This is a genomic window from Fictibacillus sp. 7GRE50 (genome assembly GCF_015903875.1).
Lineage (GTDB): Bacteria > Bacillota > Bacilli > Bacillales > Fictibacillaceae > Fictibacillus > Fictibacillus phosphorivorans.
Genome location: NZ_JACZDW010000003.1, coordinates 461,127 through 518,797 on the forward strand (window position 1 = coordinate 461,127; position 57,671 = coordinate 518,797).

Genomic DNA, 57,671 nt, shown 5'->3' on the forward strand with positions numbered 1-57,671 from the left:
TTTGATACGATTAGCCAGATGCTCGATCGTTATTTTTACGGAAAAGCCGATCGTGACCGCATCAAACAACAAGCAAACGATCTTGAAAAATATCTTTCGAACGAATACGACAAGATTAAGAAAAAAATAGGAAAACTTGAAAAAGAACTTCAACAAACGCATAATGCCGAGGAGTATCAACGAAAAGGCGAGCTTCTCACCGCTTATATGTATTTGGCGAAAAAGGGAGATAAAGAAGTTGAGGTAGAGGATTACTTCACTGAGGATCAGCCACTGGTGAAAATTACACTCGATCCTCTTAAGTCACCTGCAGATAACGCCCAAAGCTACTTTAAAAAATATGGGAAACTAAAAAAGTCGGTTTCTATTATTAAAGATCAGATAGAGAAAGCTAAAAATGAATTGCTGTATTTTGAGCGTCTGATCGTCCAGATGGATTCAGCATCCATGAAGGATGTTGAAGAAATCAGAGAAGAACTCGGTGAAGGCGGTTATTTAAAACATAGACAAAGTAAGAACAAGAAAAAACAAAACAAGACGCCTCAGCCTGAAAAATTCACATCTACTGACGGAACAGAAATTTTAGTCGGTAAGAACAATAAACAGAACGACTATCTAACCTTTAAGTTATCGAGAGCAAATGAGACATGGCTTCATACGAAGGATATTCCAGGCTCTCATGTTTTGATACGCTCGTCTACTCCAAGTGAAACAGCTATTAAAGAAGCAGCAGTTTTGGCAGGATTTTTCAGCAAAGCAAAAAATTCGAGTTCGGTTCCTGTTGACTTTACGCTAGTAAAACATGTGAAGAAGCCTAATGGGGCAAAGCCTGGATTTGTTATTTATGACAATCAGCAGACGCTTTTCGTGACACCTGATGAAGATCTGGTTTTTCGGTTAAAGAAGTAAGCAATCTTGTAATGCTTTGTAGAATTAGAAGGTATTGATCTACACTACAGGATGCTCGTTTTGTGGGGGGTGTGCGTTGAGCCACCTAGCATATTTCAGAATCCGAGATTGGACAGATTAAATGCTGAATTGGACAGATTAAATTCAAGATTGGACAGATTGTGGCCCCAATCGGACAGATTATATAAGCAATTGGACAGATTCCCCACTCAATTGGACAGATTCTTATTTTTAAAGGTCCTTTAAGGCTCTTAAATCATACGTTCTCTCTCTTGTTGCCCTTGTATAGGGCAATTTCAAAGATACTAAAGGCTTGGATGCTTACCTTAAGTACCAATTAAAAAACGCAGAGCAGCTTGAATTTAGCTGTTCTGCGTTTTTTTTGCTTTGCTGATAATCGCAAGGCCATCTAATACTTCTTGATGTTGCACATCTGTAAAATGCAGGTTGTGTAGTAATTCTGTCATTTCATCTGTTGAATAGCGATGTCTTCTCGTACTCACATTAGACCATTTTAAGAGTGCTGTTCGTTCGAACCCAGAGATATCGTTTTCCTTCGCGAAAGAAGCAGCGTTTTCTTGACTCATTTTTCCACTCGGGTTTAACATGACGATTTGACCATCATCTTTTAGAACGCGATGAACCTCACTGATACCTTTAGCTGGATCTGGCAATAAAAACATCACACAAGTGGATAAAGCTAGATCAAACGAATGATCTGAAAACGGAAGATTCTCTGCATCAGCAACAATAAACTCACTTTTACCACTTAATTCATGATAAAAGAACTGCTGAATACTAGCCTTGACCATCTCTGAAGACAAATCAACACCGACAAGTCTATTCGCTTCCTCAGCTCCACGCAACAGCAATCTCCCCGTTCCGCATCCCACATCGAGAACATCTTTTTCACTCCATGACCCTGTTACTTCTTTTAAATGATCATGAACTTTCTTAAGCCATGTAGTCCTTGCCATACTATCAAAAAAGGAAACAAGCTCATCAAATTCTTCACCATTCATTTTTCTCAAAATGTTAATCTCCTTAAGAAACTATTTGGAAAAAGAGGCAGCTCCCCAGTGTTCTGGGTCTTGTTGCCATTCTTTTAATAAAGAAAGCCCTTGGTCACTTATCTTTCCGCTTTCTTGTGCTTCCTCTATTAATGTACTAAAGTTTGTTACGGTTTGAAAAGAAATATCCAACTCACCGAGTTCTACATCTGCCTTTTGCAGACCATAACTAAAAATGGCTACAACACCGAGCACTTCGATCCCTGCTTCACGAAGAGTAAGTACCGATTGAATCGAACTTTTGCCAGTTGAGATAAGATCTTCAACCACTACTGCCTTTTTGCTTTTATTCGTTAGCCCTTCGATCTGATTCGTTTTTCCATGAGCCTTCGCACTAGATCTTACGTAACACATCGGTAATTCCATCTGATCAGCTACAAATGCCGCGTGAGGAATACCTGCTGTTGCGGTTCCGGCAATAAGATCAGCTTCCGGGTAATGCTTCTCTATTAACGCGGAAAGCTCTCCTGCTACTTGTGTACGAATCTCTGGATATGCAATAATCAACCGGTTATCACAATAAATGGGAGACTTCATCCCCGAGGACCACGTGTATGGATGTTCAGGCGACAGAGTTACGGCTTCAATGTTAAGCAAATGTTGGGAAGTTGTTGTTTTCATGACTATCTCTCCATTCATTTAATATTTCAGAATAAGTTGTAACGGGTGTTTCTGATTGTGTGATACTTCTGCCGATCACCATATAATCTGAGCCTTTTAACGAAGCTTCTCTTGGTGTCGCAACTCGAGCTTGGTCATGTGTATCAGAGCCGCTCGGACGAATGCCTGGAGTAACAGTCAAAAAGTTCTTTCCACAAACATCCTTGATCTTCATAGCTTCTTGCACGGAGCAAACGACACCATCTAATCCTGCCTTTTTAGCAAGTTCTGCATAATGAGCTACACACTCTTTCATATCAACATTCTTGATTAAGAGCTCTTCGTTTAATACTTTTTCTGTTGTACTTGTAAGCTGTGTAACGGCAATTAATTTTGTATGATGAGCACCAGCTGCTAGTAGACCTTCTTTAGCAGCTCTCATCATATGAGTTCCACCTGCTGCATGAACATTCACCATGTCAATGTTCAGTCCACCGATGACCTTCATGGCTTTATGAACAGTTGTTGGTATGTCATGTAGTTTTAAATCCAAGAAGATGCGAAAGTTTTTTTCTTTTAACCATTTAATAAAAGGAGGTCCTTCCGCATAAAAAAGCTCCATACCTACCTTTACATAAGGAGATTGTCCTTCAAAGCTTGATAAAAAGGATTTGGCTTGATCGGCATTCTTAAAATCTAACGCGATGATAACGGGGTTTTCCATTGCTTTGTACTCCTTCCTGTCATCTCACTAATATTTTCTACGCCAATCTCATCTAGCAGCTTTGGAAGTTGCTCTATGATCTCAGGACAAACGTATGGATTCACAAAGTTTGCTGTACCGACTGCAACAGCAGATGCACCAGCAGACATCATCTCAAGAACATCTTCAGCTGTGCTTACTCCACCCATACCGATAATCGGTAGTGATATCTTTTGGCTTACTTCATAGATCATCCGGATAGCTACAGGTTTTATTGCGGGTCCTGAAAGTCCACCCGTCTTATTTGCCAATATCGGATTACCCGTTCTCCAATCTAATTTCATTCCAACTAGTGTATTGATCATCGAAAGACCATCAGCGCCCGCTTCTTCGACTGCCTGTGCCATCTCTACGATGTTTGAGACATTGGGCGAGAGCTTCACATATACTGGTTTTTTTGATACGGCTTTCACTTTTCTTGTCAGATCTGCCGCAGATTTGTAGTGAGTACCAAACTGGATCCCGCCTTCTTTCACGTTCGGACACGATATATTTAGCTCTACAGCAGACACTTGAGGCGAGGATGAGATCTGCCTTGTCACTTCGATATACTCTTCTTCAGTAGATCCTGCAATATTAGCTAGTATCGGTATGTTATAAGGCTCCAAAGCCGGAACTTCATTTTCTAAAATTTTCAATACACCTGGGTTTTGAAGGCCGATAGCGTTTAACATTCCGCTTTCTGTTTCAGCTACTCGAGGGGTAGGATTGCCGAAACGTCCCTCTAGAGTAGCTGCTTTAATCGTAATACCACCTAGTACACTTAGGTCATACCACTTAGCATATTCTTTTCCGAATCCAAAACAGCCTGATGCAGGAAGAATAGGGTTTTTCATATTTAATCCTGGCAATGAAACATGCAGCCTACTCATAATACAACCTCCCCCATCTTAAATACCGGTCCATCACTGCAGATCTTTACATATCCTGATTCTCTCGTTTCAGTTGGACATACACAGGCAAAACAAGCGCCAATCCCACAACCCATTCGTTCTTCTAATGAAAGATATCCCCGAAGACCAACCGCTCTCTCTTCTACTGCTTTTAGCATGATCGCCGGTCCAACAGAATAGATGACAGGTTCATTTTCAACAACGTTCATCATCGCGTCTGTCACAAAGCCTTTTATTCCAAGAGATCCATCAACAGTAGTCACGATGGTTTCTCCGATTTCTTTGAACTTTTCGATGTAAAAGCTGTCTTCAATCGATTGATAACCTAGAATAAATGTTACTTCTATTCCTTTTTTCTTAAGATGCTTACCAAGGTAGTATAGAGGTGGTACACCAATCCCTCCCCCGATGAGCAGTGCATGTTTGTTTTTATCCATTTCAGCAAGTTCAAATCCGTTACCAAGCGGACCTAATACATCTACAACTTCACCTTCATGTTTGTGACTGAGCTGTTTCGTACCTTCACCTTGTGCTCTGTACAAAAGTGTTACTTCTTTTCTCTCTAAATCTACATCGCAGATCGAAAGGGGGCGGCGCAATAGTTTTGAAGATTGATTTCCTACAGAGACATGGAGAAACTGACCAGGTGTAGTCATGCTGCCTACACCAGGGCCAGTCAATTTCATCTCAAATATATTTCTAGCGATCTCTATATTTGATGTAATGTTCAACAAGTGCTTCTTCATACGAGCACCTTGTCTTTTTTTGTGAATGCTGAAAGTGCATGTGCTGAGAACGAGATGGACTCAAGTACTTCTAATAGAGCGACTGAAGTATCTAAGTTTGTCAAACATACGACTCCGTTCTCTGCGCATTCTCTTCGAATGCGGAATCCATCTCTCGCAGGTATCTTCCCTTTTGTTAACGTGTTAACGACAAACTGTGCTTCGTCTTTACGAATAACATCTAGAAGATTTCTCCCTTCTGATCCGATCTTGCCAACGACATTGACTGGGATTCCTTCTTGTTCAATAATGCTCGCTGTTCCTTCCGTTGCCATGATTGTGTAACCGATCTCGTAAAATCTCTTTACCATCTCAAGTGCTTCTTCTTTGTCTTTATCTGCTACGGTAAAGAGTACAGTTCCGTGCGTTGGAATTTTCATACCCGATGCGATCAAGCCTTTGTATAGTGCTTTTTGAAGATTCTTATCTCTTCCCATTACTTCTCCAGTTGATTTCATCTCAGGCCCTAAATACGTATCCACACGACGCAGTTTTGCGAACGAGAACACAGGAACCTTAACCGAGACTTCATCTGTTTCCTTCTGATAACCAGTTTCATAGCCTTGACTAACTAGATTCTCACCTAGTATGACTTTTGTAGCGACGTTAGCCATCGGTACACCTGTTATCTTACTTAAAAATGGCACTGTTCGGCTTGAGCGTGGATTCACTTCAAGTACATACACTTCATTCTTATGCCAAACGAACTGGATGTTCAAAAGTCCGATGATCTTTAAACCTTTCGCGATTGAAATCGTTCTGTCAATGATCTTCTGCTTGATCTCTTCAGGCAAAGTTTGCGGAGGATAGACTGCGATAGAATCTCCAGAGTGAACACCTGCACGCTCTATATGCTCCATCATTCCTGGGATGAAAACATCTTTCCCGTCTGAGATCGCGTCTACTTCGATCTCTTTTCCTTCAAGATATCGATCGACTAATACCGGATGTTCAGGATTTACTCTAGCAGCGTTCTCCATATACTGAAGAAGCTCGCTTTCTTGGTACACGATCTCCATTGCTCTTCCGCCAAGCACGTATGAAGGACGAACGAGTACAGGATATCCGATTGAGTTCGCGATAGCCACGGCATCTTTAACAGAGAACGCCGTTTTTCCAGCCGGCTGCGGAATTTCAAGCTGTTTCATCACTTGTTCAAAGCGCTCTCTGTCCTCAGCTAGGTCCATGCTGTCTAGAGATGTCCCGAGGATCTTAATCCCTCTTCTCTCAAGCTCTTCTGAGAGATTGATCGCTGTTTGTCCACCGAATTGAACGATAACGCCTTCAGGTTTTTCATGATCGATCACATGCATTACATCTTCTACTGTTAACGGTTCAAAATAAAGTTTGTCTGACATGCTAAAGTCCGTAGAGACCGTTTCTGGATTGTTATTGATGATGATCGCTTCATACCCTGCTTCTTGAATCGCCCACACCGTATGCACGGTCGCATAATCAAACTCAATGCCTTGTCCGATTCTGATCGGACCAGATCCAAGAACGACCACACTCTTTTTGTCTGTAATGATTGATTCATCTTCTTCTGCGTAAGTTCCATAATAATAAGGTGTAGCGGATTCAAACTCTGCTGCACACGTGTCAACCATTTTGAAGACTGGCTTGATTCTCTCGTTCAATCTGAACTGATATAGTTCATACTCGTCCATTTCCCAAGCTTCTGCAATCCAGCGATCGCTAAATCCTTTTTCTTTTGCTTTCTTTAAGATGACTTCATCTTTCTTACGCTCTTTTACTCGTTTCTCTAAAAGGATGATTCCATGGAGCTTTTCTAAGAAGAAATAATCAATCTTTGTCCATTCATGTATCTGTTCTACTGTAATTCCCATTCTCAAGGCTTCAGCGATGTAGAACAACCTTTCATCATCTGCTCTCAAGATTTTTTCTTGTACTTCAGATTCAGTTAGGTTTTTCTCTTTCACATCAAGGTGGAAAGCTGAAATTTCAAGAGATCGTACAGCTTTTAAAAGAGACTCTTCAAAGTTGCGTCCGATCGCCATAACCTCTCCGGTCGCTTTCATCTGTGTTCCAAGCTTACGGTTCGCTCCTTCAAACTTATCAAACGGCCATCTTGGAATCTTCGAAACGATATAATCAAGTGCCGGCTCAAAACATGCATACGTGGTTCCCGTCACTGGATTTTTTATTTCATCTAGCGTGTATCCTACTGCAATCTTTGCTGCTAATTTGGCGATCGGATATCCTGTCGCTTTAGAAGCTAAAGCAGATGAGCGGCTTACACGCGGATTTACTTCGATCACATAATATTGAGAGCTGTCAGGATCTAGAGCAAGCTGTACATTACAGCCTCCTTCGATTTTTAGAGCTCTTATAATTCTTAAAGATGCGTTTCGTAACAGTTGATAGTCTCTGTCAGTAAGTGTTTGGCTAGGTGCTACTACGATTGAGTCACCTGTATGAATTCCTACCGGGTCGATATTTTCCATGTTACACACAACGATCGCCGTGTCATTCTTATCACGCATCACTTCATATTCGACTTCCTTGAATCCTGCGATACTCTTTTCGATCAATACTTGACCTACAGGACTCGCATGCAACCCAGATGGCGTAATCTCTAAGAACTCTTCTTCATTTGTTACGATTCCGCCTCCCGTTCCACCAAGTGTAAACGCTGGGCGAATGATTACCGGAAAACCGTTCTCATTAACGAATGCTCTAGCTTCTTCCATGTTATGAACGATTGCACTCTCAGGAACTGGCTCGTTCAACTCTCTCATAAGTTCTCTGAACAAATCTCGGTCTTCCGCTTGCTGAATGGAAGGAAGTTTTGTTCCTAACAGTTCCACGTTGTATTCCTCGAGGACACCTGAGTTGAAAAGTTCAACGGCGAGATTCAAACCTGTCTGGCCACCTAACGTAGCAAGCAGTCCATCAGGACGTTCTTGACGTATGATGCGCGATACAAATTCAAGAGTTAATGGTTCGATGTAAACTTTATCCGCCATATTAGGGTCAGTCATGATTGTTGCAGGATTTGAGTTTACTAAAACAACTTCATATCCTTCTTCTTTTAAAGCTTGGCAAGCTTGTGTACCAGCGTAATCAAATTCTGCAGCTTGTCCAATCACGATTGGTCCTGAACCAATCACTAAAATTTTTCGGATGTCATGTCGTTTAGGCATATTGCATCAAACCTTCTTTCTTCGTTGTTTTTATCATGTTCATGAAATCATCAAAGATCGGATTCGAATCTTGTGGTCCTGGCGATGCTTCTGGATGATACTGAATAGAAAACGCTGGCTTCACTTTATGTTTTAACCCTTCAACTGTTCCATCGTTTACCGCTATATGTGTTAGAACGAGCTCTGAGTTCTGTAGAGACGCTTCAGTTACTGCATAACCATGGTTTTGTGAAGTGAGCGCAATTTTACCAGTCTCAAGATCTTTTACCGGATGGTTAGAACCTCGGTGTCCGAACTTCAGCTTTTCGGTATCAGCACCAGTTGCCAGAGCTAATAGCTGATGCCCTAAACAGATTCCTAAGATTGGAATATTATGATTTAAAAGCTCTTGAATCATCGTTATTCCTGAGTGCACATCTTTTGGATCTCCAGGTCCGTTGCTCAAAAGTACACCATCAGGCTGAAGGCGGATAATATCAGCTGCAGATGTGTTATGTGGAACAACGATCACATCACATAATCGTCTAGAAAGCTCCCTTAACATTCCGCTTTTCACTCCAAAATCTACGACCACTACTCGATAACCGCTGTTCGGTAAGTGATATGGTGTTTTTGTTGATACTTTTGTCACTTGATTGGTAATTCGTTCTTCTGCATTCAAGTTCTTTATCACTTCTTCAGCATTTTCAATAGAGTTTGTCATTCTACCTTTTAGGGTTCCGTGCTGTCGAATTTTTCTTGTGAGTTTGCGTGTATCAATTCCATATAAACCTGGAATATCTTTTGCTGTCAGCCAGCTGCTTAAAGACTGCATGCCTTCATGATGATTGGGAAACTCAGCATGTTCATTCACAATGATCCCGCTCGTTGCAGGACGGATCGATTCATAATCTGACCGGTTGATTCCGTAGTTCCCCACTAGTGGATACGTAAAGCAGATAATTTGATCACAGTATGAAGGATCAGTCATTACTTCTTGATATCCTGTCATACTTGTTGTGAATACTACCTCACCACTTGATTCACGTTGTGAACCAAAAGCCAATCCGGTAAAAATCGTTCCATCCTCTAAAATTAAGTAGCGTTTCATACTAAGCTCTCCTCTCGTTGATAAACAAGTTTCCCACTAAAAATGGTTGCAACCGGCCACCCTTTACAGCTCCAACCGTCAAACGGTGTGTTTTTCCCTTTAGATACAAAATCGTTAGCGTTGATTGTTTCTTCTTTTTCTAGATCGATGATTGTAAGATCTGCAAGTGAACCTTCTTCAAGTCTGCCATATGACAGATTAAAGCTTTCAGAAGGCTTTTTCGTCATCTTGTCTACAAGTTCTTGCAGTGTGAATCGTTTCTTTTTCACAACAAGCTCTGTATAAAGAAGAGGAAAAGCTGTTTCCAATCCTACGATTCCAAAAGGTGCAAGTTCAACATTCTGTGCTTTCTCTTCTTCACTATGTGGAGCATGGTCTGTTGCGATAAAGTCGAGCGTGCCATCTTTAAGTCCCTCTATTAATGCCTCTCGATCAGCCTCACTTCTTAAAGGTGGGTTCATCTTATAGTTTGTATCGTTTGCCTTAATGTCTTTATCGCTTAAAATCAAATGATGAGGCGTGACTTCTGCAGTAACTTTAATTCCTGCTCGTTTCGCATCTCTAATGACTCGAACTGATTCTTTCGTACTCACGTGACAAACGTGATATCTAGCATCTGCCGCTTCAGCGAGTAATACATCACGTGCGATGTGCACAGATTCACTAACGGATGGAATTCCAGGCAGACTTTCTTTTTTCGTAAACTCACCTTCGTGGAAAGCGCCTCCTTTAGGAAGGAGCGTATTGTCTTCACAATGTGCTACGATAACAGCACCATGGCGTTTTGCCTCCTTCATCGCGCTAAGCATCATTCCAGCTGACTGCACTCCTACACCATCATCCGTAAAAGCGAATGCGCCACCCGCGAGAAGAGTTTCAAAGTCTGTAAGTTCACTCCCGATCTGTCTCGTTGTGATCGATGCGTAAGGAAGTACTCTGCAGCTTGCCGTGTCTTTGATCTTACTCTGTACAAGCTCTAATGTTTCTCTGCTATCTGGTACTGGTCGCGTGTTTGGCATCGCAGCAAGAGTTGTATATCCACCTTTCACTGCAGCTTTCGTACCTGTTGCAATGGTCTCTTTATGTTCTCCACCAGGCTCTCTTAAGTGAACATGTAGATCTACAAATCCTGGTGTTATTAATTTTCCTTCTACATCAAGTACTTCATGACCCTCAATCGCTATATCTTTTTCTACCTTTTGAATTTCGTTATTTACAATTAAGATATCTCTGTGGATAAGATTGTTGTTTCCGTCAAGGATCTTAGCGTTTTTTAATAAGTAGCTCATCGTTAATAGCCTCCTGATTCGTATTCAATGCCCATCTCAATACCGCCATTCGAATAAAAACACCATTCTGTACTTGCTTAAATATTCTTGAGCGTTCACACTCAACAAGTTCATCTGCGATTTCAACGCCTCGATTTACAGGGGCTGGGTGCATGATAATGCTGTGTGCTTTCATCCTTTTTTCTCTTTCAACCGTTAAACCATATTGCTGATGATAATCTTCTTTCGCGAGATTCATGGAAGTGCTATGTCTTTCGTGTTGAATTCTGAGCATCATAAGTGCATCAGCTAGTTCGACTGCCTCATCAATTGGGATGAAGTCTTCTTTCCATTCGTCTACAAACCATTCTTCAGGTCCTGAAAATAATACTCTAGCTCCCATCTTCCGCAAGACTTCAGCGTTTGACCGAGCCACACGGCTATGTAGGATGTCACCTACGATGACAACTGTTAATCCCTGCAGTACAATAAATTCTTGTTGTATCGTTACTAGATCTAACAAAGATTGAGTCGGATGATTGCCGCAGCCATCACCAGCATTGATGATCGGAACATTTATTTTTTCAGCTAAGCCGTCGAAATAGCGATCTTCAGGATGCCTGATAACAAATGCTTCCACGCCTATTTCCTCTAGCGTTCGTAACGTATCGTAAAGCGTCTCTCCTTTTTGCACGGAGGAGCCGTTCACTTCCACGTTTAAAGGTTTCATGCCAAGTCTGTATTCTGCAGCTTCAAAGCTGAACCTTGTTCTTGTACTTGGCTCAAAAAATAAATTCGCGATCAACTTTTGCTTGAAGATCTCATCTTGCTTTCCGCTTTTAAACGCTTCTGCTTTTCTCATTATGAATTGAATGTCTTCAATCGATAACTCATTCATTGTTAGTAAATGGTTCATCCTAATCTCTCCTTTTGACATAAAAATAGCACCCTGAAAAAGTTTGCAGGATGCTCTTAACAGAAGAAGAAAATGGTTCCTCTCTTGTCGTCACCCTTTTAAGTCTCTCGTACTTATTTAAAAGGCGTTTTATGCAGCTGTGTCGTTATCGTTTGTTTTGAACATTTTGTTAATCAGATCTTTGTCATTCTCTCGTCCAGGGAGCACTTGGTTTAAAACGATACCGATAAGAGTTGCTAATGCCATCCCGGCAATTTCAAAGTTTGCATTAATCTTTAATGCTGCTCCACCAATACCTGTTACTAAAATAACGGATGAGATGATCAAGTTTCTTTTGTTTCCAAAATCGATATTGTTGTCTACTAACATTCGTAAACCTGATGAAGCGATGATTCCGAATAATAGGATTGAAACTCCTCCCATAACAGCAGTTGGGATCGTACTGATCAGTGCTGTTACTTTTCCAGAGAATCCGAACAGAATCGCTGTTACTGCTGCTCCTCCGATCACGAAGACCGAGTATACGCGAGTGATCGCTAACACCCCTATATTTTCACCATACGTTGTTACGGGAGGTCCTCCGATTAAAGAGCCGATGATAACCCCCATACCATCGCCTAAGATCGAGCGATGAAGTCCTGGCTTTTCAATAAAGTTTCGTCCGACTACTTTTGAAAGCACGAGCTGATGTCCGATATGTTCTGCGATCGTTACCGCGGCAACCGGCATCATGATCATTGCGATGCTCCAAGTAAAGTCAGGTGTATAGTTTACAAAAGGTACGAAGAAATCCGGTGCCTGTATCCATTTTGCTTCTGCTACTTTCGTAAAATCTACGATTCCTCTGAAGTATGCAAAGGTAAAGCCAGCAATGATTCCAATCAGAATCGGGATGATTCCTAAAATTCCTCTAAAGAATATCGAGCAAACGATTGTTACTGCGAGAGTAAATAAAGCTACCGTAAAGTGCATCAAGCTATATTTTTCTGTTGCCGGATCGTTCATCGCCATACCTACTGCTACGTTTGCTAATCCTAAACCGATCACGATGATAACCGGACCGACTACTACAGGTGGCAACACTCTCATCAGCCACTTAAAACCGAACCCTTTGATCAAAAGAGCTACCACTCCGTAAACCAAACCCGCTAAAAAGCTTCCTAGCATGGCTGCTTCTGGTCCTCCAAAAGCTTTTACCGTTAAAATCGGTGTGATAAAAGCAAAACTTGATCCGAGATAAGCAGGAATTTGTCCTCTTGTTACTAAGAGATAAGCTAACGTTGCAAGTCCACTTGATACGAGGGCTACACCTGGATGAAGACCTACTAAGAATGGTACTAGCACTGTTGCGCCGAACATTGCGAACAAGTGCTGCAGGCTTAACGTTAACCACTGAACGGGTGATGGTTTATCATGTACATCTAAAATCGCTTTTGTTTGGTTTTCCATAACTATTGACCTCCTGTTTCGTAACACTTATTTTTGCAAAGGTGTATGGGTTACACTTGCAATAAAAAAACCTCTTCTGCATTTTGCAAAAGAGGCCGCGGAGGCACAAGTGTACACGAGTCGTGTCACTTGATTGATACCTCCCTTGCCAGCCTCTCTGGACTGAATTTAAAGGGACTTATTTAGTTGTTGAAATAGATACTTCATCAAATCCATCTACTTCTATTAAAGACGCGGAGATAATTTCTTCACTCGATGTTGGAACATTCTTTCCAACATAATCTGCTCGAATCGGAAGCTCTCTATGTCCTCTGTCAATGAGGACCGCAAGCTGTATATTAGAAGCTCGTCCTAGATCCATGATGGCATCCATTCCCGCTCTTACAGTTCTACCAGTATAAAGAACATCATCTACTAAGATTATCTTTTTGTCTGTCACTTCAACCGGAATATCCGTTCCTTTTACTTCGGGTTCAGAATTGTCCGTTTTGATCTTAAGATCATCTCGGTACAATGTGATATCAATGACACCTACTGAAACAGCATTTCCTTCGATCTGTTCGATGCGTTCAGCAAGACGCTTTGCAAGAAATTCACCACGGGTCTTTATGCCAGCTAATACGATGTCTTTAACTCCCTTATTACGCTCGATAATCTCATGCGCGATTCGAGTAAGTGCTCTTCTGATTGCTTGGTCATCCATTAATACTGTCTTTGACATAACAAACCCTCCTTTAAATCTTGTTGCCTTTAACCGTTAATTCCAAAAAAAATCCTCCCGTCACATGACGAGAGGATAGAGAAATTCTAAAAAAGAATTCTCATGAATAACGTTTCCTTCTCAGCCTCACGGGACTAAAGTTAAAGGACTATTTAAGTTACATTGATTATGACAAACCCTTAAACGTTTGTCAACTTCTTTTCTCTAATAGATCTAATAGTTCAACCATATCAGCAGGTATTTCACGCTCAAACTCCATATATTCACCTGTTGTTGGGTGATCAAATCCTAGAGTTTGTGCATGAAGCGCTTGACCTTCAATTTGCAAAGTCTTTGAGGGACCGTACTTTGGATCTCCTGCTAATGGGAATCCAATATATTTCATATGAACTCGAATCTGGTGCGTACGTCCTGTTTCTAACTGACACTCTACAAATGTGTAATTTGTAAAACGTTTAATCACGTTAAAGTGTGTAACAGCATCTCTGCTGTTTTCATCTGTTACCGTCATTTTTTGACGATCACTTTTATCTCTTCCGATCGGTGCATCGATCGTACCTTGGTCATGTGGCATCACTCCATGAACGATCGCTTTATAAACACGTGTTGTTGTTTTTGCTTTAAGCTGATCAACAAGTGATTCATGAGCCTTATCGTTCTTTGCCACCATCAATAGACCAGATGTATCTTTATCTATCCGGTGCACGATACCAGGACGAAGTACACCATTGATTCCAGATAGGTCTTTACAATGTGCCATAAGTCCGTTGACTAGTGTTCCACTGTAATGGCCAGGTGCAGGGTGTACGACCATCCCACGAGGCTTATTTACAACAAGCACATCAGAATCTTCATACACGATATCCAGATTCAACTCTTCTGGAACAACATCTAGTACTTCTGGTTCTGGGATTTCAATCTCGATCACATCACCAGCGGCACATTTATAATTAGACTTTACGGGTTTTCCTTCTAACAATACGATCTTATCTTTGATCCAGTTTTGAATCTGTGAACGTGACCAATCATCCTGTACATCAGACAAAACTTTATCAATACGGTTTCCTGCTTGTTCAGGAGTTACCGTATATTCAAATTTGTTCATTTTCTGGCTCCTTCTTTTTGCTTTCCATAAAACTTTGAATAAAAATCAAACCAACACCTACTACGAGTGCTGAGTCAGCCACATTAAAAATCGGGAAGTCATAGCTGCCGATGTAAACATTCAGAAAATCAACAACTTCTCCGCGAAGCAAACGATCGATAAAATTACCAATAGCTCCCCCTAATACGAGAGCAAGCGCCGTTTTAAGGAGTGTATCATGTGCGTGTTTTTGTAGGTAATAAACTACTGCACCTACAACAATAACGGTAATAATGATAAAAAAGTATCGCTGATCTTGGAGGATACCAAAAGCTGCTCCCCTGTTTCGGTGAGAGGTTATGTAGAATACTTGATCAATAACAGGAATAGATTGCCCTAATTCCATATTCTTTACGATTAGCCACTTTGTCACTTGGTCAATTACCAAGATGAACAAAGCTACAAGATAATAAAACAATAGAACTCCTCCGATACAGAAATTAATGTCTTTATGAATTGTAGCACAGCCATCGGACGTTCTACAATTTAATTTGTGTCTAACATCAATGAAGTACACCATAACAAACAAAAATCCCGCAAAATGCGGGATTTTTTAAATTCATACTTTCTAAACAGTGGAATGATGTTAGTTTATTCACTTCTCTGACAAGTTGATTGGAGTGGAAGATGCGAGACTCCTGCGGGACAGGTAGGCAAGTGAGACACTTATACGTGAAACGTACGAATGTGGCTCACCGCCTGCCCCGCGGAAAGCGAGCATCTGAAACGGAAATCAACCACTTTCAAAGAACAACAATGAATACGAAAACAATTAAGCGTAGTGCTTTTCAACGATATCTGCGCAGCTTGCACAAAGTGTTGGATGGCTCTCGTTCTTCCCAACATCTTCAGAAACAACCCAGCAGCGTTCACATGTTTCACCTTCTGCAGAGCTAACTGAAACAGCAACATGCTCATATACTCCTGCAGATTCAGGAGCTTCTGATTTCACTCCACCTACTACAGCTTTAGAAACAATAAAGAGTTTGTTTAAATCTTCTACTGATTCTAACCATGGTTTTAAAGCTTCGGTCGGATAAAGTGTGATTGAAGCCGTTAGTGATTTACCAATTGTTTTTTGGCTTCTTGCTTCTTCAAGTGCTTTTAATACCTCGTCACGAACATCCATGAATACATCCCAGTCTTTTTCAAGCTTTTCTGTACCTTGGTAGTTCTGCACTTCTGGCATTGTAGTTAATTGAACACTTACTTCATCAACACCTGGAATGTATTCCCATACTTCATCAGCCGTGTGAGAAAGAACAGGAGCAGATAGTTTAGTAAGTGCCATTAATGATTGATAAAGCACCGTTTGAATGCTGCGGCGTTTATGATCGTCCTCTGCTTGGATGTATAGAGTATCTTTTGCCATATCTAAATAGAATGAACTTAACTCAATTGTACAGAAGTTATGAATCGTATTATATACCGTGATAAATTGATAGTCCTCGTAAGCTTTTTTCACTTTAGCTACTACTTTATCAAGTTTTACCATCATGTATTTTTCTAGATCTGGCATATCTTCAAACTTCACAGAGTGCTTATTCGGATCAAAACCATGCAGGTTACCTAACAAGAAACGAAGTGTATTTCTGATTTTACGGTATACTTCAGCAACTTGTTTTAAAATATCGTCTGATACACGTACGTCTGATTGATAATCGACAGAAGATACCCATAAACGGATGATATCTGCACCTAGCTGCTTCATCACCTTGATCGGATCTAGTGTATTACCAATTGACTTACTCATCTTACGTCCTTCTCCATCGAGAACGAAACCATGGCTTAAGACTGCTTTGTAAGGAGATTTACCAGTGATTGCAACAGATGTAGAAAGTGAAGAATTAAACCATCCACGATATTGGTCAGATCCCTCAAGGTAAAGATCAGCAGGTCTTACTAAATTTTCTCTCTCTTCAAGAACACCCCAGTGAGATGTACCTGAATCAAACCAAACGTCCATGATATCCGTCTCTTTTGAGAAACGGCCATTCGGGCTATGAGGTGAAGTAAATCCTTCCGGAAGGAGATCTTTTGCTTCTCTTTCAAACCAAATGTTTGATCCATTCTCTCTAAACAATTCTACTACGTGACTAATCGTTTCTTCTGTAAGGATTGCTTCACCATCCTCACCGTAAAAGACTGGAATTGGAACACCCCAAGCTCTTTGACGAGAAATACACCAGTCTTCACGATCTTTGATCATGTTGTGTAAACGTGTTTCGCCCCAATTCGGAACCCAATTTACTTCTTCAATCGCAGAAAGCATATCTTCGCGGATTCCTTTGATCGAAGCAAACCATTGAGCCGTTGCACGGAAGATTACCGGTTTTTTCGTTCTCCAATCATGTGGATAAGAGTGTGTGATGAATGAAAGCTTTAGAAGAGCACCTTTTTCTTGTAATTGTTCAGTAATCGGCTTATTCGCTTCATCATAGAACATACCTTCAAATCCAGGTGCTTCTTTCGTCATAACACCTCTGTCATCAACTGGACACAATACTTCTAGACCGTATTTTTTACCAACTAAAAAGTCATCTTCACCATGACCAGGAGCTGTATGAACACACCCAGTACCTGCATCCGTTGTTACATGGTCGCCCAGCATGACTAATGAATCACGGTCATATAAAGGATGACTAGCTACTGCATGCTCAATGTCAGCACCTTTAAAGCGTTTCACTACTTCGGCTTGGTCCCACTCAAATTCTTTCGTTAGTGATTCTAATAATGCTTCAGCAACAACATACTTACCATTTTCAGTTTGAACGGAAACATAATCTAATTCTGGATGAACTGAGATTCCTAAGTTTGCTGGAATCGTCCATGGCGTCGTAGTCCAGATTACAAGTTTCTCATCTGCATCAAGAACACCTTTTCCATCTTTCACATCAAACGCTACATAGATAGAAGCTGATCTTTTATCTTGGTACTCAATCTCTGCTTCTGCTAATGCAGATTCAGATGAAGGAGACCAATATACTGGTTTTAGACCTTTGTAGATTAAATCTCTTTTGGCCATTTCACCAAATACTTCGATCTGTCGAGCTTCGTACCCTTTATCTAACGTGATATATGGGTTTTCCCAATCACCACGAACACCTAGACGTTTAAACTGCTCACGCTGATGATCGACTTGTTTAAGCGCATACTCTTCACAAAGCTTACGGAACTCTGCAACAGTTAGTTCTTTGCGTTTTACTTTACCGCTTTTCGTTAGTGCAGTTTCAATCGGCAGCCCGTGAGTATCCCAACCGGGAACATAAGGAGCATAGTGTCCTGTCATTGATTTAAAGCGCACGATGATATCTTTTAGAATTTTATTCTCTGCGTGCCCGATGTGGATATCACCGTTTGCATAGGGTGGTCCGTCATGCAGAATAAACGGAGGTAAATCCTTTGTATTTTCTAACACCATTTTGTAGATGTCTAGTTCTTTCCATTTGTCTTGAACAACAGGTTCTCTTTGAGGCAGATTTCCTCGCATCGGAAACTCTGTTTTCGGCATTAATAACGTGTCTTTATAATTCATCATCTTTCCTCCTTCATTACGATAAAACGTGACAGATGACCAAAAGTACCGTGTTAAAACAAAAAAACCTTCTCGCCCCTACTGCATGTTAACAGTAGGGACGAGAAGGTTATCCCGCGGTACCACCCTAATAGGTTCATGACATAACACGAAACCCACTTAGTCATCCGTAGCGTGGATGAAGCGCCTGAACTTACTGCTTTTTTTCAGTCCAGGAACTCAGGGGTGATTTTCAAATACATCTCTATACTAGGCTCGCACCATTTCCTAGATCGCTTGAATAGATAAAAGTAATTTACTGTCCCCGTCTTCGTCACATATTAATCTTAGAAAAGTATATGCGATTTTTCAAAGTAATGTCAAGCTTACGACTTTACTTCTTGAAGTTCATAGCCTTCAAGATTATCAGGTGCATTCAAAGAATCCCAGTCGTCATTCTTTAACATTTCAAGTTGAGCTTCAATCAACATTTTGAAACGTGTTCGGTAAACAGAAGACTGTTTCTTTAATTCATCGATTTCCATTGAGATCTTTCGAGATTTAGATAGAGACTCGTTAATGATTCTATCGGCATTTTTTTCTGCTTCTTTTACAATTAAGCGAGCTTCTTTCGTTGCTGTGCGCTTAACTTCTTCGCCAGTTTCCTGAGCAATCAGAATCGACTTATTTAGAGTTTCCTCAATGTTTTTAAAATATGAGATCTTTTCTTCAAGGTTCTCTACCGTTTCCTCTAGTTCTTTCTTTTCTCGGATCACTGTTTCATAATCTTTGATGACTTGGTCTAAAAAGTCATTCACTTCATCTTCACTATAACCTCTGAAACCTCTTGTGAATTCCTTGTTATGAATATCCAGTGGTGTTAAAGGCACAACGGCCACCTCCATAGATGCATTATTTTTTACCTAATTTCGACAAATTTTCTGTCATTCCTTCTATTTAAGGAAATTATTTTAATAGTCCGTAACGAATACGCCACTTTTCTTTCTTTGTTGTTCCCTCAATCGCGATGAGCTTACTCCTGCCGAATCCTCTAACTGAGAGCTCATCACCTTCCATCATTTCAGTGGAAACATGGTCGACGATCTTATGATTTAATTTAACCCGTCCTTGTTGAATCAAGGGAGATGCTTTTGCGCGAGATAGGTTGTACACTTCGGCGACAATAACATCTAGTCTTAGAGAGGACACAGTCCCGCTCTTTTCGTTATATTCAGTCTTTACTTCTGTCAATTCGTTTTCTTGGATCGTATGTAACTTAATACCTGTCTTTCCGACTTTCGTTAAGTTTAACTCGATAAAACCAGCGATCTCTGTCGCACATATGAACTGAACACGATCTCCTGAAATTAAAATATCACCATACTTCCCCCGTTTAACGCCGATGTTCATCAAAGCCCCTAAAACATCTCTATGTTCGATGGTGGAGAATTTAGCGGGATATTGAATTTCGTAGCAGACTAATTGAAAATCATCGTTTTGAACTTCAAAGTAATCAGGATAGATCAATGCTCTTTTCCGTTCAGAAAAAGAAGAGCCTCCCCATAAAGAGAGGCGAACTTCTGTATCGTTTCCAACGATTGTTTTTACGATTTCTTGTTCTCGTGGATCAAGAAAGTCAGTCAGCCTTGGACTATACCTTTCCAACACCTCAGACTTCCAGTTTAAAACACGATCCACAAATTCATGCTCTTCTGGTCTGTAATGCTGATAGATGCTCATAATAAGACCTATATCGAACGAGCAATCATATCTGCAATCGCAGCTACTCCAAAACGAGCAAAGTGCAGTGCCATTAGAGCTACGATCGGCGAAAGGTCAATCATGCCAAGAGGTGGAATAATCTTTCGGAAAGGAGCTAGATACGGTTCAACGAGTCTTGCGATCACTTGACCGATGGATGACTCACGAGCGTTAGGAAACCAAGATAATAGTATGTACCCGATAATCATGTAATAGTAGATTTGAATAAGAGTTAGTACTACGTCTTCAACTGCATAGATCATATTCAATAATTTTCACCTGCCTGATTTAATCTTCTTCCATCATTTCTGAAATCGTTCCAGAAACGTCAACATTTTCAGGAGTACATAAAAATGTATTCGGTCCTAACTTTTGAATGTCACCACCGATTGCATAAACAGTCCCTGATAAAAAGTCTACGATTCTTTTTGCTTGATCATGCGGAATTCTTTGCAAATTCATAACAACAGCTCGTCGATTTTTTAATTGATCTGCGATATCTTGTGCTTCCGCATATACACGAGGTTCTACGAGTACAACCTTTACTTGTTGTTGAATACTTTGAAGACTGACTACGTTCGGTTTACCTTTTTTCGTATGAGAAGGTGTGATTTCTTCTTCTTCAGGCATTGCTTCTTCCTCATAATCATCTTCATACTCATAATCATCTTCTAGATCAAAAAAGCGCTTGAATTTTGTTTTGATTCCCATCTGTTCCACCTCCTAGAATTCTTTTCCTACTAAACTCGTCCCTATTCTAATAAATGTTGCACCTTCTTCAACAGCAATCGAAAAATCGTTAGACATTCCCATAGATAGCTCTGTACAAGGAGCATGAACCAATTTTAGGTTCTGTATCTCCAATTGAAGTTGCTTTAATGTTGAGAACACGTTTCTGATTAAGGTTTCATCCTCAGTAAAAGGTGCCATAGTCATAAGCCCGACAACCTGAATACGATCGTAGTCTTTTAATTTATCGACAAAAGCCACTACATCTTTTACTGGTAAACCATGTTTGGAATCTTCTTCGGCTACATTAACTTGTACAAAGCAAGAAACGGTTCTGTCTGCTCGTTTTTGAATCTCACTCGCCAAACTCAAACGGTCTAATGAATGAATATAGTCCACGTGATCGATAACATCTTTTACTTTTCTTGTTTGTAAAGTTCCGATAAAGTGCCATTTAACAGGTAGATCTTTCAGAAATTCTTTTTTGGATAATAATCCTTCTATCCTGTTTTCACCAATATGTTCAATACCTGCTAAAACAGCGTCTTTTGTTGTTTCATTACTCACATATTTCGTCACTGCGATTAAATTAACGCCCTTTGAAGACCTGTTTTTTTTCTGGCATGCTCTTTGAATTTCATTAAAGATATGTTCTTTGTTTTCTTTGATACCCAATTCTTGATTAATCCCCTTTCCTGCCTATATAACTCATCATTCTTCCCGTCTTGCCCTTGTCTTTACGATGCGAAAAGAACACATCATTTTGACAGCTCGTACATTGATCTGAAACGATAATATTTTCAGGCAGTACTCCAGCTCTTAAGAGAAGGATTTCATTCAGTTTCTTCAAGTTTAATTGATAGCTCCCAGCTGCATTTTTTTTATAAACAGTGTCTACAGTATCTCCATCTAAAGCTACTTTTACTTCATTTATTACTCTATCATCTACCTCATAACAGCAATTCCCTATTGAAGGACCAATCGCGGCTAAAATTGACTTCACATCAACACTCTCTTTTTCCTGCCAAATGTTGATCATGGCTGGTCCAATTTTTGCAACCGTCCCTTTCCATCCTGCATGAGCAAGTCCGATTAAATTATCATTCGGCGCATAAAAATAGAGAGGAACACAGTCCGCATAAAGAGACGTTAAAAGAATATTTTCATCTGATGTATATAATCCATCTGTATCAGGTATTGCTGTATCAAAATCTAGGGAACCTGATCCTCTGTCTTCTTTAGATACCTTTACAATATTTTCAGCATGAACTTGTTTAGATCCTATCCAATTTTCAACAGGAAACCCGATGTCTTCTGAAAATAATTTGCGGTTTTTTCGGACCTTATCTGGATCATCATTTACATGAAAACCCATGTTCATAGAATGAAAGGCCATTGTACTATTCCCGCCTTCGCGCGTTGTGAAACCCGAAAAAAGTTTAGAATTCAACTTTTGCCAACTCTGTATTGCAAGATGCTTTCCAGATCGTTCAAATGTGTTCATATGTATGTATTCCTCCTGGAAAGTTTTATCTTTATTTTACCACATTTTTAGATAAGAAAGAAAAAAGAACCGTTTATTTCAATTGATCAAACGGTTCTTTAACATATTCATTTAATTCACTTGCTTCCATATGTCTTACAAGAATAACATCTGCGCCGATCTTAACTATATTTCTCCAAGGTATCACGATGTCATTTTCTCTTGCAAAAAAACCAAGCATTTTTCCTGCACCAGGGATGATGATCGCATCTATCTTTCCAGTATTTAAATTGATTTCAAGATCAGCTATGTGACCGAGCTTTTTCCCATTTGCTACGTTAACAACATCTTTCACTTGAAAATCTGATATTTTATTCATCTGCAATCCCCGCCTCTCTTACAACAGTATATGAAGGACAAAGCTGTTTCATGTTTTTTGTACAAAAATAAAAAACCCGTAAAAAACGGGTTTTAACTGCTTTGGATATTTTTATTCATTTGAGAGATGGCTGCTTTTTCAAGCCTTGACACTTGTGCCTGTGATATACCGATCTCATCCGCTACTTCCATTTGCGTTTTCCCTTGAAAGAAACGCATCGTTAAGATCATTTTCTCTCGATCGTTCAAACGGCGCATTCCTTCTTTTAATGCAATTTCTTCAATCCACTGCATGTCCTTTGCTTTATCATCGCTGATTTGATCCATAACAAAGATCGGGTCGCCACCATCATTGTAGATGGGTTCGAATAATGACACTGGATCTTGGATGGCATCAAGTGCAAAGACCACTTCTTCTTTCGGTACATCTAAAGCTTCTGCAATCTGTTGTGCTGTTGGCTCCCGAGATAGTTTGTTCATAAGCTGATCTCGAACTTGCAGTGCTTTGTATGCGATATCCCTTAAGCTTCTAGAAACTCGTATCGGGTTATTGTCTCGAAGATACCGGCGAATCTCACCAATGATCATCGGAACTGCATAGGTAGAAAACTTAACATTCTGACCTAGATCAAAATTGTCTATGGACTTCATCAGCCCTATACAACCTACTTGAAATAAATCATCTACATGTTCTCCGCGGTTGTTGAACCTTTGAATGACACTCAGAACAAGTCTGAGGTTTCCGTTAACCAAAGTTTCGCGTGCATCAGGATCACCTTTATGCATCTTATCAAAAAGAATTCGCATCTCTGGATTTTTTAAAACAGGAAGCTTTGATGTGTCAACTCCGCAAATCTCAACTTTATTTCTTGTCAAGTTTTTTCCCTCCTGCCGGGAGCTAATTTCAAATTAAGTATCACCGAACGGAGGGAAATTTATGCAATTGTCATTTTGGAAAAAAAGCTAGTATTGAATCAAAACCTATATAAAATATGTGCTAAACCATTTTATTAAATTCTTTTTGAAGTCTTTTTATTATTCTTTTTTCTAACCTTGAAATATAAGACTGAGATATACCGAGCATATCTGCTACGTCCTTTTGTGTTTTTTCTTCACCGCCTGAAAGACCGAAGCGAAGTTCCATGATCTGTTTTTCACGATCGTTTAATGTAAACAGTGCTTTCAATAAAAGTTTTCGATCTACATTTGCCTCAATTCTCCGCGTGATAATGTCGTCTTCAGTACCGAGAACATCTGAGAGCAAAAGTTCATTCCCATCCCAATCCACATTTAACGGTTCATCAAACGATACTTCTGAACGCGTTTTGTTGTTACGACGTAAATACATTAAGATTTCGTTCTCAATACACCTTGAAGCATAGGTAGCGAGCTTGATCTTTTTTTCTGGATTGAACGTATTCACTGCTTTAATCAAGCCGATCGTTCCAATACTGATTAAATCTTCAATGTTAATCCCTGTATTCTCAAACTTTCGTGCAATGTATACGACTAAACGGAGGTTTCTTTCGATCAAAAGAGATTTTGCAGCCTGGTCACCAGATGGAAGCTTTTCAAGCAGAACCGCTTCTTCTTCTTTACTAAGTGGAGGCGGTAAGGCTTCGTTTCCTCCGATATAATAGATCTCATCTGACTTGAGCCCCAACTTAAATAATAACTTATACCAATACATTGTCATCTTAAGACGCCACTTATTGAACATGTTAACTCCCCTTTCACATTATCTTCTTTTAAGTACTTTCACGTATCGCTGTTGTTAGGACGCTTGTACATGTTGCAGATACATCTTAGGATGAACGATTGCATCAAACTGACCTTCGCTAGATAATACCGTCCAGCTCAAGCCTATGAGACACTGCGGAGATGCTACCGATACTCCATCCTTTTCAATTTCAACGGTATCAGGTTTGATACAAGCTAAAAACTGCTGATGTCCAACTGCACGGTACGGTACGATTCGAAGTCTGTTCAGCCAAGGATGCTCATTGTCATCTGTATTCATGGCAAGCACGTCTTTGGCAGCAGTTCGAATGGTTTCCGGAAAAGAATCACCATGTTTGTTCATATCAAGGATCATGACAGGCATTTTAGAAATGGGATCGTATAATTTATTACCGGTATCAATAAGTCCATTTGCAGATATCAAGATCTGGTCTATTTTGATAGTAACTTTGACAAGACTGTTGGAATCCATTTTTTCCACAGAAATATCATCTACTCTTTTCTTTGAAAAGAACCAAAGAAGAGGAACACCTGCTACTACAAAAAGCCAGCTGACAGGGTCTCCCATGCCTGAACTTTTTGTCGTGATAACACCATTCATAATCACAGCATCACTTTGCATAAAATAGTGAAGACCGAAAATACCTCCACCCGTTACAAAAGAAACAAAATAAAACATAGCGATATTTTTCATGACAAACTTGAAACGCTTAAAGCCAAACGCCACAATCATAATAAAAATCGATAAGATAAATTTCATGATTGGCTGTGAAAATAACATTAGTTCTGGAAAGATTACTAAAAACACATAACTTGAAGCTAATAACGAAGCGAATAGGATTCTCTTTTTCGATGCATTGCGCTTGAGCACATACGCTGTCAGAGAGATTAAAACATAATCAATGCAGAAATTAAGAAACCAAATGACATCCAAATATAGGGTCATTGGTTTTCTCCTTTCTTAAATTTGAAATCAGTATAACGTATAGGTTGTTTGAAAGTCTGTCAGTTTATGAGAGAAGTAAAGTTCTTATTTTCTCTATTTTTGTCAAAATAACTTATATGTTAGGTATACGCTTTTCGGACAAGAATATGACAAAATCTAAAACATTTTACGTTAGCTTTGTAGTTTTTGGAAGTGGTTGATTTCCGTTTCAGGTGCTCGCTTTCCGCGGGGCAGACGGTGAGCCACATTCGTACGTTTCACGTATAAGTGTCTCACCTGCCCGCCTGTCCCGCAGGAGTCTCCCACCTTCCACTCCAATTAACTATTCAATGAAGCATTTTATAAATCTCTCTGTAGCATCATTCTACTTGTCAATATGCCTGTTGTAGAAAAAGACAAGGGATATAATTTTTTGAAAGGCTGTTTTCCATAGAGTTATTGCTTTAATGTTTTAATCTATTTTTATTCTCTTCCTTTGCATGTTGATTGGAGCGTATGGTTGCCGACTCCTACGGGAAGAGCGGTCAGTACGAAATGTGGAAGTGGCTCGTTCAGCCCCGACCAGCAAAAGTTGAATGGACTAGGAAGGCGCACTTTGCCTTCTTGTCCATTCAACTTTTGACCTCGAGAGGCTAGCCACTGTAACCAGACAGGTGGAGACTCCTAATGGCGCAAAGCGGCAGTCCGAAAAGTGGAAGTGACTCGTTCAGCCCCGACAAGCAAAAGGGAAATGGGCGAGGACGGCGCACTTTGCCTTCTTGACCGTTTACCTTTTGACCTCGAGGGGCTAGTCACTGCAACTAGACAGGAGGCTCACCGCACGCCCCGTGGAAAGCGAGCAACCTGGAGCGGAGATAAACTACTAACAAAACAAAAAAGCATGCTCTCTAAAATAGAGAACATGCTTTCATTTTTGTATTTATCTTCTTCTGTTTCGGCTGCGGTTACGCAAGAATGTTGGAATATCAAGCGTATCTGAATCAGCGTTCGTATAAGAAGTATTTCTTGATTCTTGGCTCTCTTCACGAGTTTGCCCTTGTTGTGACTGGCTTTGTGGTTGAGATTGACTTTGAGAAGAATGAGACTGATTAGAAGTAGGAGCTTGTTGCATTCTAGGACGCTCAGCTCTCTGTTGGTTATTAACCATCTTCTCCGTTTCATCAAATCCAGTCGCAATAACCGTAACGAGGATCTCATCTTTCAGTTCCTCGTTAATCACGGAACCAAAGATCATGTTTACTTCAGGATCTGAAGCAGATGAAACAATATCTGCTGCTTCGTTCACTTCATAAAGACTCAAGTTAGCTCCACCAGTAATGTTCATCAATACACCTTTTGCTCCATCGATAGATGTTTCAAGAAGTGGAGATGAAATTGCTTTTTTCGCAGCTTCAGCCGCACGGTTCTCACCAGTACCTACACCAATACCCATGAGTGCAGATCCGCGTTCAGTCATGATTGTTTTTACATCGGCAAAGTCAAGGTTGATCAGTCCTGGTACAGCGATCAAATCTGAAATACCTTGTACACCTTGGCGAAGAACATTATCCGCTTCACGGAAAGCTTCTAACATCGGAGTATTTTTATCAACGATTTCTAGTAATCGATCATTCGGGATTACAATTAATGTGTCAACTTTTTCTTTTAATACAGAGATGCCACCAACCGCTTGCGTAGAACGCTTACGACCTTCAAAAGTGAACGGTCTTGTGACAACACCAACTGTAAGAGCGCCAAGATCTTTAGCGATCTCTGCAACTACAGGTGCCGCACCAGTACCTGTACCGCCACCCATTCCAGCTGTTACGAATACCATATCAGCACCACTAAGTGCTTCTTCGATCTGTTCACGGCTTTCTTCAGCTGCTTTTTTACCGATATCAGGATTTGCACCTGCTCCAAGTCCTCTTGTTAATTTCGTTCCGATCTGCATTTTCACAGGTGCTTTAGAAAGATTCAAGGCTTGTGCATCTGTATTTACACAGATGAATTCTACACCTTGTACACCGTGTTCGATCATACGGTTAACAGCGTTACTTCCTCCGCCACCAACACCAATAACTTTAATTGTCGCCAATTGATCCATATTCATATCAAACTCTAACATGAGCGTTCCTCCTAATGACTAGTTCCTTAGTGTTATTCGAAAAATAAACCAAACCAGTCTTTGACTTTTGATTTCATGCCACCGGATTGTTTTTCTTGGCCCGATTTTTGGCTGGATTGTTGTTTCTTTTTAGGTAAAGGTTCTCCAGCGTTATCAGCTAACGCAGTGGCAACTTCTTTTCCTTGAACTTTAATATTTTTGTGAGTGAATTGGATTAATCCAACACCAGCTGTAAACTTCGGTTCTCTAACCCCGATATAATCCGGCAATGAAACGCGTACGTTCTGCTGGAAGATATCTTGAGCGAGTTCTAGTACTCCTGGAATTGCAGCAACTCCGCCTGTGATAACAAAACCGCCAGGAAGTTCGGAATATCCACGCTGATGCAATTCATCATCAATCATCTCAAATATTTCAGCCATACGAGCTTCAATGATTAATGAGAGCTCGTATTGCGAGATTTCTTGTTCTTGTGAAGAACCAATTTGCGATACTGTAAATGTCTCATCTTTTGACGCATAATCCACGAAAGAGTGACCATGCTTCAGCTTAATCTTTTCTGCATCTTCAGCAGAAGTTCTTAATCCAATGGATATATCTTTTGTGATAAAGTCTCCACCAATCGGAAGGACTGAAGTTAACTGCATGGTACCTTGGTCGAATACAGATAGTGTAGTAGACCCCCCACCAATATCAATTAGTGCTACACCAAGCTCCATCTCATCACGTGAAAGTGCAATCGATGATGTTGCCAATGGCTCTAAACAAATGTCCGCCACTGTTAGTCCAGCTCGTTCTACGCATCGTAATAAATTATGTAAGATCGTTTTGGAACCCGTAATCACTGTTCCTTCCATCTCAAGGCGAACACCTAACATGCCTCGGGGATCAATAATCTCATCTGTACCGTCAACAATAAATTGTCTAGGAATCACATCTATAATTTCGCGTTCTGGAGGCACTGACATAACCTGAGCTGCCTCTATTACTCTAGCGATGTCCTCATCACCGATTTCTCGGTCTTCTCTTGATACCGCAACTACACCGTGGCATGGCTGAAGTTGAATATGGTTCCCTTTTACACCTACGATTACTGCATTTATAGGAATACCTAACATTCTTTCAGCTTGCTCTACGGCTTTTCTTATGGAACGAACAGTTTCGTCAATATCTACAATGGAACCTTTTCTGATTCCAGCTGATTTTGCATGGCCAACACCAATAACATTAAAGGACTCACTAGTCATTTCTCCAATGATCACTTTAATATTGGATGTACCGATGTCTAAACTTACATAAATTTCATTGCTGTTCATTCTGTGGCACCTCCTTACCTTTCATCCAATAAATCTTCTAAATTTTTAAAAATCCCTTGATTTGCGCTTAATTATGGAATAAATTCCACAAACAACGGGTTATCCCTCTTTTTTTTTACCGTTTTTTCAAATTTTTTAGGCCTTTTTGCGTGAATCTGACCATTTAGAAATAATTAAGCGTCTAATAACCGCAATATTATTAAACAGCCTAACACCAAATGCAAAAATTGCAGCTAAGTACAAGTCAATACCAAGGTGAACCCCTAAGTACGCGAGCCCTGCAGCCAATAAAATATTAAAGAAAAAACCTGTAATGAACACTTTATCTTCAAAACTGCCTTGAAGATGTGCACGTATACCACCGAATAAGGTATCAAGTGCAGCTAAGACAGCGATTGATAAATAGTTTGCATATTCTGGAGGGACCCGGATATCAGACATGAAACCTAATAGTAGACCTAATAACAGTCCAAGTACCGGCAACCACATCTTACGTTTCCTCCTTTGCCGGTTTCATAAACTTCACCTTCATATCTTTATCGAAAGCTGGCAAAATAACTTTAGCTGTTTGTTTAGATTCTACAAGAAAATTTTCACGGATAAATTCCTCAACAGCTGGTGAAGCAATGATCTTCTGATGAAGTTTTTCATTGTCTTTTGCCAAAACTCTGATTTCAATTGGAAAAGAAGAAACAGGCTCATTGTTTATGTAAATGTTTCCATTCACTTCCCGGATCGGGGTCTTAGATACGACACGCTGTCCATCTATACTAATCTCTTTTGCATCGTATCGATTTAATTCGTTTACAAGTCTTCTAAGCATATCAGGATCTATTTTAGGAACAGGTTGATCTACTCCAATTAGCTCTTCATTAAAAGGTTCGATCGTTATTACGATTCCTTGTCCGCTAACCGTCGTTAATCCTGCCTGTTTTTTTAAATCCCATAGCGCTTTTTCCATTGCTTGGATTTTTTCGTCTTTCCCTTCACCTTTGTATTGGTTCAGGAGTTCACTATAGCGTTCAAATTCCTCATTAAGCTCCTGCTGACGCTGTTTTTCTTTTTCCAAATCAGCTCTTAACTCCCATAAATCTCTAGTATCCCGAACAACAGGATTGTTTGTGGTCTCAAATTGGATCGCCAGCATTCCGCCAAGTATGAGGGCAATTGTTGCGAACATGAATTGTCTTTCTTTCAACTAACTCATCCCTCTTCCGTAATAAATGGCTCCATCTCGATCGCGCTTTCTTGCTCCACCCTTACTTCTACTCCGTCATTGACAATTTTATCGACGATATACAGATTCAAAGATTTCTCTAGGGTTGTTGATTTTCCTATTGCTGTTATAACAAAAGGTGCAGGATATTGGTTACCATCCACAGAAACGACCGGACCGATACAAGCGATATACGTATCATGAGAGATCCTCTGACCGTTTATCGCAATTGCTTCTGCACCTGAGACGTGAAGTTCGTCAATGACACTTCTTATATGTTCTTCATGGACGATATAATCGTTAGGGTTCTCCCCTTCCGGTATATAGGAGGAATCTTGCAGAGTAACTTCTACCCCCTCCCCTTTCACCTTTACGTTTCCTACTACCATTCTGAGCTCTTTTAAATCTTCTACTAGTTTAGAAGATATCTCCTCTTGATCAGCCAGCTTATTTTCTTTCTTCTCAACATTTTGCTGCAAATTTTGAAGACCGCCTGCTAATTCTCTATTCGTTTTTTGAAGATTTAAAATTTGGCTTCTCAATGAATCTTCTTTTTTCCATTCATTGTTCTCTACAACATTTTGCTTTTCAATCTGTGCTCTCTGATAGGAGAAAGATAATATGAACCCGGTAACGAGAAGGATTAAAGATAGGAAAAGATGCGTCCCTTTAATTTTGCTCATTACTTTCCTCCACTTGGTTGTATCGTTCAAAACGTGTGCTGATTCCTAAATAGAACGTACCTTTTTCATCCGTCTTTAGCTCACTCACTAAAGACGGATAAGCAGTCAGCCTTTCTGAAAACTTAGAGATCGTTGTCACTACTTTGTTTCCATCCGTCATAAACAATGTGAGTTGACTTGAATTGTTGGATGAAGGTGTATGTGTGATCTCGGATATACGGTGAATGATTCCTTCTGGTAGCTTTTGCAGTTCCTGAGCCATCATCTCTAATTGTTCAGGGTCACTCCAGCTTACAATTACTGGTGCATTTACAGGTCTCTCATTTTTCTTAAGAGGATCTAACATCTTCCCGTTTTGAAGCATCGGATAGTATATGTTTTCTTTCCTGAAATACCCGACCCGCTGAAATTCACTCACTTTAATTATAACTTGATTAAAAAACTTCTTTTGGATTGAAACTGAGCTCACCTCTGAAATACCTTCGAGCCGCTTCATAATTTCTTCTTCAGATACATTCAAATACTTTGTCTTTGTAGTAATTTCACTTTTTTCAAGAATCTCATTGTCGGTTACAAAATAGTTGCCTGAGACGGTAATTTTCTTCACATGACTAAGATCAGATTGAAAATAAACGACGACCAACAATAACAGGAAGAAAAAGGACAAGTAATAAATAAGACGACGATTTGCTTTTTGTTTGCGATGTTCTTTCAGCTTCGGAATTCGGTCCTCAATCTTGACAACCTTTACCTTGTCCATCCTCTTCCTCCGTTTTATAAGTTAGTACAAGAAACATTAACGGTTGACAGAAATAAAAGAACTTGGCAGATAGACGCCAAGTCTTCAAAAAGGTACTGATAACAGTCCAACTGTCAGAAGATAACGAAATGTAAAATCCGTTTTGAAACGTCAAAAGTTAATTTTTTCTTGTTCTTTGTATTATAGCACGGATATGCCGCAATTCAGCACTATTTATCCAATTTTTTGTTAATCATTTCTACCAATGATCTCAACTTCCGTATGAAGCTCAACACCATGCTTTTCTTTGATCGTTTTTTGTATATAGCTGATCAGATCCTGCACGTCTTTTGCTTTTGCATCTCCAGTATTCACAATAAAATTAGCATGCATCTCAGAAACTTGTGCACCGCCTACTTGTGTTCCTTTAAGCCCCGATGTCTCTATGAGATGTCCTGCATAATTCGGCAGCGGATTACGGAACACACTTCCACAGCATGGATAGTTCCATGGCTGAGTGTTTCTGCGATAATCTTTATTTTTCTTAAGCTCTGCCATGATGGTCTCTTTATCACCTTTATCCAATACGAGTATGACTTCTACACAGATTCCACCTGTTTCTTGAAGGACAGAAGTACGATATGAGAAGTGCAATTCTTCGTTAGAAAGCCATTTAAGCTCACCGTCAGGCAATAAAATCAAAGCTTTCTCAACGATCTTTGACATATCAGATCCATGCGCACCCGCATTCATGAACACAGCTCCACCAACTGACCCTGGAATACCAGCAGCAAATTCAAGGCCCGTATATGCTTCACGTGACATTACAGTCGCAAGCGGAATAAGCGAATATCCTCCGCCAACTCTAATCGTGTTATCATTTTTTTCAAGGTGGTTGATCCCCTCCCCTACCTTGATGACAACCCCTTCGATTCCTCCGTCTGCAACAAGAAGGTTAGACCCTCTACCGATTGCACGTATCGGTGCGTTTGCTTCTTTTATATAACTTAATGCTTTTTTTAGACATTCAATATTTTTTGGTTCATAAAAAAGATCAGCTGGCCCACCAATTTTTAATGTGGTGTGATTTTTTAATGGCTCATTTACTAGGACAGTACCTAGATCTTCACTTTTTAATTTCTCAGCTAATTGGCTATACATCATTAAAAACCCCCTACGTTCATACGCATCGTTCTATTTATATGCTATGCGTTAATCTTTTCCATGTTTTCAATGTCCTTAAACATCGACAAAGTAGTATTCGTCAGAACTAACGATTTTGTTTCTTACTTTTTATTTTCCTTAAAAATTTTAAAATGCTTTCGTTATGATTTATTAGTTGCTTCTTTGATTAATTGACAAAGGGTTGTAGTACTACTGCTGGTTTAACACAACCTATATAATTGATTTTTTCTTCCTAGCAAGCTGATTGTAGTGGAAGGTTGCCGACTCCTACGGGACGAGCGGTCAGGTGGAGACTCCTAATGGCGCAAAGCGGCAGGAGGCTCACCGTTCGCCCCGTGGAAAGCGTGCAACCTGGAGCGGAAATCAGCAACTAACATAAGCAAAATGATATACGAAAACAAGCTATCAAAAAATGACTCCAGAAAAAGAAGTTACCCTGCCATAATTGACAGGGTAACGTCTTTAAATCGCTATGTTTAGAATAAGAGAATTTCCTTTGAAACTCAAGTTTTAATACCTTGAATAACGGCTAATATTTAGGATTACTCCAATTGATGCGAGCATGAGTGTTAATGAGGATCCTCCATAACTTAAAAACGGCAACGTAATTCCAGTTACGGGCATCAAACCTGTAACTACTCCAATATTAATCATCACCTGTATAGCGACCATCCCAATAATCCCAATAGCTAAAAAGCTACCGAATAAATCAGGAGCACCTAAAGCGATTCTGATTCCACGCCATAAGAGAAGGCTAAACAGGATCAATACAAAAACAGCGCCGATAAAACCAAGTTCCTCTGAGAGAATCGCAAATATAAAATCCGTTTGCGGTTCTGGGAGATAACCAAATTTTTGTCTACTCTGACCTAAACCTAATCCTAGCAGACCACCAGGTCCGAGCGAATAGAGAGACTGGATAATCTGAAACCCGCTTCCTAAAGGATCGCTCCAAGGATCGAGAAAAGACGTAATCCTCTTAATTCGATATGGAGCAGAAATAATTAATCCCGCAAGTCCGATAAGACCGATTAAAGCCATACCTACAAAATGAGAGATACGCGCACCTGCAACAAAGACCATCACGATGCTTGTTCCTACCATCACGGCCCCTGTTCCTAGATCGGGCTGAAGCATGATCATTCCAAAAGCGATCATCACTAATCCAAGAGTAGGCACTAAACCTTTTTTTAGAGAAGTGATCTTTTTTTGATGCTCCGATAGATACTTAGCTAGAAATGTAATCATGGCTAGTTTCATAAATTCAGACGGCTGTATGGAAAAAGCACCTACACCAATCCAGCTTCTAGCACCACCACGAACCATTCCAATACCTGGGACAAGAACTGCGATCAATAATACAAAACAAATAATCAGAAGAATCTTAGACCAGACTCTCCACGTCATGTAATTGATGTTCATGATAAAAAACATCGCTGCGATACCTACACCGGCAAATAACAATTGTCGCTTTGCAAAAAAGAACGCATCATCAAACTTATATAGTCCTAAATCTGCACTAGCGCTATAAACCATTATTATACCGATCGATAACAACATAAGCGTAACTACAATCATTATGATATCAGGGGTTGATTTCGTTGCAGGCAAAGGGAAACACCTCAACTCTTCTTATTTGTACAAACCTTATTTAAGTTTATGCACAGAGTTGATAAACATGTCCCCTCTTTGTTCAAATGTCTTATATTGATCCCAGCTTGCACATGCAGGAGACAATAATATAACATCCTCTTCGGCAGATAAACTGTACGCAAGGGGAACAGCATCTTCCACATTATCAGCACGTTTTATCGTTTCTATTCCTGCCTGTTTTGCTGTTTCAGCTAGTTTGTCAGCTGTTTGACCAAAAGTAACGATTGCTTTTACATTTTTTAGTGACGGTAGCAGATCATCAAAAGAATTACCACGATCAAGTCCACCTGCTAGTAAGATTACAGGTTGTTCAAATGCAGACAACGCTGCATTCGTCGCTAATATATTGGTGGCTTTAGAGTCGTTGTAAAAACGTCTGCCGTTAAACTCACCCACATACTGCAAACGGTGTTTAACCCCAGGAAACGTAGTTAGAACCTGATGAATTTGTTTTAAAGTTGCCCCCGCTAATAACGATGCAGCTACAGCTGCCATAATGTTTGAGAGATTGTGATTACCTGGTAACACGATTTCACTCAACATAATAACTTTTCGCTCTTGAAAATAAAGCGCACCTTCTTCAACATAAACGCCGCTCTCAATTTTTTTCGACACAGAAAAAGGAATATGTTGAGCCTTGGAATCTTTCATTAAACGTGTGACACGTTCATCATCTGCGTTATAGATCACATAATCAGAGGAATCTTGATTCTCAGTGATCTTAGCTTTTGCTTTTCCATATTCATCAAGAGAACCGTGGTAATCTAAATGTGCTTCGAATAAGTTCAGAAAAACAGAGATCTGTGGTTTAAATCGCTCTGTTCCCATCAACTGAAAGCTAGAAAGTTCCGCTACTAATATATCGTTCTCAGTAGACTCCGCAGCAACTTCGGAGAATACAGTGCCTATATTCCCGGCTACGATTGGTGTCTTATCACTGTTTTTCAACATATCACCAATAAGGGTAGTGGTTGTTGTCTTTCCGTTTGATCCTGTAATCGCAATAATCGATGCGTCTGAGATCATACCTGCTATTTCCACTTCTGTATAAACAGGAATGTTTCGTTTTACCGCTTCTTTAATCAAAGGATTTTGATAAGGAATTCCTGGATTCTTAACAATGAAATCTAACTGGTCGTCTAATAATGCCAACGGATGATCTCCGCAAACTACTTTAATCCCCAGTTTCTCAAGTTTTTCTGCTTCCACATTTCCTTCTCTAGGACTCTTGTCGTTCACCGTTAATTTGGCCCCAAACGAATGAAGCAGTTTTGCACCAGCAAAACCGCTCTTGGCTAATCCTACGATTAATATCTTTTTGTTTTTAAAAAATGTAGTGTCTTTCATTTATACCCACACCTCTAAATAAATTCCTAATGCTGCAAATACCAATCCTACAAGCCAAAATGTAACAACGATACGCCATTCACTCCAGCCGGATAGTTCGTAATGATGATGAAGCGGACTCATTTTAAAGACACGCTTACGAGTTAGTTTAAATGAGGCTACTTGAATCATTACAGAAAGCGTTTCGATTACAAACACACCACCAATAATAACAAGTAAGATCTCAAGCTTCGTTAGTATCGCTACGGCACTAATCGCGCCTCCTAGCGCGAGTGAGCCTGTGTCTCCCATAAATACTTTTGCAGGGTGTGCATTAAAAACTAAAAAGCCAAGTACCGCACCAACCACAGCCACACAGAAAATGGCAGCTTCAAATTGAAGAATGGTAGAAGATAACACGGCAAATGCACCAAAAGCTATAGCAGCTGTTCCTGCCAATAATCCATCTAATCCGTCCGTAAGGTTTACTGCATTAGAAGCTCCGATTAACATGAATACCACCAACACAGGATAAAACCATCCTAAATCAAATGAAAAATCTGTTCCGGGAACTGAAATTTCAGTCGAGAAATCAATGGCTCTTAAACCAAAGAAGAAAAGAGCTGCAATAATCAATTGACCTACTAACTTCTGTTTCGATGTTAAACCGAGATTTCGTTTCTTAACAACTTTAATAAAATCATCTAAAAATCCAATAAGTCCGTATCCTAAAGTGACAAGGATAAGTAAATGGGTTTCTGCTGTAACTGCAAAAAACTTCGCAGTCATCGCATATGTTGCAATAACAAGGGCTAAGACGATCACGATCCCGCCCATAGTAGGTGTACCTTGCTTTTTTTGGTGAGATTTTGGACCTTCATCACGTATGCTCTGCCCAAATTTTAATCTTCTTAAAAACGGGATAAAAAAGGGTGAACTTAATACCGCGATTAAGAAGGATGCAACTAATGTAAATAATAAGACTTGCTCAATCATTTTTTCGACTCCTGTTCTTTCTCTACAAATTTCGAGACAAGGGTTTCTAATACCATCCCTCTTGATGCTTTAAAAAGAATAGCAGTGTCTTTTGATAATAAACTAGCTATTGGTTCTTCCGCTTCTTCTTTTGTTAGACATTGAATAACCTCAAGGTCTTTACGTTTTTGTTTTTTTAGTTCATCTGCAATCCAAGCACCTTTTTGCCCCACACATATCACATGAGAGATCGTATCATCCACATGCTTAGCCATGTTTCGATGCATCTCTTCCTCATTTGAGCCTAATTCATACATATCTCCAAGAACAGCGACTTTTTGAGAATAATCCTTCAGGTCAGCAAGTGTCTCTAGAGCAGCAATCATACTAGTTGGACTAGCATTATAGGCATCATTGATAAGTAGTGTATCCTTCTTGCCGCTTTTCATTTCAAGACGCATGGATGTAACTTTAAGGCTCTCAAGTCCTTCTAAAATTTTATTTTCTTCTATATTCAAGTAATGCCCTACAGCTATGGCATATGCAGCATTTTTTATGTTATGACGTCCTAGCATTGGTATCCGATACACAGTTGTACCTTCTTCTAAAGTAAACGTTACACCATGTACATCTGTCTTAAGGTTAGATAACTTCAGTGTATTTGAATCACCGAAACCGACTTGTAAAACGTTCTCACCTTTGACATGTGAAAGAAGCGGTTCATCTCCATCGATGATAAACAGCCCGCCTTGTTTTAATCCATCTGCAATCTCATGTTTTGCTTTAGCGATTCCTTCACGACTACCAAGTTGTTCAAGATGGCTTTCACCGATATTCGTGATAACAGCAACATCTGGCTCTGCGATCTTACTTAAAAGAGAGATCTCTCCATAATCACTCATACCCATTTCCAGGATCAGTACTTCTGTATTTTCTTCCATCGCAAGAATGGTTAGAGGCATTCCAATATGATTGTTGTAATTACCTTGTGTTTTAAATGTCTTAAAGTTTGCTGACGAAACACTTTCTATCATATCTTTTGTCGTTGTTTTTCCGTTACTGCCCGTTACAGCTACAACGACAGGGTTGATTTTCTTCAAGTAATATTTTGATATTTCCTGTAAAAACTTCACAGTGTCTGTTGTGTATAGAATCGGAAAATCTTCTGGCAATCCTTCAGGAAGATCTTTTCCTTCCTGCCAGATTGTAGCTGTGCATCCTTGTTGAATCGCATTAAGCAAAAAATCATGTCCATCAAAGCGCTCGCCGGCTATCGGTAGATATAGAGCATTCTCGCTTTTAAGTCTTGTATCTTTTGAAACACCTTCTAATATAAGGTTCTCATACTTTCCACTCGCCCGATCTGCTAATGAGACCAGTTCTTTAAAATCTAATTTCATTTTTTCACCGCCTTAATTGCTTCCCTTGCTACAACTCTATCATCAAACTCTAATATGTCTTTACCAATGATTTGATATGTTTCGTGACCTTTACCGGCTATAAGTATAACATCGTTTGCACTAGCATGTTCAACCGCATGTTCTATTGCTTTTTTTCGGTCAGGGATGGTCACATAATTCCCACCATCCACACCCTCTTCCATATCTTTTAAGATTTGAAGAGGATCTTCTGTTCTCGGATTATCACTAGTGAAGATAGCATGATCAGCTAAGTTTGCTGCAATTCCTGCCATAAGTGGGCGCTTCGTCTTATCACGGTCACCGCCACACCCAACGATCGCTGTTATTTTCCCTGTAGCAAATTCTTTAATGGTTCGTAACACATTTTCTAAACTGTCAGGTGTATGTGCGTAATCAACGATCACAGTAAAATCTTGACCTGCTAGTACGGGTTCAAATCTGCCTGAAACTCCAGATACTTCTTTTAAACTTGTAAGAATTTGATCCAAATCTAATCCAGACAACAAACACGCCGTTGTTGCTGCAAGCACATTATAGACGGAGAACTTTCCGATAAGCTTCAATGTAACTTCTCTTGTACCAATAGGTGTATGGAGAGTAAACGTAGTGCCTTGTGATCCAATCATTATATTAGTTGCTCGAACGTCACTATCGTTGTCGATCCCATAAGAAACAACCTGTGCTGAAGTAACTCTCTCAAACATTCTTGAAGCCGGATCATCATTATTAAGTACAGCTACTTTACGATCTGTTCTGCTATAAGTGTTGCCCATTTGTGAAAATAGAAGACTCTTTGCAAACTGGTATTCTTCCATATTTTTATGGTAGTCCAAATGATCTTGTGTCAGGTTTGTAAAAACAGCAATATCAAAGTCACATCCCCAAACTCTTCCTTGAACAAGGGCGTGCGAAGAGACCTCCATAACAGCTGCTTCTACTTTTTCTTTGGTCATCTGATAAAAAGCATTCTGCAAAAATAATGAATCAGGTGTAGTATTTGCTACTTTAAAGCTTTGATCTTTTATTTTCATTTCAATCGTACCGATCATTCCAGTGCTTTTCCCAGCATCTCGTAAAACTTTTTCAATGAGATGTGAAGTTGTCGTCTTACCATTCGTACCAGTTATTCCAATCAAATGAAGTTTTTGAGAAGGGTGTCCATAAAAAGCATCCGCTAAAACCGATAGTGCTTTTTTTGTGTTTTTCACTTTTATAACAGGAATGTTAACATCGATATCTTTCTCTGCTAATATAGCAGCAGCTCCGTTATTTGCCACTGTTTGGGCAAAATCATGGCCATCAAACAAAAGTCCTTCCATACAAACAAAAAGGCAGCCTTTCCCAGCTTTCCTGGAATCCATTTCAATGGAGGTAATTTCAGGATTGGCTTGGATATCCATTTCATAGTTCACTAAATATGTAAGCAGTTCTTTTAATTCCATTAATCCTGATCTCTCCTCTAATCATCGTTAAGCCTATATTATAAAAAAAAGTGTTGTTATCGCATATGCTGTTGCTCATAGAAAGGGTCTCTTTACCGTGTTATCTTCTTTGGCTTTAAATGAGTACGCTAAAAGTATCATCTTTCTATAAAAGAGCTGTTTATATGCATCTTTAAAGAAAATAAGCCAAGGCAAGATTCCGCGCTTGGCTATGTGTACATTCTTTATTTTAATCTTCCACTTCTTTTTTGTCACCCAAAAATAAACGTATCGTCTTGCCAGCTTCTAGCTTTACGCCAGCTTTAGGAGCTTGCTGTACGATATAATTCCCTTTTCCGGAAGTTTCTATCTTGAGATTATACAACAAATTTGTTAACTCTTTTGTTTGTTTACCTACTAAATCTGGAACGACTACCTCAGGAGCATCGAGCCATGTCTTTTCTTTTTCGATCTGATCTTTTTGCTTTTTGACACCCATGGCAGAAAGACTGTCTTCAATAATATTTCCTACGATTGGTGCTGCCACAATTCCACCAAATTGAAGGGTTTCTTTTGGATTATCTATAGCCACATAAACAACGATCTCTGGATTATTGGCAGGAGCCATGCCGATAAAAGAGACAATATGGTTGTTTTTTAAATAGACACCGCCTTCAGCCTTCTGAGCAGTCCCAGTTTTTCCTCCGACACGATAACCATCTACGAATGCATTCTTCCCAGTCCCTTGAGCTACAACACTTTCAAGTGCTCGCCTTACTTCTTTAGACGTTTCTTCAGAGATCACTTTTCTTTTGAGTTTTGGAGTCTGCTTACTAACTACTTTTCCAGTGATAGGGTCAACTAATTCTTTAGCTATATATGGTTCGTACAAATAGCCTCCGTTTACGGCCGCAGACACAGCTGCTACTTGCTGAATCGGAGTCACAGAAACACCTTGTCCGAACGCGGTTGTTGCAAGTTCAAGTGGACCAACACGATCTAAAGAGAATAAGATTCCTTTTCCTTCACCCGCCAAATCAACACCTGTCTTTTCTCCAAACCCAAAATCTTTTATATACTCAAAAAGTTTATCCTTTCCTAAACGTTGACCAAGGATAACGAAACCGGGGTTGCAAGAGTTTTGTACACCTTCTAAAAAGGTCTGACTGCCATGCCCTCCTGCTTTCCAGCATTTAAGCTTCCTCCCTGCAACTTCAATAGAGCCAGGGTCGTGAAAATGATCTTTATCTAGATCAACTTTACCTTCTTCAAGAGCAGCAGCAAGCGTAATGATCTTGAAGGTAGATCCTGGTTCATATTGAGCCCACACTGGCAGATTCCGATTGTATACTTCTGGTGATACACGCTTGTACTCTTCTGGATCAAAATCTGGCCGAGAGCTCATGCCAAGAATTTCTCCTGTATTCGGATTCATCGCAATGGCGATTGCGCCATCAGGATCATAGGTGGCTTGTGCGATATCGAGCTCTCTTTCAATTATCGTTTGAACACGTGAATCTGTTGTTAACCTAAGGTCGTATCCATCTTTTGGTTTTTCATACTTGTCCGATAATGAAGGCATTCTGCGTCCTCGTGCATCTGAAAAGAAGGATATATGACCTTTTTCACCATTGAGTTGTTCGTCATAATAAAGTTCTAGACCCGTAAGCCCTTGACTGTCGATCCCAGCAAAACCTAATACATGAGATAGGTAAGATCCGTATGGATAATGCCTTTTGCTGTCTTCTGCAACAAAAACACCTGGCAGATTCAACGCTTCAACTTCTTTTGCTTTCGTATTGCTGATTTTTCTTCCTCCATTATCAATCCTAACGATGGAAGCTTTCTTAGTGAGTCGTTGATACACTTCTGTTTTTGATATATTTAACAGTGCTGCTAACTTTTCAGCTGTTTCATTTGGTTCTTTGATCTGTCTTGGAACGACAAAGACGGTAGGAGCACTAATATTTGTCGCGAGTACCACATCATTACGGTCTAAGATCTTTCCTCTTTTTGGTTCAAAGGGAATATCTCTGCTCCAAGAATCAAGCGCTTGATCTGTCAACATATCTCCAAGCACAAATTGAACGTAGCCTAGTCTTACAGAAATGACAAAAAAGAAAGCTATTCCAAAAACAAGAACAAAAATTAAGCGCCTGCGTACAGTTACATTCGAAACTCGCACACACAATACCTCCCTTGTATGTCTCGTTTCAAATATATGCTTGTACACAAGCGCCTAGAACATTTAGTCTGTTACCGGTAACTCTTCTTGAGCGTCTTCATTCGTAGATTCGGTTTCTTCAACGTTCTCTTGTTCTTCGGAATCCGTCTCTCTTCCTGTTACTTTTGGTGGTTCTAATTGAACAACAAAGAAATCTCCTTCTTTGACGGGGTTACCAGGTTTGATGCTTTGTTTAACTGCAAAACCGCTTCCTGTTATTGTTTCTTTCAACCCAAGAAGTTTACTAATCCTTAAAATATCCATGTAAGACCAGTCTTTTACATCAGGCATCTTGGCATCACCAGATGTTCTCAAGATGACTCTTTCACCTTTCATCACATAAGCCCCTTCATAAGGTTCCTGGTTTGTTATATCGTTACCTGAACCGATGACGGAAACTTGCATGCCTAGTTTTTCTAAGTCACTTTTTGCTTTCTCAGCAGACTGACCTGTGTAATCCGGTAATTCTTTACCATAAGATTTCTTTACTTTGGTAGACTTATCGTTGACTTTGGCTTGGGGCTGAATGTTTAAATATTGCAGCCCACTTTTCATAACACTTGTAAAAATATTCGCAACAGGTGTAGAACCCATCTCAGGGAACTCAACCTTTGGTCGCTCAACAGCCACATAAACTAGTAGTTTAGGGTCATCTTTAGGTGCCATACCTAAGAAAGAAAATACGTTTTCTCCCCAACCAGAGATATACTTACCGTCTTTTCCTACGATCTGTGCTGTTCCTGTTTTTCCAGCTACACTATAACCGTCGATCATATAAGGCTTACCCGTTCCATCTGTTACTACTGTTTCTAAAATATCTCTTACTTGTTTTGATGTTTCTTCAGAGATCGGCTTACCTGCAACTTTCGGTTCATTTGATAGCACCGTCTTCTTCGTTTCCGGGTCCATGATCTTGTCGATTACGTATGGTCTCATCATCTTACCGCCATTCGCAATCGCTGTTGCCGCTTGAATCTGTTGAATCGGCGTAATCGTTGTTCCTTGCCCGAAAGCTGTTGTAACTTTCTCTATCTCATAGTTATAAAGAACTGATCCGCTCTTCTCATTCGGCAAATCAATATTCGTCTTTTGATCCAGTCCGAATTTCGAGAGATAACTTCTATATTTCTCATAACCTAGCTTTTCACGTACAAGTTTAGAGAAGGCTACGTTAGAAGAGTTTTGAACCCCTTCGTTATAAGTAATGGGTCCCCATCCTCTTTTATTATGATCATAGATCGGTCTCCCGATGTTCGGAAGCTTATACGAACCAGATTGGAACACCTCATTACCGTTATACTTACCTTCTTCAATGGCAGCTGCCAAAGTAAAGATCTTCATCGTTGATCCTGGTTCAAAAGGATAAGAAACAGCAAAGTTCGTATAGTTTGTAATATCCTTTTTGTTCGGATTAAAACTAGGTGAATTACTCATCGCGAGAATTCTTCCTGTTTTCGGATCAGCAACAATTGCGGTGATCTTTTCTGGTTTATATTTCTTAGCAGCTTCTTGCACCGCTTCATCTAAATAAAGTTGAATCTTCTCATCTAGCGTTAAATAAACATCCTGTCCGTGCTTTGGTGGCGTAATCGATTCTTTATTTGCTGGAATTGCTCGGCTGAATGCATCACCGACAAAGGAGATCTTGCCATCTTTTTCTTGTAAGTACTTATCTAACGACTTTTCAAGTCCCATCAGACCAGTCTGTACACCTTCTTCACCGTTTCCAGTGTACCCTAAAACATGAGCAGCGAAGCTTTGATTAGGATAATATCGTCTTGATTCTCTTATAAAATCCACACCAGGAATCTTCATCTTTTCGATCTGTTCTTTTTTACGATAAGAAACTTTTCTTCCAGAAGGAACTTCTACTTGGAACCTGCCTTCTTTACTCAAAAGTTCTTCTAGGTCATCCTTATCAGAATCTAGTACTTTTGATAGTTTTTCAGCAGCTTCTTCAGGATCTTTTATATGGTTTGGATACTTTTTATCAAGAATGGCAATTACGCTGTACGACGGAATATCTTGCGCAATCACTTCACCGTTCCGATCAAACATCGTTCCACGCTTCGCATCTAAAACATCGCTCTTCAACCATTTTCTTTTCCCGTATTCGATTAAGTCTACTCCTTCTGCAGATTGAGAAGAAGCCACGAGAAAGAATTTACTCGTTAATACAAAAAAGAGCAAGGTAAACACAACCATCAGAATACCCGCTCCAACGTTTTTTCTTTTTAATTTCATAACAACACCTGCTTTTTAGTCCTGAACCACTTTTACGTTTTTATCGTCAAAGATGAACCCTTGTTTTTTTGCCAACTTCATGATGCGTTCTGGATTACTTAATTCTGTTACTTGAAGGTGATAATCTTCAACGATCTTCGTTTCTGCAGTTAGGTCCTTTTGAATACTCTCAACTTCAGCAGTTGCCTGATAAACAGACGCGTATAGAGAAATGAGCCAAATCAATCCGGCAATTAAGACGACCCCCATAGCTCCCCACAATACGACTTCACCTTTTGTAAATATTTTTCGGGATGGCTGCTGTACCGGCTTTGGGTTTCTTTCTGGCTGTAACTGTACTTGTTGTTTTTGAACTTGATAGGCTAAATTGCTCACTTTAGCTCTCCTCTCTATTTTTGTTTTTCAGCGACCCTCAATTTCGCTGAGCGTGATCTTCTGTTTTCTTCAAGCTCGTTTTCTGTTGGTACGATTGGTTTTCTTGTGATGAGTTTTAATTCTGGTTTGTATTCTTCTGGTATAACCGGCAGTCCTGGAGGGAGTTCCGGACCTGTACTTGCTTTTTTTAGTATATTTTTACACGCGCGATCTTCTAAAGAATGAAATGTGATAACTGCAATCCTGCCACCGACATCTAATAGTTCAATGGAATTTTGCAGTGCATCTTCAAAAGCGTTCAATTCATCATTTACAGCGATTCGAATGGCTTGAAATGTTCGTTTTGCAGGATGACCGCCTGTTCTTCTTGCAGGAGCAGGTATAGCATCCTTTATTATTTCGACAAGTTCTCCAGTTGTTTGAATCTCTTTTTTCTCACGAGCCGCTTCAATCTTTCTAGCGATCTGTTTAGCGAATTTTTCTTCGCCATATCTTGAGATAATCTTCATCAACTCATTGAACGTCCATTCATTCACAACTTCTTTTGCTGTAAGGTCACTTGATTGATCCATTCGCATATCAAGTTCAGCGTCATGTTGGTAGCTAAACCCTCTATCCGCTTCATCTAGTTGCGGAGATGAGACACCTAAGTCGAACAGGATACCATCCACTTTATGTATACCGCGTTTAGAAAGCTCTTCTTTAATATGACGGAAATTGCTGCGAATAATCGTATACTTTCCTTCATGTTCCTTTAGTACCTGACGGGCGTTTTCAATTGCTATGTCATCTTGATCAAATGCATATAGGTGGCCAGTTTCTAATTGAGACAGAATTAGCGCACTATGGCCTGCCCCTCCTAGCGTACAATCAACATAAATTCCATCTGGTCTTACGTGTAAAGCATCTACTGATTCTTGTTTTAATACGGTTATATGGTCAAACATGGAAAATTCCTCTCTGCTATAAACTTAAGGGTTATAAATCAAAGTCCATTAGACTTTCTGCAATTTCTCCAAATGAGTCTTCTGACTTTGAGAAGTATTCTTCCCAAATTGATTTACTCCAAATTTCAATTCTATTCGACACACCTATCACTACGCAATCCTTTTCTAGTTTTGCATAGTCTCTGAGCGGAGAAGCAATGTTTACTCTTCCCTGTTTATCTAACTGACATTCAGCAGCTCCAGAAAAGAAAAAACGAGTAAATGCACGTGCATCCTTTTTAGTAAATGGCAAACTCTTCAGCTTTTCTTCGATGACTTTCCACTCATTTAAAGGATATCCGAATACACATTGATCCAACCCGCGAGTTAAGATAAACTCTGTGCCTAGTTCTTCACGAAATTTGGAGGGGATGATCATACGTCCTTTTTCGTCGATGCTGTGTTGATACTCTCCCATGAACATATGATCACCCCACTTTCTCCCCTAAATCTACCACAACGCTCCACTTTTCACCACTACAAGTATTATTCGTGCACAAAAAAAAAAATCCTGCTGTAGCACAGGATTTTTTCTGAAATATTTTAACGTTTTTATAAGTAAACAATCTTATGTTTTCCGTTGAATTGATAAGGGTATTGTACAAGTTTGTTCACAAGTTCAGGACCTTCTTCATTAACAAATTGATAGATGTTCCAAATCCTTTCTTGCAAGATCACAGTAGGTTTTAATTGGAGCATGATCTCATCAAATTCAGCAAGAGGTTCTTTTACTTTTTTTCGAACGCGTTGTTCTAATTTATTCTCCATATAGTCGATCTCTGATAGGATTCTTTTCATATTTTGATCAGCGACGGGTAGAAGCGTTGAATCTATATCTTCTGCTAACTTTATCAACTTTTCATAAGAAGAAGTGAACTCTGCTTTTACGGATTGAACAGTCTCAAAAGTCTCGATCGGCCTGTTTAAAGCAAACCACTCGCGTTTATAACCATCCGTTCCATTCTCTAAAACTTGTTGCACCGTTAATTTCTTCGATTGGACCAATTCGTTTACTTGGTCGGTCACGAGAGTAAAAGATAGCCTTGGTGTCAATATCGGCATCAGTCTATTGAATTGGCTGAAAACCTTTCCAAGGACAGCCCAGTATGCAATCTCACCAGGGCCAGCAACAAACGATAACACAGGCAAAAGAAACTCTTGCATCAACGGACGTGTCACAACATTATTGCTGAATTTTTCCGGGTGTTTAACCGCTTCTTCAAGAAGTTCTGATTCAGAGATCTTGAAGTCTTTCTCTTTAGAGGAAAAACCATTTTCATCACGATACAATAAAATCCGCTCTTGATTCTTCGTGTAAAATAAATGAGCATTGTTTTCTTGCACTTCTATTGGCTCTGAAAATCCACTTCTGCACAGTTCTTCCGTTCGATCATTAAAAGCATGATCAATCTCACTATTATGAACGATCATCTCTTTTAACATCGTCGATTGTAGTTTTTTAAACGAAGGATCTCCAGAGTCCAATACTATCAACCCTTCTTCAGAAAACCATTTGGAAAGAAGTTTTGCAAAAAATGTAACGATAGAATCTGATTCGTTCAAGATACGCTCAGTCTCTGCGAGTAAATCACTTGTGTAAGCTGTTTCACCAAAAGAATGAAATACTTCCTTCAACCATGGCTGAACTTCATCTCTATTCCATTCCCAAAGAGAGGCTGAAGATTTCACGCTGCTTGCTGACTTTAAGGATATCTTTTTTGCAGTATTATTCTTAGGAACCATAATATGATTGATTTCATCCATATCATGATCTTCACCTGCTATCCAAAAAATTGGAACAACAGGAACATTTAATTCTTTTTGAGCTTCTTTAGCTAGTTGAATGGTACTGATGCACTTATAGATGACTAAAAGCGGTCCAGTAAGAAGTCCTGCTTGTTGTCCACCAACCACAGCTAAACTTTCATCTGCTTTCAGCTTTTGTATATTTTTAATCGTTTTGGCTGAGGACCCTATTCTTTGATTATAAGAAGTCAGATAATCCGTAAGACCCTTTCTAGGAAACGAATAACGCTTCAATTCCTGTTGTCTCTTTGCCCATTCATGTTTATCATAAGGTGATTTATAATCAAAAAAACGGACAACATCCTTATCTCCGTTGGAGTACCCTTCTAAAAAAGGCGATGTATGAAGCTGCAGTTCCTCCAGTCTCATTTATGAACTTCCTTTCTACGTATCAATTACATCCTTAACGAGTATAGCAAAGAACGAATAGAGAACATAAAAAATATGCTCTAAATGTCCAAAATACGTGAAATGACTCCATATGTCATCAATGAAAAGTAACCGATTGACAAAACAAGGAACTGTAATCGCCAATTTAACCTAAGTATCTTTCTTATAGACAGATCTAATTCATTTTTCCAAATCACATATGTAAAAAGTAAACAGCCTGATAAAAATAACAATAAAAGAATCCAATAATAAGATTGTCCCCAGATTTCAACAGTCATTCTTTCGATAGCAAAAAATAAAAAAAACGTTGTACAATCAACACCCGCCTTAAAGGCTTTTCTTCTTTTCTTCGTGAGCTTTAACATACTTTTATTGATAAGAAAAAAAACAATATAAGGCACAGTTATTAATGTAGCAATAATCGCACCTACAACACTAGCCAATCATTCATCCTCTCCAATCCAATGCACTGATTGCTTCATAAGCAAACCTAGAATAAGGAGTTTGAATCTTCAATTCGATCCCTCGCTTAATAATCTCACCTGTAATACTCTCAATTTCAGTTTGCTTACCGCTCTCTACGCTTTTTAACATAGAGGATCGGTTTAATGAAGTATTTCTGCATAGGACTAACAATTCCTTCCATAACACTTCGCGCTGTTCTATCATATTTAGTACAGAAGTCGTTTCTTCAAAAAGTTCTTTCATCATGGAGTGTGCGTATGAATTCGTCAAAAGTTCTCCATTCGTTATTCTTAATAAAGCTGTAAGCGGATTGATACATGCATTCATAATAAGTTTTTCATAAACCATCTGTTGCCACTCTTCTTCTATTACGATCGGAAAACGAGTTGAATGTAGAAAATCGCGCCAAGTCTGGTCAGAGCCCCCACTATAAGAAGAGAGTTTAATCTTACCTTCTCCGAGATGATGTACTGTTGCATAACCTTTCTTAACCGCGCCGTGTTCAACAACTCCAATGCTTATTTGTTTTTTAGGCAACCTTTCTAGAAAAGAGAGATGACTGATTCCATTTTGTAAAAAGAGGAAGGAAACCTCACTAAATTTTGTCAATCCTATCAACTCGTTCATCGCTGTTTGTTTAACTGCGATCATACAGTATGACTCTTCAGCATTATATTCAGCAAAAGGCTTCGCATCGACCTTTATTGTTGTCTCTGAACCTTTCAAATTTCTGTATGTAAGTCCCGACTTACTTAGTTCCTCTGCTTGAGCTACGCTTTTTGTATAAATGACAGGTTCATTCCCATTTTGTTTTAAAAAATAAGAAACTAATAACCCTATTGCCCCGCCGCCAATGACGCTTATTTTCATTCTAAGGCTCACCTCTTTAATGTATAACTCGATAGTATCATATTCTTAAGCATACTAAAAAAACCTCCCAAGTTAGGGAGGTTCATGCATCAAACAGGATAAACAGGATGCTTTCGCTCACTGAATACCATTTCTTTGTTTTCGTAAAATGCAAAACGGTTTGTAAGTTCATCTCTTAAAGCTGAAGGTGAAACAATATCATCTATGATCATTTCAGAAGCAAGCTTATAAATATCAATATGCTCTTTATATTCTTGCTGTTTTTGCTGAACAAATTGGATACGTTCTTTCACGTCTTCAATCTCATTAATCTTGTTAGAATATACAGCGTTCACTGCCGCTTCCGGACCCATAACCGCGATTTGAGCCGTAGGCAACGCAAGGCAACAATCTGGTTCAAAGGCAGGACCAGCCATCGCATATAGACCAGCACCATAAGCTTTTCGGACGATCACTGAAATTTTTGGTACAGTAACATCACTCATCGCCGCGATTAACTTTGCTCCGTGACGTATAATTCCAGCTCTCTCTACTTTTGTTCCTATCATAAAGCCAGGAACGTCTGATAAGAAAAGAAGAGGAATTGAGAATGCATCACATAGTGTGATAAAACGTGCCGCTTTATCCGCAGAATCAACAAACAGTACGCCGCCTTTTACTTTCGGTTGATTCGCGATAATCCCTACTGGTTTTCCATCAATACGTCCAAAACCAGTCACGATCTCTTGCGCAAATAGCTTTTTCATCTCAAAAAAACTACCTTCATCAATGAGTCCATCAATAAACTCATACATATCAAACGGGACATTTTGATTTTCTGGTACGATCGCTTCTAACTCTCTTCCCGCTTTAGGAGCAATAGCATCCACAACTGGAGCTTTTAATTTATAGTTACTCGGGAAATAGGATAGATATCTTTTCGCTTCTTCAATGGCATTTGTTTCATCCGCTGCCAAAACGTCACCGCATCCACTAACAGAGCAATGCATTCTTGCTCCGCCCATTTCTTCAAGCGTCACTTTTTCACCGATTACTTTTTCAGCCATTCGTGGACTTCCTAAATACATGGATGCATTTTGATCGACCATGATCACGATATCACAAAAAGCTGGGATGTATGCTCCACCTGCCGCTGATGGTCCAAAGAGAATACAAACTTGCGGAATCATTCCAGACATTTTTACTTGATTGTAAAAGATCTTCCCCGCTCCGCGGCGGTTCGGAAACATATCGATCTGATCCGTGATTCTAGCACCTGCTGAATCGACAAGATAAAGCATCGGAACTTTCAGCTTTTGAGCGGTCTCTTGTATGCGAATAATCTTTTCAACTGTTCTAGCTCCCCAAGATCCAGCTTTTACAGTCGAATCATTGGCCATAACACATACTGTTTTCCCCCCAAGTTTTCCTATCGCAGTTACAACTCCATCTGCCGGTAGGTCTCCTGCTTGATTGTTTGCAAATTTAGCATCCTCTACACTGTATTCACCATTGTCAAAAAGCAGTCTTAGTCGGTCGCGGACGAACATCTTGTTTTGAGAACGGTTCTTCTCATGATATTTCTGTGCACCACCAGCTTCAATCTGGTCGATCTTATCTTTTAATACGTTTTCTAATTTTGCTACCATGATATACCTCCTTCAAGAGAGTGAGCGCTCGTTCAGATTGTTTGCATGCTAATTTTATTTAAGTGTAACGAGTACATCGCCCTCATTCACAAAGTCTCCAGATGCAAACTTAATGTTATCTACCGTTCCTGCATCAACAGCGTCAACGGGTATTTCCATTTTCATAGATTCTAAAATAATTACTGTTTGTCCTGCTGTAACCTCATCACCTTCACTAACCAATACTTGCCAAACTGTGCCTGCCATAGATGCTGTAATTTCTTTCATTTCTCTCTCTCCTTTGTTTAATTAAGGTTTTGAAACTTTTCTTTTACTTAAGTAACTAGTGGTATAGTCACCTTTTATAAAATCCTCTTCTTTCAAGATCATTTTAAAAAGAGGTGTATTCGTTTTTAGTCCGGTTATCTCTAACGCATCAAAGAATTCAACCGCATTCTTCATACATCCTTCTCGGTTGGAATCGCTTACAATTATCTTCGCGATCATAGGATCATAAAAAGGTGTAACTACATTTCCACTTTCATAACCGAAATCAATCCTTACATTCTCAGATTTCGGCCATATTAGTCCTTCAATCTTGCCTGGTGACGGGAAGAAGGTGATCGGGTCTTCCGCATAAAGTCTAAACTCTATCGCATGACCTTTACTCATAATCTCTTCTTGAGTCAATGGCAGCTTCTCACCTCTTGCTACTTGTATCTGCCATCTTACAAGGTCTAGTCCCGTGATACTCTCTGTAACAGGATGTTCAACTTGAAGTCTCGTGTTCATCTCTAGAAAATAGAAATCTCCGTTTTCGCTTACGACAAATTCAACTGTTCCCGCATTCACATAGTTTACCGCTTCAGCTGCTTTAACTGCCGAATCTGTAATTTTAGAACGAAGGCTTTCTGTTAAAAAAGGTGACGGTGATTCTTCTACAACTTTTTGATTTCTTCGCTGAACACTGCAATCCCGCTCAAAGAGATGTACGATATTCCCATGAGTATCACCCATGATTTGAACTTCAATATGCCTGGCATTCTCGATACATTTCTCAATAAACATTCTGCCAGATCCAAAATAGTTTTTAGCGCGCTGCTGGGATGAAACAAAATGTTTGCGAAGGTCATCACTGTTATCGCATTTTACCATTCCGATTCCCCCGCCACCGCTGCTTGCTTTAAGCATTACAGGGTATCCGATCTGTTCAGCAAGTTTTACACCTTCTTCAACATCTTCGATAGGCTCGATCGTTCCAGGTACGATCGGAACACCCGCTTGCTGCATTGTTTTTCTTGCCATGATCTTATCACCCATCCACTCGATGGTTTGAGGTGATGGACCTATAAAAGCAATTCCAGCTTTCTCTATCTTTTTGGCAAAGTCATCATTCTCTGATAAAAGTCCATAACCTGGATGGATAGCGTCTACCTTATGTTTGAGAGCGACTTCTAGGATCACTTCACTCTGCAGATAGGATTTCGCTACCGGAGGTTCACCAATATGTACCGCTTCATCAGCAGCTTTTACAAAAGGGAGGTCTTTGTCTGCTTCAGAATAAACAGCAACCGTTTGAATGTCCATTTCCTTACACGTTTTGATAATCCGCAGTGCGATTTCACCACGATTAGCGATTAATATTTTTTTCATGTTCATCCTCCTTCCTGATGTCAACATTACCTTTTTCGACATAAAAAACCAAAAATCCTTTTTGAAAGCGTAAACTAAACGAATATTTTATTTTTAAAGAATTTTTTGCATAATTAGTATATACTATATCTATAGAGAAAAGTACAGAAAGACTGGGGGAGATCATATGTTAAAGTATGAAGTAAAGAAATTATTAGTTAACTATAAAACGCTTGAAGAATTTAAGCAGTTCAAGGAATACGGCGTACAAGAATTGTCAATGCTCGAGGATCTTCAGGAAAATATGATTGAAAACGACAGTGAGTCTCCATTCTACGGAATTTATTATGGTGATAAACTAGTTGCACGCATGAGCTTATATCAGATCGAATCTGCTTATGATCAATATTTTGATCCTCCACAAGATTATTTGGAACTTTGGAAACTTGAAGTATTGCCTCACCATCAAACAAAAGGACTAGGAAAAGCTTTAGTAGAATTCGCAAAAACGTTCCAACTCCCGATCAAAACAAACGGCAGACAACAATCTGGCGGGTTTTGGGAGAAGATGGGCTTTGAAGCTGTAACATACAATCAAGATCGTGATCGCGGTCAGAATCCTTACGTTTGGTATCCAACAGGGGTCAGTGAACAGCGCCTTGCATAATCAAAATAAAAAAGATGGCATCTGCCATCTTTTTTTAGTTTCGGACTGGTATTTCTACTAGCTTCCTCGCCCTGTCCATAATCTGCAAAACATCTTTATAATCACGGTACACCATCTCATACTCTTTATTCACTTTGCTAAGTTTACTTTTCAGTGTTCCGTTTTCCTTCTTCAGGTTTTGAAGCTTCAACAGTAACGCTTTATTTTCAGCTTCTAAGTTCTTTGAAACTGGTTTTTCAGCTTGAAGTTGCTGTAAAAAATGTATGATGTCATTTAAAGAGAGAGGCGTATCGCTTTTCGCGCTGTTTGAAGGGGTATCATGAAGTACCTCATTATGATTCTCAATGATTGAAGCAAACTGTTTAACTTTTCGTTTATTTCGCTCTTTACGTACTTTCTTAGCTTCAGTTATGGCTTTATCATATTGTTTACGAATGAGTGAGTTCCACCTAAATCCACATGCTGCTGGTGTTCTCGTTAATTTCTCTCCTACCTCTTCAAAGGCAACCAGCTGTGTACTACCTTCTCTAATGTGCCGAAGTGTTACCTCAGCAAGAATAGCATCTTCATCTTTTGTCCAGGCATCCTGGCGCAAGTTTGTCATTTAGATCCCCCCATTTTAGTGGTTTGTAATATGAATATGCTAGTGCTAGATAAGATAGACTTTATATTCTACTAAAATGGGGAAAACTTATTTTTTTAAGAATGCCTCTACTCTTTTATGGTGTTCATCTGTCGCCCATAACTTTGCACATCGTTCGATCTCATTTTGTACGCTCTGCTTCATCTTCCCCTTATCGAATCTTTCAAGCTGAAGTGCTTTATAAGACTCGATGACGCCAACAGGTTGAGATGTAAACCTACTTACATAGCGTTCAGTTTCTTTCAAGCTGTTTCCTTTAATGACGTATTGGATGAATCCGTAATCCATACCTTGCTTAGCTGTAACTGGAGTAGCACTGTACAAAAGATCCATCGCTCTCGTAAGGTTTATTCTTTCTAGGAGGTAAGTTCCTCCACCCCAACCCGTTGTAATGCCTAGACGACCTTGGATAAAGCCTACTTTTGCTTCTGCTCGAGCAAGTCTGATATCGCACGCTGATGCTATCTCACATCCTCCACCAACTGCTGATCCATTTAGAAGAGCTACAGTAGGTTTTGGAAAAAAGAAAAGATCATGAAGAACGTTTCCCATTTTTGATAACATACCGTACGCCTGCTCTTCAGTCTTTAATGAATGAAAAGCACTGAGGTCTCCTCCAGAACAAAACGCTTTTGTACCTGCTCCCGTTATAATTAGAACTTTTATATCATCATCCTTTTTTGCCACATTTAAAAGAGTAGATAAATTCTTCATCACATCGTAATTAACAGCATTACGTACAGATGGGCGATTTAACGTTATCCACCCTATTCCATTCTTTTTTTCCCATAAAACAGGTTGCTCGTTCACTATATACACCTCCGATACAAAAGAAAACGCTTTATTTATGTATATGAAAAAACAGGAAGCCTATAGCTTCCTGTTTCTCATTACTTGCTTACTACTTCTTTTCCTTTGTAAGATCCACACTCACGGCAAACGCGGTGAGATAACTTGTATTCTCCGCACTGTGGACACTTTACCATACCAGGCATGGAAAGCTTGTAGTGTGTACGACGCTTCGCTTGGCGAGTTTGAGAAGTTCTGCGAAAAGGTACTGCCATTTGTATCCACCTCCTTAAAGGTTCTAGAAAGAATCATTATAACCTATTCTTTCACTTTTTGTCTTCGTCAAAAAATTTAGCCAGACCTTCCAAACGCGGATCAATCCGGTTTTTCATGTCTTCATCCGTAACCCTCTGCCATCCTTTTCCTTCTTTAGGAGCGGGACTGTCTGTCACATCAGCAGCCGTAATTTTCAACGGTTTTTCAAGCAAAATATGCTCTTCGATGACAGGGAGAAGGTCAACGTAATGTCCTTCGACTTTGTGAAGGCTCTCTTCATCTTCGTATTCCGTATAATTCGGATCGAAAATAAAAATTTCCGTCGTTTTTACCGAGAATGGAAATTCCACATCTACCAAAGTGTTGGCACATGGCAACACCATTTTTCCTTTTATGTTTAAGTAAAAAGTGGCTTTTTGCTGAGTTACATCTGCATGTCCTTCTACGTGAACAGGATCAACGCTTCTGATCTCCGGGTCTTTTTCCATCACTCCGCTCGCATCAACATTTTGTTCAAACGTTAACGGTTTACGGTAAAAATTTTTAATTTCTTGTAGTGACCATTTCATGTCTTTATCACCTCAAGGCAACAGTAGTAATTATATCGGTCATCAAATAAAATGTCAATATTTTATCTTTACACTGATACTTTTGATTCTAAACTCTTTTTAGTACAATGTAAACAAGTATAATCGAACGTTTAAAAGGAAGTGGAACAGTTGAAAGCATCTGGAGTTGTTGTAGAATATAATCCGTTTCACAATGGACATTATTATCATTTACAAGAAACGAAAAAAGCTACAGGCGCTGATTGTATAATCGCCGTGATGAGCGGTAATTTCCTTCAACGTGGAGAACCTGCTCTTTTGTCAAAATGGAAAAGAACAAAGATGGCGCTATTAGGTGGAGCAGATATTGTCATTGAACTTCCTTATTCATTCGCAACTAGCCATGCGCCGCGTTTTGCATTCGGTAGCATTTTTTTGCTGCAATCTCTTGGTGCAGAGTCCTTTTGCTTTGGAAGTGAATCTGGAGATGCTGAACTTTTCAACCAGACTCATGAATCGGTAAACGCTCAACAGGAAACCTACCAAGAACTTGTTCGGTCATTTATGAACAAAGGTCTATCATATCCATCAGCTGCTTCACGGGCATACGAATCACTTGATATTCCACTGGCTCTCGATCTCAGTAAACCGAATAATATTTTAGGGTTTGAGTATGTAAGAGCTAGCCGTGAGTTAGGTTCTCATATCCGACCTTTTACGATAAAGAGGAAAAATGCTGATTACCATGATGTAATGCTAGGCAAAGGTAATATTGCTAGTGCAACAGCTATCAGAGAAGCTATTTTCACAAGAGAACCTGATCAAGCAGCAACTTATATGCCCCGTCACACACTTGAGTTATTAGCTGAAGAACACAGTGAAAAAGGTACACTTATGAATTGGGAGCGATTCTATCCTCTTCTTCGTTATCAACTATTATCTACAAGTCCCAGTGAAATAAACCGTTATTATGAAGTTGAAGAGGGTTTAGAATACAGGATGATCGAAGCGATGAAGAGATCTGACTCCTTCGAGACTTTCATGAATCATTTAAAGACAAAACGTTATACATGGACAAGATTGCAGCGCGCTTGTTTACACGTTTTAAATAAGGTCCAAAAAGACGAGATGTTTGCCATTCTAGACTCACCACCCTCATACATTCGCGTGTTAGGGATGACAAGTAAAGGCAGAGATTATTTAAGTACTGTCAAAAAATCTTTAGACCTTCCTCTTGTCACTACTGTCTCTAAGCATGATTTTGCCGGATTGAGGATGGAAGCGAGAACTTCTTTAGTTTATGCCCAAGGTGCTGCTCGGAATATTTTACGAGCTGAGAAAGAAGAATTTAATACTCCGCCAGTTATGGTGAGATGATTAAGACTTAAAGTTTGGTCTGTTTTGAAATGGCGCTCATATTTTTGATATGGCGCTCGTCTTGAGCGTAATTAACATCCGCTCAAGACGAGCTAAAAAAGGATGCAGAAAAGCCACTTATGGCTTCTGCATCCTTTTTCTTTACAATTTTTTCAAATAGTCGAGTGCATCGTTCAGTGTCTTAACTGGAACGATCTTCATTTTAGACCCTATATCTTTTTGAGCCTTCACGGCATCATTGTAGTTATTTCCATCAACAGGGGCAAAGAAAATCTCAGCACCTGCTTCATCAGCTGCAACAATCTTTTGTTGTATACCTCCGATCGGCCCTACATTCTTTTGAAGGTCCATCGTTCCGGTTCCTGCAATTTTCTTCCCGTGTGTAAGATCATCTGGTGTTAACTGATCCATAATTTCTAACGTGAACATCAACCCAGCTGAAGGTCCTCCGATCTGTGATGTATCAATCTTCACTTTCGGATCTGTTACGATGGATACATCTGCTACAGGAGAAGTGATGCCAAGACCCGCTTTCGGTCCTTGATCTTGAATATATTTCTTTGGAAACTCTTCAATGTTTAAATTCACATTCAATTTTTTATCGCCGCGTAGAATCGTTAAGTCAACCGCATCTCCTGCTTTTTTAGGAGCGAGCGTATCGAGTAGTTTTTTTGTTTCCATAACTGGATTACGGTCAACAGCAATAATCTTATCTCCAACTTTTAACTTTTCTTCTGCCGGCATTCCAGACATGATCCCTGTTACATAAACACCATGGTATTCGATGTCTACTTTCTTTCCTGCCTCTTGATAAGCAACAATGGTGGCCGCATGCTGTGAATCTTCCATCATCTGCAGTTGTCTTTGATTGTATTCTTCATCCGTCTCATCTTCTCCTCTGATCTGATCAGCAGGGATGACTTCACGATAATCACTCAGCTTTGCCCATATGTATTGCGGAATGTTTGCTGTACCTACCGACACTGTTGTTAGCATGAACACTCCCTTATCGTCGTCTCCTCCCTCTACGCTAATGATGGGATCTAACACTCTGGCATCCCCTGGAGAGGTAATGTAGTAAGGGAGTGGATAGAATGCTATAAAAGCAAACACCAGTAAAAAAAGAATAATGAATTTATTTTTTGAGAAAAAGTTTGTTCGTTTCGTTGTTTTTTCAGTGGTCATGCATAGACTCCTTCCAGTTGTCGATCTTTTCTAAAATTTTTGGTATCTGTTTTTTTCCTGCTTCTTCTCCTATAGCAATTATATCATTTACATCCTTAAATGCTGTAGAACTGAACTGCTCAACCATTGGACGAATCATAATATCAGCGGAAATTTCGTGCCAGCGCACCATTTCACGCTGCATGATATCGATACTTTGAATAATAACATCAAAAATAGAAG

56 protein-coding genes and 1 other annotated feature (2 of these 57 cut by a window edge) are annotated in these 57,671 nt (G+C 39.6%); of the genes, 3 read left to right on the forward strand and 53 right to left on the reverse strand.

Annotated elements, in window-relative coordinates:
* On the forward strand, positions 1–909 hold the 3' portion of the coding sequence (locus IHV12_RS13525) for an Rqc2 family fibronectin-binding protein (RefSeq protein WP_197191185.1). The gene continues 801 nt to the left of window position 1, outside the view; the window shows 909 of its 1,710 coding nt (coding positions 802–1,710); its start codon lies off the left edge, out of view; the stop codon is at positions 907–909.
* A 362-nt stretch (positions 910–1,271) separates the two neighbouring features.
* Here IHV12_RS13525 and IHV12_RS13530 read toward each other — a convergent pair whose 3' ends face one another.
* The 47 genes from IHV12_RS13530 to IHV12_RS13760 form a co-directional block, all read right to left on the reverse strand.
* Positions 1,272–1,931, reverse strand: coding sequence for a class I SAM-dependent methyltransferase (locus IHV12_RS13530; protein WP_231620757.1), 660 nt, complete (start codon positions 1,929–1,931; stop codon positions 1,272–1,274).
* Between the two features lie 30 nt (positions 1,932–1,961).
* Positions 1,962–2,600, reverse strand: a complete 639-nt coding sequence (pyrE, locus tag IHV12_RS13535; RefSeq protein WP_197191187.1) for an orotate phosphoribosyltransferase — start codon at positions 2,598–2,600, stop codon at positions 1,962–1,964.
* Complete coding sequence (gene pyrF, locus IHV12_RS13540; protein WP_197191188.1) at positions 2,569–3,303, reverse strand: orotidine-5'-phosphate decarboxylase; 735 nt, start codon at positions 3,301–3,303, stop codon at positions 2,569–2,571. The genes pyrE and pyrF overlap by 32 nt, the downstream gene beginning before the upstream one ends.
* Positions 3,276–4,214, reverse strand: a complete 939-nt coding sequence (locus IHV12_RS13545) for a dihydroorotate dehydrogenase (protein ID WP_197127672.1) — start codon at positions 4,212–4,214, stop codon at positions 3,276–3,278. Before IHV12_RS13545 ends, pyrF begins: the two co-directional genes overlap by 28 nt.
* Positions 4,211–4,981 carry a dihydroorotate dehydrogenase electron transfer subunit gene (locus IHV12_RS13550; RefSeq protein ID WP_197127671.1) on the reverse strand — a complete coding sequence of 257 codons (771 nt, stop codon included), beginning with the start codon at positions 4,979–4,981 and terminating at the stop codon, positions 4,211–4,213. Before IHV12_RS13550 ends, IHV12_RS13545 begins: the two co-directional genes overlap by 4 nt.
* Positions 4,978–8,184 carry a carbamoyl-phosphate synthase large subunit gene (gene carB / locus IHV12_RS13555; RefSeq protein WP_197191189.1) on the reverse strand — a complete coding sequence of 1,069 codons (3,207 nt, stop codon included), beginning with the start codon at positions 8,182–8,184 and terminating at the stop codon, positions 4,978–4,980. Before carB ends, IHV12_RS13550 begins: the two co-directional genes overlap by 4 nt.
* Positions 8,177–9,274, reverse strand: coding sequence for a carbamoyl phosphate synthase small subunit (locus tag IHV12_RS13560; RefSeq protein WP_197191190.1), 1,098 nt, complete (start codon positions 9,272–9,274; stop codon positions 8,177–8,179). Before IHV12_RS13560 ends, carB begins: the two co-directional genes overlap by 8 nt.
* On the reverse strand, positions 9,271–10,563 hold the full coding sequence (locus IHV12_RS13565) for a dihydroorotase (RefSeq protein WP_197191191.1): 1,293 nt from the start codon (positions 10,561–10,563) through the stop codon (positions 9,271–9,273). Before IHV12_RS13565 ends, IHV12_RS13560 begins: the two co-directional genes overlap by 4 nt.
* Positions 10,538–11,458, reverse strand: a complete 921-nt coding sequence (locus IHV12_RS13570; protein WP_197191192.1) for an aspartate carbamoyltransferase catalytic subunit — start codon at positions 11,456–11,458, stop codon at positions 10,538–10,540. Before IHV12_RS13570 ends, IHV12_RS13565 begins: the two co-directional genes overlap by 26 nt.
* A gap of 129 nt (positions 11,459–11,587) precedes the next feature.
* Positions 11,588–12,907, reverse strand: coding sequence for a solute carrier family 23 protein (locus IHV12_RS13575; RefSeq protein ID WP_197127666.1), 1,320 nt, complete (start codon positions 12,905–12,907; stop codon positions 11,588–11,590).
* A 178-nt stretch (positions 12,908–13,085) separates the two neighbouring features.
* The gene (gene pyrR / locus IHV12_RS13580) at positions 13,086–13,628 is read right to left on the reverse strand and encodes a bifunctional pyr operon transcriptional regulator/uracil phosphoribosyltransferase PyrR (RefSeq protein ID WP_197127665.1); all 543 of its coding nucleotides are present in this window, start codon (positions 13,626–13,628) and stop codon (positions 13,086–13,088) included.
* Positions 13,629–13,818: 190 nt separating this feature from the next.
* Positions 13,819–14,733, reverse strand: a complete 915-nt coding sequence (locus tag IHV12_RS13585) for an RluA family pseudouridine synthase (protein ID WP_197191193.1) — start codon at positions 14,731–14,733, stop codon at positions 13,819–13,821.
* Positions 14,720–15,190 carry a signal peptidase II gene (lspA, locus tag IHV12_RS13590; RefSeq protein WP_197191194.1) on the reverse strand — a complete coding sequence of 157 codons (471 nt, stop codon included), beginning with the start codon at positions 15,188–15,190 and terminating at the stop codon, positions 14,720–14,722. The genes IHV12_RS13585 and lspA overlap by 14 nt, the downstream gene beginning before the upstream one ends.
* A 354-nt stretch (positions 15,191–15,544) precedes the next feature.
* Positions 15,545–18,307, reverse strand: a complete 2,763-nt coding sequence (gene ileS, locus IHV12_RS13595) for an isoleucine--tRNA ligase (protein WP_197191349.1) — start codon at positions 18,305–18,307, stop codon at positions 15,545–15,547.
* A gap of 93 nt (positions 18,308–18,400) precedes the next feature.
* Positions 18,401–18,627: a binding site (T-box leader), on the reverse strand.
* A 45-nt stretch (positions 18,628–18,672) separates the two neighbouring features.
* A complete protein-coding gene (locus IHV12_RS13600; RefSeq protein WP_197127662.1) occupies positions 18,673–19,176 on the reverse strand; it encodes a DivIVA domain-containing protein in 504 nt (167 codons plus the stop codon).
* 76 nt (positions 19,177–19,252) lie between these two features.
* On the reverse strand, positions 19,253–20,026 hold the full coding sequence (locus IHV12_RS13605) for an RNA-binding protein (RefSeq protein WP_197191195.1): 774 nt from the start codon (positions 20,024–20,026) through the stop codon (positions 19,253–19,255).
* Between the two features lie 8 nt (positions 20,027–20,034).
* On the reverse strand, positions 20,035–20,310 hold the full coding sequence (locus IHV12_RS13610) for a YggT family protein (protein ID WP_231618205.1): 276 nt from the start codon (positions 20,308–20,310) through the stop codon (positions 20,035–20,037).
* Positions 20,311–20,335: 25 nt separating this feature from the next.
* Positions 20,336–20,758 carry a cell division protein SepF gene (locus IHV12_RS13615; RefSeq protein WP_144700902.1) on the reverse strand — a complete coding sequence of 141 codons (423 nt, stop codon included), beginning with the start codon at positions 20,756–20,758 and terminating at the stop codon, positions 20,336–20,338.
* A 12-nt stretch (positions 20,759–20,770) separates the two neighbouring features.
* Entirely contained in the window at positions 20,771–21,451 is a 681-nt protein-coding gene (locus IHV12_RS13620; RefSeq protein ID WP_197191196.1) for a YggS family pyridoxal phosphate-dependent enzyme, read from the reverse strand.
* A 7-nt stretch (positions 21,452–21,458) separates the two neighbouring features.
* Positions 21,459–22,280 carry a peptidoglycan editing factor PgeF gene (gene pgeF, locus IHV12_RS13625; protein ID WP_197191197.1) on the reverse strand — a complete coding sequence of 274 codons (822 nt, stop codon included), beginning with the start codon at positions 22,278–22,280 and terminating at the stop codon, positions 21,459–21,461.
* A 73-nt stretch (positions 22,281–22,353) separates the two neighbouring features.
* Entirely contained in the window at positions 22,354–22,638 is a 285-nt protein-coding gene (locus tag IHV12_RS13630) for a YlmC/YmxH family sporulation protein (protein ID WP_066289211.1), read from the reverse strand.
* Between the two features lie 92 nt (positions 22,639–22,730).
* On the reverse strand, positions 22,731–23,513 hold the full coding sequence (gene sigG, locus IHV12_RS13635; RefSeq protein ID WP_066240567.1) for an RNA polymerase sporulation sigma factor SigG: 783 nt from the start codon (positions 23,511–23,513) through the stop codon (positions 22,731–22,733).
* A 121-nt stretch (positions 23,514–23,634) separates the two neighbouring features.
* Positions 23,635–24,357, reverse strand: a complete 723-nt coding sequence (gene sigE / locus IHV12_RS13640; protein ID WP_137789730.1) for an RNA polymerase sporulation sigma factor SigE — start codon at positions 24,355–24,357, stop codon at positions 23,635–23,637.
* Positions 24,358–24,411: 54 nt separating this feature from the next.
* The gene (gene spoIIGA, locus IHV12_RS13645) at positions 24,412–25,323 is read right to left on the reverse strand and encodes a sigma-E processing peptidase SpoIIGA (protein WP_197191198.1); all 912 of its coding nucleotides are present in this window, start codon (positions 25,321–25,323) and stop codon (positions 24,412–24,414) included.
* A gap of 919 nt (positions 25,324–26,242) precedes the next feature.
* Positions 26,243–27,430: a cell division protein FtsZ gene (gene ftsZ / locus IHV12_RS13650; protein ID WP_197127657.1), complete on the reverse strand. Its 1,188-nt coding sequence runs from the start codon at positions 27,428–27,430 to the stop codon at positions 26,243–26,245.
* Positions 27,431–27,462: 32 nt separating this feature from the next.
* On the reverse strand, positions 27,463–28,746 hold the full coding sequence (ftsA, locus tag IHV12_RS13655) for a cell division protein FtsA (protein WP_197127656.1): 1,284 nt from the start codon (positions 28,744–28,746) through the stop codon (positions 27,463–27,465).
* 135 nt (positions 28,747–28,881) lie between these two features.
* Positions 28,882–29,235, reverse strand: a complete 354-nt coding sequence (locus IHV12_RS13660) for a small basic family protein (protein WP_066393455.1) — start codon at positions 29,233–29,235, stop codon at positions 28,882–28,884.
* A gap of 1 nt (position 29,236) precedes the next feature.
* Positions 29,237–29,944 (reverse strand): DUF881 domain-containing protein, encoded by a 708-nt coding sequence (locus IHV12_RS13665; RefSeq protein ID WP_197127655.1) that lies wholly within the window; start codon positions 29,942–29,944, stop codon positions 29,237–29,239.
* A gap of 5 nt (positions 29,945–29,949) precedes the next feature.
* The gene (locus IHV12_RS13670) at positions 29,950–30,645 is read right to left on the reverse strand and encodes a DUF881 domain-containing protein (protein ID WP_197127654.1); all 696 of its coding nucleotides are present in this window, start codon (positions 30,643–30,645) and stop codon (positions 29,950–29,952) included.
* Positions 30,632–31,405: a cell division protein FtsQ/DivIB gene (locus IHV12_RS13675; protein ID WP_197191199.1), complete on the reverse strand. Its 774-nt coding sequence runs from the start codon at positions 31,403–31,405 to the stop codon at positions 30,632–30,634. The genes IHV12_RS13670 and IHV12_RS13675 overlap by 14 nt, the downstream gene beginning before the upstream one ends.
* Positions 31,406–31,633: 228 nt before the next feature.
* Entirely contained in the window at positions 31,634–32,548 is a 915-nt protein-coding gene (gene murB, locus IHV12_RS13680) for a UDP-N-acetylmuramate dehydrogenase (protein WP_231620739.1), read from the reverse strand.
* A 531-nt stretch (positions 32,549–33,079) separates the two neighbouring features.
* Positions 33,080–34,180, reverse strand: a complete 1,101-nt coding sequence (gene spoVE, locus IHV12_RS13685) for a stage V sporulation protein E (protein WP_144700917.1) — start codon at positions 34,178–34,180, stop codon at positions 33,080–33,082.
* A gap of 36 nt (positions 34,181–34,216) precedes the next feature.
* On the reverse strand, positions 34,217–35,569 hold the full coding sequence (gene murD, locus IHV12_RS13690; RefSeq protein ID WP_197191200.1) for a UDP-N-acetylmuramoyl-L-alanine--D-glutamate ligase: 1,353 nt from the start codon (positions 35,567–35,569) through the stop codon (positions 34,217–34,219).
* On the reverse strand, positions 35,570–36,544 hold the full coding sequence (mraY, locus tag IHV12_RS13695) for a phospho-N-acetylmuramoyl-pentapeptide-transferase (RefSeq protein ID WP_197127651.1): 975 nt from the start codon (positions 36,542–36,544) through the stop codon (positions 35,570–35,572).
* Positions 36,541–37,923, reverse strand: a complete 1,383-nt coding sequence (locus IHV12_RS13700; RefSeq protein ID WP_197127650.1) for a UDP-N-acetylmuramoyl-tripeptide--D-alanyl-D-alanine ligase — start codon at positions 37,921–37,923, stop codon at positions 36,541–36,543. The genes mraY and IHV12_RS13700 overlap by 4 nt, the downstream gene beginning before the upstream one ends.
* Positions 37,920–39,386, reverse strand: coding sequence for a UDP-N-acetylmuramoyl-L-alanyl-D-glutamate--2,6-diaminopimelate ligase (locus IHV12_RS13705; RefSeq protein ID WP_197127649.1), 1,467 nt, complete (start codon positions 39,384–39,386; stop codon positions 37,920–37,922). Before IHV12_RS13705 ends, IHV12_RS13700 begins: the two co-directional genes overlap by 4 nt.
* A 229-nt stretch (positions 39,387–39,615) precedes the next feature.
* Entirely contained in the window at positions 39,616–41,550 is a 1,935-nt protein-coding gene (locus tag IHV12_RS13710; protein ID WP_197127648.1) for a stage V sporulation protein D, read from the reverse strand.
* A 63-nt stretch (positions 41,551–41,613) separates the two neighbouring features.
* The gene (locus IHV12_RS13715) at positions 41,614–43,833 is read right to left on the reverse strand and encodes a penicillin-binding protein (RefSeq protein WP_197127647.1); all 2,220 of its coding nucleotides are present in this window, start codon (positions 43,831–43,833) and stop codon (positions 41,614–41,616) included.
* 15 nt (positions 43,834–43,848) lie between these two features.
* Positions 43,849–44,208 carry a cell division protein FtsL gene (gene ftsL, locus IHV12_RS13720; RefSeq protein WP_197127646.1) on the reverse strand — a complete coding sequence of 120 codons (360 nt, stop codon included), beginning with the start codon at positions 44,206–44,208 and terminating at the stop codon, positions 43,849–43,851.
* A gap of 14 nt (positions 44,209–44,222) precedes the next feature.
* A complete protein-coding gene (gene rsmH / locus IHV12_RS13725; RefSeq protein WP_197191201.1) occupies positions 44,223–45,155 on the reverse strand; it encodes a 16S rRNA (cytosine(1402)-N(4))-methyltransferase RsmH in 933 nt (310 codons plus the stop codon).
* 31 nt (positions 45,156–45,186) lie between these two features.
* Positions 45,187–45,618: a division/cell wall cluster transcriptional repressor MraZ gene (mraZ, locus tag IHV12_RS13730; RefSeq protein ID WP_066393436.1), complete on the reverse strand. Its 432-nt coding sequence runs from the start codon at positions 45,616–45,618 to the stop codon at positions 45,187–45,189.
* Positions 45,619–45,746: 128 nt separating this feature from the next.
* Positions 45,747–47,369, reverse strand: a complete 1,623-nt coding sequence (gene bshC, locus IHV12_RS13735; RefSeq protein ID WP_197191202.1) for a bacillithiol biosynthesis cysteine-adding enzyme BshC — start codon at positions 47,367–47,369, stop codon at positions 45,747–45,749.
* A gap of 80 nt (positions 47,370–47,449) precedes the next feature.
* Positions 47,450–47,833: a DUF3397 domain-containing protein gene (locus IHV12_RS13740; protein WP_197191203.1), complete on the reverse strand. Its 384-nt coding sequence runs from the start codon at positions 47,831–47,833 to the stop codon at positions 47,450–47,452.
* Positions 47,834–47,837: 4 nt separating this feature from the next.
* Positions 47,838–48,725: a ketopantoate reductase family protein gene (locus IHV12_RS13745; RefSeq protein WP_197191204.1), complete on the reverse strand. Its 888-nt coding sequence runs from the start codon at positions 48,723–48,725 to the stop codon at positions 47,838–47,840.
* Positions 48,726–48,814: 89 nt separating this feature from the next.
* Entirely contained in the window at positions 48,815–50,353 is a 1,539-nt protein-coding gene (locus IHV12_RS13750) for an acyl-CoA carboxylase subunit beta (protein WP_197191205.1), read from the reverse strand.
* Between the two features lie 54 nt (positions 50,354–50,407).
* The gene (locus IHV12_RS13755; protein ID WP_197127640.1) at positions 50,408–50,620 is read right to left on the reverse strand and encodes an acetyl-CoA carboxylase biotin carboxyl carrier protein subunit; all 213 of its coding nucleotides are present in this window, start codon (positions 50,618–50,620) and stop codon (positions 50,408–50,410) included.
* Positions 50,621–50,641: 21 nt separating this feature from the next.
* Positions 50,642–51,985, reverse strand: coding sequence for an acetyl-CoA carboxylase biotin carboxylase subunit (locus IHV12_RS13760; protein ID WP_197191206.1), 1,344 nt, complete (start codon positions 51,983–51,985; stop codon positions 50,642–50,644).
* A gap of 166 nt (positions 51,986–52,151) precedes the next feature.
* Between IHV12_RS13760 and IHV12_RS13765 the strand changes: the two genes are divergently transcribed.
* Positions 52,152–52,631 (forward strand): N-acetyltransferase, encoded by a 480-nt coding sequence (locus IHV12_RS13765; RefSeq protein WP_197127638.1) that lies wholly within the window; start codon positions 52,152–52,154, stop codon positions 52,629–52,631.
* A gap of 34 nt (positions 52,632–52,665) precedes the next feature.
* On the opposite strand, the gene IHV12_RS13770 is transcribed toward IHV12_RS13765, so the two are convergent.
* From IHV12_RS13770 to IHV12_RS13785, 4 genes are all read right to left on the reverse strand, one after another.
* Positions 52,666–53,235, reverse strand: coding sequence for an RsfA family transcriptional regulator (locus IHV12_RS13770; RefSeq protein ID WP_197127637.1), 570 nt, complete (start codon positions 53,233–53,235; stop codon positions 52,666–52,668).
* An 87-nt stretch (positions 53,236–53,322) separates the two neighbouring features.
* A complete protein-coding gene (locus IHV12_RS13775) occupies positions 53,323–54,084 on the reverse strand; it encodes an enoyl-CoA hydratase/isomerase family protein (protein WP_197191207.1) in 762 nt (253 codons plus the stop codon).
* Between the two features lie 80 nt (positions 54,085–54,164).
* Positions 54,165–54,338, reverse strand: coding sequence for a 50S ribosomal protein L32 (rpmF, locus tag IHV12_RS13780; protein WP_066240492.1), 174 nt, complete (start codon positions 54,336–54,338; stop codon positions 54,165–54,167).
* 51 nt (positions 54,339–54,389) lie between these two features.
* On the reverse strand, positions 54,390–54,908 hold the full coding sequence (locus IHV12_RS13785; RefSeq protein WP_137789755.1) for a YceD family protein: 519 nt from the start codon (positions 54,906–54,908) through the stop codon (positions 54,390–54,392).
* A 150-nt stretch (positions 54,909–55,058) separates the two neighbouring features.
* On the opposite strand from IHV12_RS13785, the gene IHV12_RS13790 reads away from it, so the two are divergent.
* Complete coding sequence (locus tag IHV12_RS13790) at positions 55,059–56,264, forward strand: nucleotidyltransferase (RefSeq protein ID WP_197191208.1); 1,206 nt, start codon at positions 55,059–55,061, stop codon at positions 56,262–56,264.
* 141 nt (positions 56,265–56,405) lie between these two features.
* Here the strand turns inward: IHV12_RS13790 and IHV12_RS13795 are convergent, their stop codons facing one another.
* A complete protein-coding gene (locus tag IHV12_RS13795) occupies positions 56,406–57,449 on the reverse strand; it encodes a SepM family pheromone-processing serine protease (RefSeq protein WP_197127634.1) in 1,044 nt (347 codons plus the stop codon).
* Positions 57,439–57,671, reverse strand: partial view of a patatin-like phospholipase family protein gene (locus IHV12_RS13800; protein WP_197191209.1) — the end only. 562 nt of this gene lie beyond the right edge of the window; 233 of the gene's 795 nt are visible here — the last part of the coding sequence; its start codon lies beyond the right edge, outside the window; it ends in the stop codon at positions 57,439–57,441. The genes IHV12_RS13795 and IHV12_RS13800 overlap by 11 nt, the downstream gene beginning before the upstream one ends.

Coding starts and splice junctions, on each gene's coding strand:
- IHV12_RS13530 (WP_231620757.1), bottom strand. CDS start 1,931: ATGAATGGTGAAGAATTTGATGAGCTTGTTTCCTTTTTTGATAGTATG.
- pyrE (WP_197191187.1), bottom strand. CDS start 2,600: ATGAAAACAACAACTTCCCAACATTTGCTTAACATTGAAGCCGTAACT.
- pyrF (WP_197191188.1), bottom strand. CDS start 3,303: ATGGAAAACCCCGTTATCATCGCGTTAGATTTTAAGAATGCCGATCAA.
- IHV12_RS13545 (WP_197127672.1), bottom strand. CDS start 4,214: ATGAGTAGGCTGCATGTTTCATTGCCAGGATTAAATATGAAAAACCCT.
- IHV12_RS13550 (WP_197127671.1), bottom strand. CDS start 4,981: ATGAAGAAGCACTTGTTGAACATTACATCAAATATAGAGATCGCTAGA.
- carB (WP_197191189.1), bottom strand. CDS start 8,184: ATGCCTAAACGACATGACATCCGAAAAATTTTAGTGATTGGTTCAGGA.
- IHV12_RS13560 (WP_197191190.1), bottom strand. CDS start 9,274: ATGAAACGCTACTTAATTTTAGAGGATGGAACGATTTTTACCGGATTG.
- IHV12_RS13565 (WP_197191191.1), bottom strand. CDS start 10,563: ATGAGCTACTTATTAAAAAACGCTAAGATCCTTGACGGAAACAACAAT.
- IHV12_RS13570 (WP_197191192.1), bottom strand. CDS start 11,458: ATGAACCATTTACTAACAATGAATGAGTTATCGATTGAAGACATTCAA.
- IHV12_RS13575 (WP_197127666.1), bottom strand. CDS start 12,907: ATGGAAAACCAAACAAAAGCGATTTTAGATGTACATGATAAACCATCA.
- pyrR (WP_197127665.1), bottom strand. CDS start 13,628: ATGTCAAAGACAGTATTAATGGATGACCAAGCAATCAGAAGAGCACTT.
- IHV12_RS13585 (WP_197191193.1), bottom strand. CDS start 14,733: ATGAACAAATTTGAATATACGGTAACTCCTGAACAAGCAGGAAACCGT.
- ileS (WP_197191349.1), bottom strand. CDS start 18,307: ATGAATTATAAAGACACGTTATTAATGCCGAAAACAGAGTTTCCGATG.
- IHV12_RS13605 (WP_197191195.1), bottom strand. CDS start 20,026: ATGAGCATCTATCAGCATTACAGACCAGAAGAGCATGAATTTGTGGAT.
- IHV12_RS13610 (WP_231618205.1), bottom strand. CDS start 20,310: ATGATCTATGCAGTTGAAGACGTAGTACTAACTCTTATTCAAATCTAC.
- IHV12_RS13615 (WP_144700902.1), bottom strand. CDS start 20,758: ATGGGAATCAAAACAAAATTCAAGCGCTTTTTTGATCTAGAAGATGAT.
- pgeF (WP_197191197.1), bottom strand. CDS start 22,280: ATGAACACATTTGAACGATCTGGAAAGCATCTTGCAATACAGAGTTGG.
- IHV12_RS13630 (WP_066289211.1), bottom strand. CDS start 22,638: ATGAATAAAATATCAGATTTTCAAGTGAAAGATGTTGTTAACGTAGCA.
- sigE (WP_137789730.1), bottom strand. CDS start 24,357: ATGTTCAATAAGTGGCGTCTTAAGATGACAATGTATTGGTATAAGTTA.
- spoIIGA (WP_197191198.1), bottom strand. CDS start 25,323: ATGACCCTATATTTGGATGTCATTTGGTTTCTTAATTTCTGCATTGAT.
- ftsZ (WP_197127657.1), bottom strand. CDS start 27,430: ATGTTAGAGTTTGATATGAATATGGATCAATTGGCGACAATTAAAGTT.
- ftsA (WP_197127656.1), bottom strand. CDS start 28,746: ATGAACAGCAATGAAATTTATGTAAGTTTAGACATCGGTACATCCAAT.
- IHV12_RS13660 (WP_066393455.1), bottom strand. CDS start 29,235: ATGTGGTTGCCGGTACTTGGACTGTTATTAGGTCTACTATTAGGTTTC.
- IHV12_RS13670 (WP_197127654.1), bottom strand. CDS start 30,645: ATGAGCAAAATTAAAGGGACGCATCTTTTCCTATCTTTAATCCTTCTC.
- IHV12_RS13675 (WP_197191199.1), bottom strand. CDS start 31,405: ATGGACAAGGTAAAGGTTGTCAAGATTGAGGACCGAATTCCGAAGCTG.
- murB (WP_231620739.1), bottom strand. CDS start 32,548: ATGATGTATAGCCAATTAGCTGAGAAATTAAAAAGTGAAGATCTAGGT.
- murD (WP_197191200.1), bottom strand. CDS start 35,569: ATGAAAGACACTACATTTTTTAAAAACAAAAAGATATTAATCGTAGGA.
- mraY (WP_197127651.1), bottom strand. CDS start 36,544: ATGATTGAGCAAGTCTTATTATTTACATTAGTTGCATCCTTCTTAATC.
- IHV12_RS13700 (WP_197127650.1), bottom strand. CDS start 37,923: ATGAAATTAGATTTTAAAGAACTGGTCTCATTAGCAGATCGGGCGAGT.
- IHV12_RS13705 (WP_197127649.1), bottom strand. CDS start 39,386: ATGGAATTAAAAGAACTGCTTACATATTTAGTGAACTATGAAATGGAT.
- IHV12_RS13715 (WP_197127647.1), bottom strand. CDS start 43,833: ATGAAATTAAAAAGAAAAAACGTTGGAGCGGGTATTCTGATGGTTGTG.
- rsmH (WP_197191201.1), bottom strand. CDS start 45,155: ATGTTTGACCATATAACCGTATTAAAACAAGAATCAGTAGATGCTTTA.
- mraZ (WP_066393436.1), bottom strand. CDS start 45,618: ATGTTCATGGGAGAGTATCAACACAGCATCGACGAAAAAGGACGTATG.
- bshC (WP_197191202.1), bottom strand. CDS start 47,369: ATGAGACTGGAGGAACTGCAGCTTCATACATCGCCTTTTTTAGAAGGG.
- IHV12_RS13745 (WP_197191204.1), bottom strand. CDS start 48,725: ATGAAAATAAGCGTCATTGGCGGCGGGGCAATAGGGTTATTAGTTTCT.
- IHV12_RS13750 (WP_197191205.1), bottom strand. CDS start 50,353: ATGGTAGCAAAATTAGAAAACGTATTAAAAGATAAGATCGACCAGATT.
- IHV12_RS13755 (WP_197127640.1), bottom strand. CDS start 50,620: ATGAAAGAAATTACAGCATCTATGGCAGGCACAGTTTGGCAAGTATTG.
- IHV12_RS13760 (WP_197191206.1), bottom strand. CDS start 51,985: ATGAAAAAAATATTAATCGCTAATCGTGGTGAAATCGCACTGCGGATT.
- IHV12_RS13765 (WP_197127638.1), top strand. CDS start 52,152: ATGTTAAAGTATGAAGTAAAGAAATTATTAGTTAACTATAAAACGCTT.
- IHV12_RS13770 (WP_197127637.1), bottom strand. CDS start 53,235: ATGACAAACTTGCGCCAGGATGCCTGGACAAAAGATGAAGATGCTATT.
- rpmF (WP_066240492.1), bottom strand. CDS start 54,338: ATGGCAGTACCTTTTCGCAGAACTTCTCAAACTCGCCAAGCGAAGCGT.
- IHV12_RS13785 (WP_137789755.1), bottom strand. CDS start 54,908: ATGAAATGGTCACTACAAGAAATTAAAAATTTTTACCGTAAACCGTTA.
- IHV12_RS13795 (WP_197127634.1), bottom strand. CDS start 57,449: ATGACCACTGAAAAAACAACGAAACGAACAAACTTTTTCTCAAAAAAT.